The organism is Cupriavidus sp. H39, assembly GCF_050271075.1.
Taxonomy (GTDB): domain Bacteria; phylum Pseudomonadota; class Gammaproteobacteria; order Burkholderiales; family Burkholderiaceae; genus Cupriavidus; species Cupriavidus necator_B.
Map to the genome: position 1 here is coordinate 2,202,202 of NZ_CP189846.1, position 55,559 is coordinate 2,257,760.

The 55,559-nt window shown below is 67.8% G+C and carries 52 protein-coding genes and 1 pseudogene (2 of these 53 only partly in view); 20 read left to right on the forward strand and 33 right to left on the reverse strand.

The features are described 5' to 3' along the window. Window positions 1-278, reverse strand: partial view of a translesion DNA synthesis-associated protein ImuA gene (gene imuA, locus ACOCMH_RS10350; RefSeq protein ID WP_427306890.1) — the beginning only. 631 nt of this gene lie to the left of the window's left edge; 278 of the gene's 909 nt are visible here — the first part of the coding sequence; its start codon is at window positions 276-278; its stop codon lies off the left edge, out of view. A 302-nt stretch (window positions 279-580) separates the two neighbouring features. Between imuA and ACOCMH_RS10355 the strand changes: the two genes are divergently transcribed. From ACOCMH_RS10355 to ACOCMH_RS10365, 3 genes are all read left to right on the forward strand, one after another. After that, a complete protein-coding gene (locus ACOCMH_RS10355; RefSeq protein WP_427306891.1) occupies window positions 581-868 on the forward strand; it encodes a helix-turn-helix domain-containing protein in 288 nt (95 codons plus the stop codon). Then, on the forward strand, window positions 865-2,184 hold the full coding sequence (locus ACOCMH_RS10360; protein ID WP_427306892.1) for a type II toxin-antitoxin system HipA family toxin: 1,320 nt from the start codon (window positions 865-867) through the stop codon (window positions 2,182-2,184). Before ACOCMH_RS10355 ends, ACOCMH_RS10360 begins: the two co-directional genes overlap by 4 nt. A 76-nt stretch (window positions 2,185-2,260) precedes the next feature. Then, window positions 2,261-3,169 (forward strand): DMT family transporter, encoded by a 909-nt coding sequence (locus ACOCMH_RS10365; protein ID WP_427306893.1) that lies wholly within the window; start codon window positions 2,261-2,263, stop codon window positions 3,167-3,169. A 27-nt stretch (window positions 3,170-3,196) separates the two neighbouring features. Here ACOCMH_RS10365 and ACOCMH_RS10370 read toward each other — a convergent pair whose 3' ends face one another. From ACOCMH_RS10370 to ACOCMH_RS10385, 4 genes are all read right to left on the reverse strand, one after another. Beyond that, window positions 3,197-5,476, reverse strand: a complete 2,280-nt coding sequence (locus ACOCMH_RS10370; protein WP_427306894.1) for a xanthine dehydrogenase family protein molybdopterin-binding subunit — start codon at window positions 5,474-5,476, stop codon at window positions 3,197-3,199. Next, window positions 5,473-6,573, reverse strand: coding sequence for an FAD binding domain-containing protein (locus ACOCMH_RS10375; RefSeq protein WP_427306895.1), 1,101 nt, complete (start codon window positions 6,571-6,573; stop codon window positions 5,473-5,475). The genes ACOCMH_RS10370 and ACOCMH_RS10375 overlap by 4 nt, the downstream gene beginning before the upstream one ends. Then, window positions 6,570-7,112, reverse strand: a complete 543-nt coding sequence (locus tag ACOCMH_RS10380; RefSeq protein WP_427306896.1) for a (2Fe-2S)-binding protein — start codon at window positions 7,110-7,112, stop codon at window positions 6,570-6,572. Before ACOCMH_RS10380 ends, ACOCMH_RS10375 begins: the two co-directional genes overlap by 4 nt. A 154-nt stretch (window positions 7,113-7,266) precedes the next feature. Continuing rightward, window positions 7,267-8,241 carry an AraC family transcriptional regulator ligand-binding domain-containing protein gene (locus tag ACOCMH_RS10385; protein ID WP_427308427.1) on the reverse strand — a complete coding sequence of 325 codons (975 nt, stop codon included), beginning with the start codon at window positions 8,239-8,241 and terminating at the stop codon, window positions 7,267-7,269. Window positions 8,242-8,479: 238 nt separating this feature from the next. Here ACOCMH_RS10385 and ACOCMH_RS10390 point away from each other — a divergent pair, with 238 nt between their 5' ends. From ACOCMH_RS10390 to ACOCMH_RS10405, 4 genes are read left to right on the forward strand one after another with little or no spacing between them, the layout of a single operon-like run. Next, on the forward strand, window positions 8,480-8,824 hold the full coding sequence (locus ACOCMH_RS10390) for a hypothetical protein (protein WP_427306897.1): 345 nt from the start codon (window positions 8,480-8,482) through the stop codon (window positions 8,822-8,824). Beyond that, window positions 8,814-9,473: a Dabb family protein gene (locus tag ACOCMH_RS10395; RefSeq protein ID WP_427306898.1), complete on the forward strand. Its 660-nt coding sequence runs from the start codon at window positions 8,814-8,816 to the stop codon at window positions 9,471-9,473. The genes ACOCMH_RS10390 and ACOCMH_RS10395 overlap by 11 nt, the downstream gene beginning before the upstream one ends. Continuing rightward, complete coding sequence (locus ACOCMH_RS10400) at window positions 9,470-10,348, forward strand: SDR family NAD(P)-dependent oxidoreductase (RefSeq protein WP_427306899.1); 879 nt, start codon at window positions 9,470-9,472, stop codon at window positions 10,346-10,348. Before ACOCMH_RS10395 ends, ACOCMH_RS10400 begins: the two co-directional genes overlap by 4 nt. A 17-nt stretch (window positions 10,349-10,365) precedes the next feature. After that, window positions 10,366-11,352: an NADP-dependent oxidoreductase gene (locus ACOCMH_RS10405; RefSeq protein ID WP_427306900.1), complete on the forward strand. Its 987-nt coding sequence runs from the start codon at window positions 10,366-10,368 to the stop codon at window positions 11,350-11,352. A gap of 26 nt (window positions 11,353-11,378) precedes the next feature. On the opposite strand, the gene ACOCMH_RS10410 is transcribed toward ACOCMH_RS10405, so the two are convergent. The 9 genes from ACOCMH_RS10410 to ACOCMH_RS10450 form a co-directional block, all read right to left on the reverse strand. Further along, entirely contained in the window at window positions 11,379-12,002 is a 624-nt protein-coding gene (locus ACOCMH_RS10410; RefSeq protein WP_427306901.1) for a 2-hydroxychromene-2-carboxylate isomerase, read from the reverse strand. After that, complete coding sequence (locus ACOCMH_RS10415; protein WP_427306902.1) at window positions 11,999-13,321, reverse strand: MFS transporter; 1,323 nt, start codon at window positions 13,319-13,321, stop codon at window positions 11,999-12,001. Before ACOCMH_RS10415 ends, ACOCMH_RS10410 begins: the two co-directional genes overlap by 4 nt. A 38-nt stretch (window positions 13,322-13,359) precedes the next feature. Further along, window positions 13,360-14,139: an aldolase gene (locus tag ACOCMH_RS10420; RefSeq protein WP_427306903.1), complete on the reverse strand. Its 780-nt coding sequence runs from the start codon at window positions 14,137-14,139 to the stop codon at window positions 13,360-13,362. Window positions 14,140-14,255: 116 nt separating this feature from the next. After that, on the reverse strand, window positions 14,256-15,149 hold the full coding sequence (locus ACOCMH_RS10425; protein WP_427306904.1) for a LysR family transcriptional regulator: 894 nt from the start codon (window positions 15,147-15,149) through the stop codon (window positions 14,256-14,258). 167 nt (window positions 15,150-15,316) lie between these two features. Beyond that, on the reverse strand, window positions 15,317-16,234 hold the full coding sequence (locus tag ACOCMH_RS10430; protein WP_427306905.1) for an SMP-30/gluconolactonase/LRE family protein: 918 nt from the start codon (window positions 16,232-16,234) through the stop codon (window positions 15,317-15,319). Between the two features lie 71 nt (window positions 16,235-16,305). Then, entirely contained in the window at window positions 16,306-17,286 is a 981-nt protein-coding gene (locus ACOCMH_RS10435) for a Bug family tripartite tricarboxylate transporter substrate binding protein (protein ID WP_427306906.1), read from the reverse strand. Window positions 17,287-17,338: 52 nt separating this feature from the next. After that, window positions 17,339-18,286 (reverse strand): NAD(P)-dependent oxidoreductase, encoded by a 948-nt coding sequence (locus ACOCMH_RS10440; protein ID WP_427306907.1) that lies wholly within the window; start codon window positions 18,284-18,286, stop codon window positions 17,339-17,341. Further along, complete coding sequence (locus ACOCMH_RS10445) at window positions 18,283-18,966, reverse strand: RraA family protein (protein WP_171513219.1); 684 nt, start codon at window positions 18,964-18,966, stop codon at window positions 18,283-18,285. The genes ACOCMH_RS10440 and ACOCMH_RS10445 overlap by 4 nt, the downstream gene beginning before the upstream one ends. 42 nt (window positions 18,967-19,008) lie before the next feature. Next, on the reverse strand, window positions 19,009-19,989 hold the full coding sequence (locus ACOCMH_RS10450) for a tripartite tricarboxylate transporter substrate binding protein (RefSeq protein ID WP_427306908.1): 981 nt from the start codon (window positions 19,987-19,989) through the stop codon (window positions 19,009-19,011). Between the two features lie 96 nt (window positions 19,990-20,085). Between ACOCMH_RS10450 and ACOCMH_RS10455 the strand changes: the two genes are divergently transcribed. From ACOCMH_RS10455 to ACOCMH_RS10470, 4 genes are all read left to right on the forward strand, one after another. Beyond that, a complete protein-coding gene (locus ACOCMH_RS10455) occupies window positions 20,086-20,853 on the forward strand; it encodes an IclR family transcriptional regulator (protein WP_427306909.1) in 768 nt (255 codons plus the stop codon). A gap of 437 nt (window positions 20,854-21,290) precedes the next feature. Next, entirely contained in the window at window positions 21,291-21,485 is a 195-nt protein-coding gene (locus tag ACOCMH_RS10460; RefSeq protein ID WP_427306910.1) for a hypothetical protein, read from the forward strand. A 325-nt stretch (window positions 21,486-21,810) separates the two neighbouring features. Next, on the forward strand, window positions 21,811-22,677 hold the full coding sequence (locus ACOCMH_RS10465) for a hypothetical protein (protein ID WP_427306911.1): 867 nt from the start codon (window positions 21,811-21,813) through the stop codon (window positions 22,675-22,677). 302 nt (window positions 22,678-22,979) lie between these two features. Further along, entirely contained in the window at window positions 22,980-24,110 is a 1,131-nt protein-coding gene (locus ACOCMH_RS10470; RefSeq protein WP_427306912.1) for a helix-turn-helix transcriptional regulator, read from the forward strand. Window positions 24,111-24,254: 144 nt separating this feature from the next. Here ACOCMH_RS10470 and ACOCMH_RS10475 read toward each other — a convergent pair whose 3' ends face one another. Further along, a complete protein-coding gene (locus ACOCMH_RS10475; protein WP_427306913.1) occupies window positions 24,255-27,824 on the reverse strand; it encodes an indolepyruvate ferredoxin oxidoreductase family protein in 3,570 nt (1,189 codons plus the stop codon). Window positions 27,825-27,943: 119 nt separating this feature from the next. Between ACOCMH_RS10475 and ACOCMH_RS10480 the strand changes: the two genes are divergently transcribed. After that, entirely contained in the window at window positions 27,944-28,879 is a 936-nt protein-coding gene (locus ACOCMH_RS10480; protein ID WP_171513212.1) for a LysR substrate-binding domain-containing protein, read from the forward strand. Between the two features lie 7 nt (window positions 28,880-28,886). On the opposite strand, the gene ACOCMH_RS10485 is transcribed toward ACOCMH_RS10480, so the two are convergent. Together ACOCMH_RS10485 and ACOCMH_RS10490 are read right to left on the reverse strand one after the other, a co-directional pair. Continuing rightward, window positions 28,887-29,873: a tripartite tricarboxylate transporter substrate binding protein gene (locus ACOCMH_RS10485; RefSeq protein WP_427306914.1), complete on the reverse strand. Its 987-nt coding sequence runs from the start codon at window positions 29,871-29,873 to the stop codon at window positions 28,887-28,889. 105 nt (window positions 29,874-29,978) lie between these two features. Further along, the gene (locus ACOCMH_RS10490; RefSeq protein ID WP_427306915.1) at window positions 29,979-30,890 is read right to left on the reverse strand and encodes a LysR family transcriptional regulator; all 912 of its coding nucleotides are present in this window, start codon (window positions 30,888-30,890) and stop codon (window positions 29,979-29,981) included. A gap of 183 nt (window positions 30,891-31,073) precedes the next feature. On the opposite strand from ACOCMH_RS10490, the gene ACOCMH_RS10495 reads away from it, so the two are divergent. Next, window positions 31,074-33,056, forward strand: a complete 1,983-nt coding sequence (locus ACOCMH_RS10495) for an aconitase family protein (protein WP_427306916.1) — start codon at window positions 31,074-31,076, stop codon at window positions 33,054-33,056. A 39-nt stretch (window positions 33,057-33,095) separates the two neighbouring features. On the opposite strand, the gene ACOCMH_RS10500 is transcribed toward ACOCMH_RS10495, so the two are convergent. From ACOCMH_RS10500 to hisD, 10 genes are all read right to left on the reverse strand, one after another. After that, entirely contained in the window at window positions 33,096-33,836 is a 741-nt protein-coding gene (locus tag ACOCMH_RS10500) for a GntR family transcriptional regulator (protein WP_427306917.1), read from the reverse strand. 138 nt (window positions 33,837-33,974) lie between these two features. Further along, window positions 33,975-34,991, reverse strand: a complete 1,017-nt coding sequence (locus ACOCMH_RS10505; protein ID WP_427306918.1) for a Bug family tripartite tricarboxylate transporter substrate binding protein — start codon at window positions 34,989-34,991, stop codon at window positions 33,975-33,977. Window positions 34,992-35,047: 56 nt separating this feature from the next. After that, on the reverse strand, window positions 35,048-36,070 hold the full coding sequence (locus tag ACOCMH_RS10510) for an Ldh family oxidoreductase (protein WP_427306919.1): 1,023 nt from the start codon (window positions 36,068-36,070) through the stop codon (window positions 35,048-35,050). Then, window positions 36,067-37,002: a hydroxyacid dehydrogenase gene (locus ACOCMH_RS10515; RefSeq protein ID WP_427308429.1), complete on the reverse strand. Its 936-nt coding sequence runs from the start codon at window positions 37,000-37,002 to the stop codon at window positions 36,067-36,069. The genes ACOCMH_RS10510 and ACOCMH_RS10515 overlap by 4 nt, the downstream gene beginning before the upstream one ends. Continuing rightward, the gene (locus ACOCMH_RS10520) at window positions 37,002-38,177 is read right to left on the reverse strand and encodes a UxaA family hydrolase (protein ID WP_018007439.1); all 1,176 of its coding nucleotides are present in this window, start codon (window positions 38,175-38,177) and stop codon (window positions 37,002-37,004) included. The genes ACOCMH_RS10515 and ACOCMH_RS10520 overlap by 1 nt, the downstream gene beginning before the upstream one ends. A 70-nt stretch (window positions 38,178-38,247) precedes the next feature. Further along, window positions 38,248-38,529 carry a UxaA family hydrolase gene (locus ACOCMH_RS10525; RefSeq protein ID WP_092312927.1) on the reverse strand — a complete coding sequence of 94 codons (282 nt, stop codon included), beginning with the start codon at window positions 38,527-38,529 and terminating at the stop codon, window positions 38,248-38,250. 126 nt (window positions 38,530-38,655) lie between these two features. Then, entirely contained in the window at window positions 38,656-39,669 is a 1,014-nt protein-coding gene (locus ACOCMH_RS10530) for a galactitol-1-phosphate 5-dehydrogenase (RefSeq protein WP_427306920.1), read from the reverse strand. 73 nt (window positions 39,670-39,742) lie between these two features. Next, window positions 39,743-41,107 carry an MFS transporter gene (locus ACOCMH_RS10535; RefSeq protein ID WP_427306921.1) on the reverse strand — a complete coding sequence of 455 codons (1,365 nt, stop codon included), beginning with the start codon at window positions 41,105-41,107 and terminating at the stop codon, window positions 39,743-39,745. A gap of 94 nt (window positions 41,108-41,201) precedes the next feature. Next, window positions 41,202-41,987, reverse strand: coding sequence for a (S)-sulfopropanediol 2-dehydrogenase HpsO (gene hpsO, locus ACOCMH_RS10540; RefSeq protein WP_427306922.1), 786 nt, complete (start codon window positions 41,985-41,987; stop codon window positions 41,202-41,204). 2 nt (window positions 41,988-41,989) lie between these two features. Next, complete coding sequence (gene hisD, locus ACOCMH_RS10545) at window positions 41,990-43,300, reverse strand: histidinol dehydrogenase (RefSeq protein WP_427306923.1); 1,311 nt, start codon at window positions 43,298-43,300, stop codon at window positions 41,990-41,992. Window positions 43,301-43,545: 245 nt separating this feature from the next. Between hisD and ACOCMH_RS10550 the strand changes: the two genes are divergently transcribed. The 3 genes and pseudogenes from ACOCMH_RS10550 to ACOCMH_RS10560 all read left to right on the forward strand — a co-directional run. Continuing rightward, complete coding sequence (locus ACOCMH_RS10550; protein ID WP_427306924.1) at window positions 43,546-44,559, forward strand: LacI family DNA-binding transcriptional regulator; 1,014 nt, start codon at window positions 43,546-43,548, stop codon at window positions 44,557-44,559. Window positions 44,560-44,632: 73 nt separating this feature from the next. Further along, window positions 44,633-45,607, forward strand: coding sequence for a tripartite tricarboxylate transporter substrate binding protein (locus ACOCMH_RS10555; protein ID WP_427306925.1), 975 nt, complete (start codon window positions 44,633-44,635; stop codon window positions 45,605-45,607). A 55-nt stretch (window positions 45,608-45,662) separates the two neighbouring features. After that, window positions 45,663-45,938, forward strand: a pseudogene (locus tag ACOCMH_RS10560) (tripartite tricarboxylate transporter substrate-binding protein); the annotation flags it as partial. Between the two features lie 17 nt (window positions 45,939-45,955). Here the strand turns inward: ACOCMH_RS10560 and ACOCMH_RS10565 are convergent. Continuing rightward, complete coding sequence (locus tag ACOCMH_RS10565) at window positions 45,956-47,017, reverse strand: VWA domain-containing protein (protein WP_427306926.1); 1,062 nt, start codon at window positions 47,015-47,017, stop codon at window positions 45,956-45,958. A gap of 74 nt (window positions 47,018-47,091) precedes the next feature. On the opposite strand from ACOCMH_RS10565, the gene ACOCMH_RS10570 reads away from it, so the two are divergent. Genes ACOCMH_RS10570 through ACOCMH_RS10585 form a run of 4 tightly spaced genes read left to right on the forward strand, consistent with a single transcriptional unit; the run spans window position 47,092 to window position 51,107 of the window. Continuing rightward, a complete protein-coding gene (locus ACOCMH_RS10570; protein ID WP_427306927.1) occupies window positions 47,092-48,012 on the forward strand; it encodes a S1C family serine protease in 921 nt (306 codons plus the stop codon). 11 nt (window positions 48,013-48,023) lie between these two features. After that, a complete protein-coding gene (locus ACOCMH_RS10575) occupies window positions 48,024-49,037 on the forward strand; it encodes an AAA family ATPase (protein WP_427306928.1) in 1,014 nt (337 codons plus the stop codon). Continuing rightward, the gene (locus ACOCMH_RS10580) at window positions 49,015-50,040 is read left to right on the forward strand and encodes a DUF58 domain-containing protein (RefSeq protein ID WP_427306929.1); all 1,026 of its coding nucleotides are present in this window, start codon (window positions 49,015-49,017) and stop codon (window positions 50,038-50,040) included. Before ACOCMH_RS10575 ends, ACOCMH_RS10580 begins: the two co-directional genes overlap by 23 nt. Beyond that, complete coding sequence (locus tag ACOCMH_RS10585) at window positions 50,037-51,107, forward strand: VWA domain-containing protein (protein WP_427306930.1); 1,071 nt, start codon at window positions 50,037-50,039, stop codon at window positions 51,105-51,107. The genes ACOCMH_RS10580 and ACOCMH_RS10585 overlap by 4 nt, the downstream gene beginning before the upstream one ends. A gap of 8 nt (window positions 51,108-51,115) precedes the next feature. Here the strand turns inward: ACOCMH_RS10585 and ACOCMH_RS10590 are convergent, their stop codons facing one another. The 5 genes from ACOCMH_RS10590 to ACOCMH_RS10610 form a co-directional block, all read right to left on the reverse strand. After that, the gene (locus tag ACOCMH_RS10590) at window positions 51,116-51,712 is read right to left on the reverse strand and encodes a hypothetical protein (protein ID WP_427306931.1); all 597 of its coding nucleotides are present in this window, start codon (window positions 51,710-51,712) and stop codon (window positions 51,116-51,118) included. 124 nt (window positions 51,713-51,836) lie between these two features. Beyond that, window positions 51,837-52,850 (reverse strand): transketolase family protein, encoded by a 1,014-nt coding sequence (locus tag ACOCMH_RS10595; RefSeq protein ID WP_427306932.1) that lies wholly within the window; start codon window positions 52,848-52,850, stop codon window positions 51,837-51,839. Further along, window positions 52,847-53,692, reverse strand: a complete 846-nt coding sequence (locus tag ACOCMH_RS10600; protein ID WP_427306933.1) for a transketolase — start codon at window positions 53,690-53,692, stop codon at window positions 52,847-52,849. Before ACOCMH_RS10600 ends, ACOCMH_RS10595 begins: the two co-directional genes overlap by 4 nt. Window positions 53,693-53,741: 49 nt before the next feature. Next, complete coding sequence (locus ACOCMH_RS10605; protein WP_427306934.1) at window positions 53,742-55,070, reverse strand: MFS transporter; 1,329 nt, start codon at window positions 55,068-55,070, stop codon at window positions 53,742-53,744. Window positions 55,071-55,152: 82 nt separating this feature from the next. Then, on the reverse strand, window positions 55,153-55,559 hold the 3' portion of the coding sequence (locus tag ACOCMH_RS10610) for an SDR family NAD(P)-dependent oxidoreductase (RefSeq protein ID WP_427306935.1). Its footprint extends 343 nt past the window's final position; only the last 407 of its 750 coding nucleotides appear in the window; the start codon falls outside the window, past its right edge — the gene reads right to left on this strand; it ends in the stop codon at window positions 55,153-55,155.

Genomic DNA, 55,559 nt, shown 5'->3' on the forward strand with positions numbered 1-55,559 from the left:
CCGCCGTGCGTGGTCAGCAGTTCGGTCAGGCCGCCGGCCGGCCAGCCGCCGCCGGGCAGTTCCGCCGACAGCGCGTCATAGCCGGTGGGACATACCGCCGCCCCGCCGGCCCGGCCCAGCTGGCCGGCCCGCCACAGCCCGGGATAGCGCTGCTCGAGCGCCGACAGCGCCTGCTGGCGCTCGGCCGCGGCAGGCCCGGTCGGCTCGGGAGCCGCCGGCGCAGGGAAAAGCAGGCCCTCCGCCGCCCTTGGCGGGGTTCCGTGCAATGGGGCAGTCATGTGAAGTTGGCATCTCTCGCCGGCACCGGCGAGGAGTTAGGATATTTACGATAACTGTATATTTATACAGTATCCAGGACAAGGCAAGGGCTAACGGAAGGGGGTGGCTGCAGAGGCACAGCGCAAGGTCTCGGCGCCGCGCCGGCGCGCTCTGGCACACACGATTTTGGCCATAGAAGCTCTCATGTACTATCATTCAATAGAATGATTCCTTATTTGAAAAGCTTCTATCGTATGAGGAGCAGCAGGTTGGCTCAGGGAGATATCATTCTAAAGTATGTTTTTTCTAAGCAGCTAATGCTATGTCATTAATCGCACAATGCCGCCAATTGCGGGAAGCCCGCGGCAAGAGCCTGGGCGACCTCGGCCGGATTCTCGGCATGGCGGCGCAGAACCTGTCGGCCATCCTGCTCGGCAAGAAGGACAGCCGCGCTTCCACCCTGGAAGCGCTGGCAGCCGCGCTGGACGCGCAGTGGGTCCTGGTACCCAACGAGCGGTCTGCCGAAGTCCGTCAGGTGCTGGAAGGCAAAGGCAGCGGACCCGACCGCAGCGCCCGCGCCGCGCTTGATATCTTCCTGGACAAGGAATGAGCTACGCCCTGCACCCCCGCTTCCTGGAGATTCGGCTATATGACCGGCTGTGCGGCTACCTGTGCGAGGCCGGCGGCAATGTCCGGTTCGTGCCCGCCGACGAATTCCGCGGCGACACCGACCGCCCTACGCTGAGCCTGTCGATCACCGTGCCGACCGAAGCCGGGCGCCGGGCTACCGCCGAAGTGCTGGACAACCCTTTCCATCCCGCGGTCTACAGCACCGGCCATGAACTGCCGCCCTACTTTGCCGGCCTGCTGCCCGAAGGCGAACTGCGCAAGCGGCTGGAGGCCACGCGCAGCCACCCCGAAGACAAGGATGACTTCGGCATCCTGGCCTCGGCCGGCAATGACCTGCCGGGCGCCGTCGTGGTCCGGCCTGCGGACATCGGCGCCTTGCCCGCCTACGCCCGCGCCTATGGCGTGACCGGCGGCGCCGACAACCTTGAGATCGCCGTGGTCGAGGGCGCCACGCAAGGTGCCGCATCGGTGTCCGGCGTGCAGAACAAGCTGGCCCTGTCGACCGTGCAGGACGGCAAGCGCTATACGCTGCCGACCCACGGCAAGCTGTCCGACATCATCGCCAAGCTGCCGGCCAGGAACGATGACGCGCAGGTGTTCAATGAATCGATCTCGATGCAGCTGGCCGCCGCCGCCGGCGTGCATGTCGCCGCCACGCGGGTGTTGCCGCTGTCGACCATCGCGGTGGAGGGACTTGCCGAATCGCTCGGCGAGCACCTGCACTACCTTGCAGTCGACCGCTTCGACCGCACCCCGGCCGGGCGTGTGCATGCCGAGGACGGCTGCCAGATGCTGGGCCGGATGCCGGCCAGGAAGTACGCCAGCATCGACGGCTACGTCCAGCTGGTGGCCACGCTGTACCGCCTGAGCCCGAGCGGGGTCGAGCATGTGCGGCAGTTCTTCCTGCGCCAGGCGGTCAACACGCTGATCGGCAACAGCGATGCGCACCTGAAGAATTTCTCGGTGATCTATCCCAACGGCGTGCTGCCGGTGCTGTCGCCGGCGTACGACATCGTCTGCGTGGCCGCGTTGCCCGGCTTTGCCTCGTACGGCCAGAACGTCGCAATCGACCGGCTGCAGCGCAAGGAAACCCTGGCCACGTACGAGTCCATCGCCGAAAAAGCGGGCGTGCCGCGCCGCATTGCCACCGCCGCGGTCAGGGAAGCGGTGGCGCTGGCGCAGGCCCGCTGGCCGCGCCTGCTGGACGAACTCGACGCGCCGCGCGCGATCCGCGAGGTGGTCACCGGGCGCCTTGGAACGTTGCCGCTGGCCAGGGCCGGCCGGCCAGGCAGGTAGCTGGCCCGCACGGGGCGCAAGCAACGCCGACACCGCAATCGCGGATAATGCGCCTTCCACCAGCCCGCCTCGCCCCATGTCCGCCAGCAGCCACAGCACCCGACGCATCGACTGGACCACCCTGTTCCTGCTGACCTTCCCGCCGCTGAGCTGGGCCGGCAACGCCATCGTGGGCCGGCTTGCCGCCGGCACGGTGCCGCCGGTCACGCTGAACTGGGCGCGCTGGGTGCTGGCCGGCATGCTGCTGGCGCCCTTTGCCTGGCGCGGCGTGGTCGAGCACCGCGCGGTGCTGCGCCGGCACGCGGGCGTGATCACCGCCATGGGCATCCTGTCGATTGCCAGCTATAACGCGCTGCAGTACCTGGCGCTGACCAGCTCGACGCCGATCAACGTGACGCTGATCGGCGCGTCCACGCCGCTCTTCCTGATCGTAATCGGCGCGCTGTGCTTTGGCGAACGCGTCAGGCCCTGGCACGTCGCCGGCGCGCTGCTGTGCATGGTCGGCGTGACCTTCGTGCTGGTGCGCGGCGAACTGGCACGGCTGGCGCAGCTGGACCTGGTGCCTGGCGATGTGTTCATGCTGGCGGCCACCATCGCCTGGAGCGGCTACACCTGGCTGCTGCGCAAGCGGCGTCCCGCGCTGCCACTGCCCGTGCTGCTGTTCGCGCAGATCGTCACGGGCGTGCTGGCCAGCGCGCCGGTCACGGCCTGGGAACTGATGACGCTGGACCAGCCGCTGCAATGGAACGGCAAGGTCGCGGGCATCCTGCTGTATGTCGCGACCATTCCTTCGCTGCTGGCCTACTTTGCCTGGGACCGCGCCATTGCGCGCGCGGGCGCGCAGCTGCCGGTGTTTTTCATCACGCTGACGCCGGTGTTCGCCGCGCTGCTGTCGACGCTGCTGCTGGGCGACTGGCCGCGCTGGTACCACGCGGTCGGGCTGGCCGCGATCGCGGCGGGTATCTGGCTGGCGCAGCGGCGCTGACGGCAACCGCCACGCGCGCCAGTCCGCTCAACGGGCCATGACCTTGTCCGGCGTCATGGGGGTGCTGCACAGCCGCTTGCCGGTGGCGTGATAGATCGCATTGCTGATCGCCGCGGCAACCCCTACCAGCCCGATTTCACCGACGCCCTTGGCGCCGAGGCTGCTGACCACGCGGTCGTCCTCGTCGACAAAGATCACGTCGAGGTCGCCGATGTCGGCATGCGAGGCGATGTGGTACTCGGCGATGTTGCGGTTCATGAAGCGGCCGAGTGCATGGTCGCTGTGCGTTTCCTCGTGCAGGGCCTGGCCGATGCCCGAGACCATGCCGCCGAGGATCTGGCTGCGCGCGGTCTTCGGGTTGATGATGCGACCCGCCGCCACCGCGCTGACCAGGCGCGCGACGCGCACGGTGCCGAGGGCTTCGTCCACGCGGACTTCGCAGAACACCGCCGAGTGCGCGGCGCGCGTGTATTTCTTCTGCTCCAGGATATTCGGCAACTGCAGGAACGAGGCTTCGATCTGCGTACGCCGCGCCGCCTCCATGATGCCGGTCAGCGGCAATGACACATCGGGGCTGGCGCGCAGGCTGACCGTGCCGTGGTCGAACAGCAGGTCCTCGTAGCGCGCCCGCTCGAAGCCGGAACCTTGCATGCGCCGCGCCATGTGCCACAGCATCCGGCGCAGCTTGTCGCACACGCCGTCGACCGCGGTGCCCACCGTGGCCACATGCGCCGAGCCGCCTTCCACCGGGGCCAGCGGCAGGTCCGAATCCCCCAGCACGAAGGTCACCTGCTCCAGCGGCAGGCCCAGCGACGCGGCGGCGATCTGGCTCATCACGGTCAGCGTGCCGGTGCCGATGTCGGTGGCGGCGCTGGCTACCTCGAGCCGGCCGTCGGCACGGAACACGGCGCGCGCGCGGCTGAACATCTGCAGCGCGTCCCAGGTGCCGGTGGCCATGCCCCAGCCGATCCACTCGTGGCCATCGCGCATCGAACGCGGCTGCGGCGGCCGGCCGGCCCAGCGGAACCGTTGCGCGCCCTGCTCGTAGCAGGCCCGCAGTGCCTTGCTCGAGAACGGCAGGCCGGTGGCCCCGTCGCGCTCTGTGTAGTTCCTGAGGCGCAGCGCCAGCGGGTCCATGCCGACCGCATAGGACAACTCGTCCATCGCCACCTCGATCGCATGCACGCCGTGGGCGGCGCCGGGCGCGCGCATGTCGGCGGGGGTAGGCTGGTCGAGCTCGACCAGCTTGTAGTCCTGCCGGCTGCTCTCGGACGCATAGAGCTGCGTGGACCAGTTGACCACCACCTCGACGTAGTGCTCCATGCGCGAGGTCTCGGCCACGGCTTCGTGGATCAGGCTAACCAGCTTGCCATCCGACCCGGCGGCCAGCCGCACGCGCTGCCAGGTCTCGGGCCGGTGGCAGAAGGTGAACATCTGCGGCCGCGTCAGCACCACGCGGACAGAACGCTCCAGCGCCAGCGACGCCATCACCGCCAGGATCAACTGGTACTGCGGGCGCAGCCCCGAGCCAAAGGCGCCGCCGACGTACTCGTTGCGCACCGTGACCTTGCGCCCGGGCAGCCCGAACACGCGCGACACCATCCAGCGCACGTTCTGCGAGCCCTGGGTCTTGTCGTGGATGGTCAGGTGGCCGTCGCCGCCGCGGACCACCGTGGTGGCGTGCATCTCCATCGGATTGTGGTGTTCCACGCCGCTGTAGAACTCTGAGTCGACCTTGCAAGGCGCGCGCGCGAAGGCCGCGTCGGCATCGCCACGCGGCTTCGGCGGGCTGGAATAGCCCACCTTGAAGCGCTTGGGCTTGCCGGCGCGGTCAAGGTGTTCCAGCAGGCTGGTCTGATGCGGCCACGCCTCGTAGTGCGCGCGCACCAGCGTGGCGGCATAGCGTGCCGCCTCGAAGGTCTCGGCCACCACTAGCGCGATGGGCTGGCCGCTATACCAGATGCGCGCATCGTGCAGCGGCTTGAATGGCGATCCGGCCGGGGCGGCCATGTCCTTGTAGAACAGGTCGAGCGAACGCACGCGCGGACGGCGCTCATGGGTCAGCACGTCGATCACGCCCGGCACCGCCAGCGCGGCGCTGCAATCGATCGACACGATGCGCCCGCGCGCAATGGTGCTGTTCACCACCACCCCGTGCGCGAGGTCAAACGCAGCATGCTCGGCGGCATAGCGGGCCGTGCCGGTGACCTTGGCCACGCCGTCGATGCGTGACACCGGCGCGCCGATGGCGACGGGGCCCGTGCCGGGCCGTGCGCGCGGCGCGCATTGCGGGATCGGATCGTTCATGGCAGGTCCTCCTCGCTGAACGCGTCTTCGCCGGTATTGCTCAGCACGCCGGCGGCGGCCATTTCCAGCGCGCGCACGATGGCGCGCTCGGCCAGCGCAATCTTGAAGCCATTGCCGGGCAGGCTCTCCGGCAGCGCCGGGCCGCCCCAGGCACGCGCGTCGCGCAGCAGGAAGCGGGCCGCGGGTTCGAAGTGCTCCGCGCTGGCGGGCCGGCCCTGCAGCTGCGCCTCGGCCCCGGTATCACGCCACGGCTTGTGTGCCACGCCCCCCAGCGCCAGCCGCGCGGCGCGCACGGTGCCGTCGCCGGCCAGGTCCAGCGCGGCCGCCACCGACACCAGCGCGAAGGCAAACGACGCACGCTCGCGGATCTTCAGGTAACAGGCATGGCGCGCAAACTCGGCGGCGGGCGGCAGCACGATGTGGGTGACCAGTTCATCGGGACGCAGCGTGGTGTCAATCTCCGGGCGGTCCCCTGGCAGGCGATGGAACTCATGAAACGGACTCTCGCGGCGGCCGCTGGCCGACGCCACGTGCACCACCGCTCCCAGCGCGGCCAGCGCCACGCACAGGTCGGACGGATGGGTCGCGACGCAATGCTCGCTCGCGCCCAGGATGGCATGCTGGCGCGCCAGCCCGGTCGCCGCCGGGCAGCCGGTGCCAGGCTCGCGCTTGTTGCAGGGCACGCCCGGATCGTAGAAGTAATAGCAGCGCGTGCGTTGCAGCAGGTTGCCGCCGTTGGTGGCCATATTGCGGATCTGCGGCGAGGCGCCGGCCAGGATCGCCGCACGCAGCAGCGGATATTGCGCGCGCACCAGCGGGTGCTGCGCGGTATCGGCGTTGCTGGCCAGCGCACCGAGCTTCAGCCCGCCTTCCGCGGTGGCTTCGATCATCCGCAGCGGCAACTGCCTGACGTCGACCAGCGCGGCCGGATGCATCATGCCGCCCTTGACCAGGTCGATCAGGTTGGTGCCGGAGGCCAGGAAGTGCGGCGCGTGGTCATCGCCAAGGCTTTGCGCGCCGGCGGCCTGCTGCGCCGCGGCGATCGACTGCAGCGCGGCTTCCACGGTGGTTGCGCGCTCATACCGGAACGGGTTCATGACGGCTCCCCGTCGCGGTCGGCCAGCCGCGCGACTTCGGCGATCGCTTCCACGATCTGCGCATACGCGCCGCAGCGGCACAGGTTGCCGCTCATGCGTTCGCGAATCTCCTGCCGGCTCGCCGGCGGATGCTCGTTCAGCAGGCCCAGCGCCGAGCACAGCTGCCCGGGCGTGCAATAGCCGCACTGGAACGCGTCGTGGTCGATAAAGGCCTGCTGCAGCGGATGCAGCGCGCCGCTGTCGCGGTCGGCCAGTCCCTCGACCGTGGTAATGTCCGCGCCGTCATAGGACACCGCCAGGCACAGGCAAGACTTCATGCGCTTGCCGCCGATCAGCACCGTGCACGCGCCGCACTGGCCGTGATCGCAGCCCTTCTTGGTGCCGGTGAGCTGAAGCTGCTCACGCAGCAGGTCGAGCAGGATCACCCACGGCGCCAGCAGCAGGTCGTGGGTGATGCCGTTGATGTGCAGGGTCGTTGGGATCTGTTGCAGTGCGCCGGCCTGCGATGCCGGGGGAGCAAGCGGGTCTTCCAGTGCCATGGGGCCGCCTCCGCTGGGTCACGTTCGGGGGGAAATGAACGGAGGCAGCAAGCGTCATGCCATCGGCAGACAGGCATCGTCACCTCGCCTCCGGCCAGCGCGTGTCACCGTGCCGGCAGCGATTGCACATATTGCCGCCCGGCTTTTGCACGAATTACCGCGGCCCGGGCGGATTCCCCATGCTCGCGCGCCTGAACTGCGTTGGCGCAAGTCCGGTCCAGCGCTGGAAGGCGCGGCGGAATGCTTCTTCACTGGCGAAGCCCAGTTGCTCGGCGACCCTGCCTACGCTCCAGCGCGTGGTCCTCAAGCATTGCTCGGCATATTCCTGCAAGCTGTGTTCGCGCAATTGCCGATAGCTGCTGCCGTCCGCCGCGAGCCGGCGGCGCAGCGTCGGTACGCTGACATCGAAGCGCACTGCCAGTTCGCCCAGCGACGGCAGCCGGGCGCCATGCACCAGCGCCGCGTGCAGCGTGCCGCGCACTTGCTGGCTCAGCGAGACCACCTCGACCGGCGCCCCGACCAGCCGGAAAGGCAGGTCTCGCAGGAAGCCATCGAGTTCCGCAGCCTGTCGCACCACCGGCCTGTCGAGCAAGGCCTGGTCGAACTCGAAGCCGTAGGCCGGGTTGCCAGACGTCACCGGGGCATGGAACAGGCCGAGGAAAGGCAAGGCGTCCTCGCGCCGCGGATGCGCCAGACAGACACGGGTCGGGCGTAGCGGCTGGCCAACCAGCCAGCCGAACAGCAGCAGGTAGAAAAAAAGCCCGGTCAGGTCCACCAGGCAGGCCGCGGAGGATTGCACACGCCGCCGCGAATCCATGTGGAAGACCGCCTGGCCGGCGCGTTGCGTCAGGCTTAACACGCCGGCGCGCGGATACAGCATCGCGCAGAAATCGGCCGCGCAGCGGATCGCCTCGCGCAGCGTCTGGCAGCTCAACACGCACCGGCACAGCAGATCCACTTCCTGCTTGCACATGGGCGGATGGCCGTCGCCTTTGGCGACCAGCGCCTCCAGCCGCTCGATCGCGGCGCGATAGAGGGCGGTGAACTGTGCGGGCCGCGGCGGCTCGGCACCGCCAGCCGGGACCTCGAGGCCCTGCCGTTTCAGTTCATCCAGCAACCGCTGCACCATGCCGTGCGGCACAGGGACGGGACTCCCCGGGATGTGGGCATTCATGGGTGCTTGTCCTGATGGCTTCGGTAGCGGTCGTTGATCGTCCGGGTAGGGGTCCGTTGCCGGCGGGCCTTCCATAATCATCCCGGCACTTCCCTGGCGCGCAGCAGGTGGCGTACGGCCCGGGCCATGGAGGTTGCCATGCGCGCCCCGCCATGCCTATACGGGACAACCCATGAGATGACGCAACACCGTCATGATCCACATACTCGATGAAATCGTGCTTGCGCCCGGCAACCTGCCCGCCGTGCTTGACCTGCTGGAATGCCAGTACCTGCCCGGCAGCGCCGCCAGGGGCCTGGCGCTTCTGCATCGCTGGGTGGCGCCGCCGGTGGCGCTGGAGGATGCGACCAATACCTTGTGGCTGCTATGGCAAGTGGCGGATGCGCCAGCCTACTACGCCATGCGCGCCGGCATTGACGGCCCCGCGCTCGCTTTCTGGTCGACCGTCGGCACCCTGTGCGAATCGCGCCGCCGCCATATGATGGCCCCGGCGACAAGCCTGCTGCCGCAGCCGAAGGAGCCTTGCGATGCGCCTTGAGACTGCGCAGCTCCGCTTGCACGCCGGCATGCCCGTCGCGAGCCACGCGCCGGAGCAAGCCCTGCTCGAGCGCGTTGCAAAGCTGCCCGGCCTGCAGCGTGCGGCAGTCAGCCGCAACCTGCCGGGGAGCTGGGGCGCCGGCGACTACACGCTCGACCTGCAATTCCACCCCGCCCCGTCCGGCGCGCCGGCGGGTGCCTCCGGCCTAGCCGCCGCGCTGGACGGCATCGCAACGGTCGATCACGTCGCCTATCGCGCGATCTCGGGCGGAACGCGCGCCCCGCAACTGCGCGACGGCATCTGGCGCACGCTGATGTTCCGGGTCCGCCCCGAAGCCCCGGACCAGCAGGTCCGTGCGCTCGAGCAGGACCTGCTGCGGATGCCGGCGTACATGCCCGGCATCCGCAACTGGCGGCTGGCCCGGGTGGTGTCGCCAGGCCCGTGGACCCATGTCTGGCAACAGGAGTTCGCCAGCGCAGACGACCTGCTGGGCGAATACCTGATGCACCCGTTCCATTGGGGACGGGTCGATCGCTGGTTCGATCCGGAGTTTCCGCAATGCACGGTCGAGGCGATCTCGCATGCGTTCTGCCCGCTGGCGACCAGCCTGATCGCCAACCCCAATCGTAAAGAGGAAACCGCACCATGACCGGACCCGGGAAACTGACAGGAAAGATCGCGCTGGTGACCGGCGCCAGCCGCGGCATCGGCCGCGCCATCGCGCAGCGCTTCGCCGCCGAGGGCGCACTGGTCGTGGCGAGCGCACGGCACGTCGGCCGCTCCGCGGACGAGCCTGGCACGCTGGCCGAAACGGTGGCGCTGATCAGACGGCAAGGGGGCCGGGCCCTGGCGCTGGCGGCGGATCTCGAGGATCCCGCGCAACGCGACCGTCTGGTATCGCAGGCAGCCGAGGCAGCGGGCGGACTGGACATCCTGGTCAACAATGCCGGCCTGGCGGATTACAGCCCCATCGACGCGATGCCGCTGGACACCTTCGACCGGACCGTGGACCACTACCTGCGCATCCCGTTCATGCTGAGCCGCGCGGCGATCCCGCTGATGCGCGCACGCGGTGCGGGCTGGATCCTGAACCTGGGGTCGGTCACGGCGCTGTCGCCGGCGCGCCCCTACCAGGACTTTGACCGCACCGGCGGCGTTACGGCATACGCCGCCGTGAAGGCGGCCATCAACCGGTTCACCGAAGGCCTTGCCGCGGAACTGGAGGGGGACGACATCGCGGTCAATTCCGTGGCGCCAAGCACCGCGATCCGCACGCCGGGCAGCGCCCGCTATATCCCCGAAGGCTATCCCACCGAGCCCGTGGAATACCTGGTGGAAACCGCGCTGGCGCTTTGCAGCGTGCCGGCACGGCTGCACACCGGCCGGATCGCCCATAGCCTGCACTTCCCCCATGCGCTCGGACTGGAGGTGCGGACGCTCGATGGCAAGGGCGTGCTGCCCCCGCCTGTCATCCCGGCCTGGGCGCATCCGGCGTTGGCCCAGCCCAAACTGTCGACGAGGTAAGTCTTATGGAAGCATGCATGCGCGCTGTCCTGATCGACCGTAACGGCGGGTCCGATGTCATCCGGCTTGGCGAGGTCGCAACACCGGAGCCGGCTGCCGGCGAAGTCCTGATCCGCGTCGCCTGCGCCGGCGTAAATCCCGCGGACTGGAAGTGCCGCGAGGGATATCTGAGCCACTTCATGCAACACCGCTTTCCGTTCGTGCTCGGCTTCGATGCCAGCGGCGTGGTGGCCGCTGTGGGGGCCGGCGTCACCGACTTCGTCCGCGGCCAGCGCGTGTTCGCGCAAACCGGGGTCGGCGCCGGCAAATGGGGATCGTTTGCGGAGTTCGTTGCCGTCGGTCAGGATTGCGTGGTGCCGATGCCCGACAACCTGGACTTCGCCGAAGCCGCGGCAGTCCCGACGCCGGCCCTGGCTGCCTGGACCGGGCTCTTCGACGATGGCGGACTCGGGCCAGGCCAGACCGTGCTGGTGCATGGCGGCGCCGGCGCGGTCGGCACCTTTGCCGTGCAACTGGCCAAGGCCGCCGGCGCAACCGTCGCCGCCACCTGCAGCGCGGCACGCCGCGACGAACTCATGGCGCTCGGTTGCGACCTGGCCATCGACTATCGCGCCAGCGATATCGGCGCCGCCATGCGGGCATGGGCGCCGGCCGGCGTCGACCTGGTGCTGGATGCGGTGGGCTGCGGCAGCCTGCCGATGGCGCTGGACCTGCTCAGGCCGGGCGGCATCCTCGTGGCCATCCTGACGCTGGTCAGCGGCGACCCCGGCCCCGACACCGCCGAGGCCGCGCGGCGCGGCCTGCGCACCGCCGTCGCGTTCAGCAAGATGCCAAGCGGCACGCGCCTGGGCGAGATCGCGGCGCTGCTCAAGCGCGGGCGTTTGCGGCCGCCTCGCATCGCATGCCTGCCGCTCGAGCAGGCCGGGCAAGCGCTCGACCTGGTCCAGTCGGGCAAGGCAGCCAGCAAACTGGTGCTGCGCGTCGCCGGGCCGTGGCATGGGTGAAGGACCGCGCCGGGCGGCGCGGCGGCTCATCCCGCGCGGGCGGGCCTGCGTGCCCGTACCGCATCTTCGAGCATGTCGAGCCGGTCCTGGCCCCAGAACAATTCGCCGTCGAAGATATAGCTGGGAGAGCCGAAGACGCCTGCACTAACGGCCTCATCCGTGTAGCGCCGGTAAAGCATCCCCGTTTCCGTCGCGCGTGCCAGCTTTATGACGCCGCTGCCATCGAGGCCGAGGCGAGCAAGGATCGCTTGCAGCGTGTGCTCGGAAGCGATGTCCAGTTCCTCGCACCATTCCGCCCGGAGAATCGCCTTGTAAAGCTCCAGGACGGGCAGCCCCAGTTCATCGGCAGCGATGACGATACGAGAAGCGAGTTCCGCGTCAGGACACATGTACTTGGGCATGGGGTTCACGTAGATCCCCAGCTTCCTGCACCATCGCTCCAGTTCGACGATCCGATATCGCTGTCGTTCCGGTGAACGCTGTCCCAGCTGCACGCCTCCCGTCCGCGCATACACCTCGGGAAGATCGACGGGCTTGTACCGGATTTCCACACCCGTGCGGCGTGCCAGTGCCTCCAACCTGTCGGCGCCAAGGTATGCCCAGTCGGAATTCAGCCAGAAGTAGTAGTCGATATGCGCACGCACGTTCATACATGCTCTCCCTTGGCGAGCACGACAGCATGGCTTGCCCCATTCACATCGCGCATGAGCGCCGTACTGACAAAGGCAATCACGCTGAGTGCACCCAGGTACCAGACGATGTACGAGGGATCGCCGCCGCCATGGTTCAGCAGAGACGTGGCCACGATGGGTGCCAGGCCTCCGCCGATCGCGCCCGAAACCTGCACCGCGATCGAGATGCCGCTATAACGGACCTCGGCGGGAAACTGTGCAGAGAACAGGCTGCCTTCAGGTCCGTAAAGGCAGGCGTAGACGAGACCGATTGCGACCGCCATGGCAATCGTGACATTGCCTGCGTCGAGCGTTTGCAGCAGGGCGAAGAACTGCGGCGCAAAGATCAGTATCCCTGCTGTGCCGGCCATGAATACCCACTTGAAACTGAAGCGGTCACCGAGGATCCCGAACAGAGGCATGGTGAACATCGCAACCGCAGCGCCCCAGACGGTGGCGTCGAGCATCACGGTCTTGGGTATGCCGAGCGTTCCCGTCGCGTATGCCAGGGCAAAGGTTACAACGGTGTAGAACCACGTGACTTCCGCCAGGCGCCCCCCGATCACGGTCAGGACCTGGCGCGGATAGCGGCGCAACACGACCAGGGCCGGCATCTCGACCTTCTCTCCAGACTTTTTCATCTGCTCGAAGTCCGGAGACTCGCTCACCTTTGCACGGATGAACCAGCCTACCGCGAGCAGGACCACACTCGCCAGGAACGGCACGCGCCAACCCCATGTCAGCATGTCCTGCTCCGGCAGCGTGGCGACCATGCCCATCGCCAGCGAGGACAGGATCAGGCCTGGCGCCACCCCGGCCTGCGGCAGGCTGCCAAAGAAGCCCTTCTTGCCTTCGGGCGCGTGCTCGACCGCCATCAGCACCGCGCCACCCCACTCGCCCCCCACGGCAACGCCCTGCAGAAAACGAAGCAGCACCAGCGCCACCGCGGCCCAGTAACCGATGCTGTCATAGGAAGGGATGAGGCCAATGAGGATGGTCGGGATCCCCATCATGAACAGTGTGATCAGCAGCATGGATTTGCGTCCGACCCGATCGCCAAAATGACCAAAGACGATGCCGCCCAAAGGACGCGCAAAGAAGCCCACCGAGTAGGTGGCGAAGGCCGCCAGGGTCCCTGTCAGGGGATCGAACGAGGGAAAGAAAATCTTGTTGAAGATCAGGGCTGCGGCGGTTCCATAGAGGAAGAAGTCATACCATTCGATCGTCGTGCCCATCATGCTGGCCAGCCCAGCGGTAATGTAGTCACGGCGCGAGCGCCTATTTTTTGTCGGGGTCATCGTCTTGTCTCCTTGTCTGTCTGGCGGGTCTCGGCGCGTCATGGCTTTACGTAAGGCGCGATGCCATGCGTCTGGCGGGCCCAGTACGAGAACGTGGAGTTGACAATGGACGGCTTCAGCAGGTAGTCGTGCGCCTCCCTCGCCAGGTCGTCATTGACCGGCGTGAGTGGGCCGAAAGCCTGGGCCCGGATTTGCATACGGGCGGCGCGTTCCAGATAGACCGACAGATAGGTCGCCTCTTCACAGGTCTTGCCCGCCGTCAGATAGCCGTGGTGCGCGAGGATAATCGCCCGCTTGTCACCCAGGGCCTCCGAGATGATGACGCCCTCCTGGTCTGCAATGGGAACCCCCGGCCAATCACCGAGGAACGCGCAGTCGTTGTGCAGGGGCGTCATGTCCATCTGCGCGATGACCAGGGGCTGGCGCGCGGCAGCCAGGGCGCTCGCCCACGGCGAATGGGTATGGATGATGGCGTTGACGTCTGGCCGCGCGTCGTAGACCCACAAGTGGAAGCGCGTCGCCGGGTTGGGCATGCCGCCGCCACGCAGCGTGTTGAGGTCGCGATCGACTTCGATAAAGTCTTCCGGCGTCGCTTCGTCGAAGCCGAGGCCAAAACGCAGCGTCCAGTAAGCGCCCGGCCTCTCGGAACGGACACTGATCTGGCCCGCCAGGCCGGCCTCCTGCTCCGTCATGGCCAGGATGCGGCAGGCATAGGCCATGGTTTCCTGCGTGGTGCGCGACTGGCTCGACAAGTGCTTCGCCATGTCGCTGGTGGCGCGCTGGTCGAAATACGACTTGTCTCTCAAGGGGGCGTTCATACTGGTTGTCTCCGGGTTTTCCCTTCGGCGAAATCTCCGAAGGGATCGGGAGCCAGTATGGGATTGGGGTCTCTGGCGTGCTACGGAGCCGCTTTCATAGCAGCTATTTCATGGCTTCACGTGTCCAGCGCCTTTGCAACCTGGAGCGCACATGCGAGCAGGGCCGCGGCTAGCGGAAACGGCTCGCGCCCGGCATGCGTCATCGCCACCATGCGCCGTTTCAACAGCGGCGCTTGGATCTTGACCTTGCTCAGGCCATATTCGGCCAGCAGCTTGTCCGGCAGTCGGCTGGGCAGAATGCAGCATCCAACGCCGGCTGAAACCAGCTTCAGCATGGCGTCCACGGTCTCCGCCTCCGCGACATAAGATCCCTTCAGTCCGGCGCTATCCAGCATCCGTCTCAGGGCATATCCATGGGGGAAGGCAACCAGGCGAAGATCACGATCGCGCAGGTCGACGCCGGGATCGTCCGGCAGCTGGGCCATATCGCCCTTTTCCACCAGGCACATGGTATCGTCGAAGAGCGGATAAACCGCCAACGAGGCGGTGTCTACCGCCGTATCGTAGGCCACCCCCAGATCCGCCTTGCCGCTTTCCACTAGGGTCACTACCTCCTGCGAGCTGCGCCCCATCATCGAGAGATTGACGCCGGGATGCGCACTGACGAAACTCGCCACCACATCGCCGATAAAGTAGTAGCTGACCGTGTGGACCAGGGCCAGCCTGACGGTCCCTTCCGTACTGCCGTACGCGTCCCGGATCGTATCCACGGCGTGGTCGATGGCGCGATAGGGTCCTTCGATCGCTGCCTGCAGCTTTTGTCCGGCTTCCGTCATGGCAACGCCACGCCCCGTTCGCGTAAATAACGCCTTGCCAAGGTGGGCTTCCAGCGCAGCCAATTGCTTGCTGACGCCGGATTGGGTCTGGTTCAGGTCATCCGCAGCCTTCGACAATGATTTCAGCGAGGCAATACGCAGAAAGCTGCGCAGCAGGCGGTCTGGGGTTTCCATGTCGAGGGCAGGTAGTTTTGCTGCAATTCTGCATTCAGCCTGGCCTTGGCCGCAACCGCGCTGCGGCGATGGCGCGGCGCGCTATGCAGTCGGGCAAGGCAGCCAGCAAACTGGTGCTGCGCGTCGCCGGGCCGTGGCATGGGTGAAAGACCGCGGGTCCACCCATGTCAGAGCGGCCGCGGCAGCGTCACGCCGGGCACCGACATGCCGATGCGCAGGATCTCGCCCGCCGTGGAATCCGTGATGTAGAGCGTGCGCCGGTCCGGTCCGCCGAACGCCACGTTGGTCAGCGAATGGCCGGGCGTGCCGCGGATGACCTCGACCGGCTCGGCGCGGTGGTTCAGCACCCAGACGTAGGCCAGCCCCGGATTGGCAACCAGCAGGCGGCCATCGACGTCCATGGCAAGGCCATCCGGTCCGCTGGGCCCGTATGACGTGAAGAACTGCCCGGCCTTCGACACGCTGCCGTCTTCCTGCAGCGGCATGCGCCAGACGCAGTTGCCGCGCGTGACGGCCACGAACAGGAAGCGCTCGTCCGGCGACAGCACGATGCCATTCGGGCTCGGGACATTGGCCAGCAGCAACTCGAGCCGGCCTTCGCGGCTGAGCCGATAAACCCTGCCGGTGGGATCGTGCAGGCCGGTCTGGCCCTGGTCGGTGAAATAGACGTTGCCGCGCGCATCCAGCGTCAGGTCGTTGACGCCCTTGAAGCTCTCGGTATTGCGGCGTGGCAGGTAGGGCCGTACGGTGCCGGCGCGCAGGTCGACTTCCATCAGCCCGTTGCGGTAGTCCGTGACCAGCAAGGACTCCGGACCGAGGAATTTCATGCCGTTGGGTTCCCCGTCCCATTCGGCAACGAGGTCCCAGGCACCTTTCGGGTCGATCCTGAAAATCCGCCCGTTCGGGATATCGGTCACATACAGGTTGCCCTGATCGTCGGTGACGGGGCCTTCCAGGAAGGCGTCGATCTCGCGGCCGCCCTGGTTCGCGCGGGACCAGTCGCTTTGCCGCGGACGGCGGTAGCGGGCGGGAAGGCTGGAAAACGGCTCAGCTTCCCGGATGACCGGTGGATTCAGCAGAAACATCTCATGACCTCCGTGGATTGTCGCGCAGCCTTGCCAGGCCTGGGAGCCGATACCGGCCTGGCTGCCGGAGCCTACTGCTTCTGGAACCCTGTACCTTGTGCCACCTTGCCCCAGAATGCGGTCCGGCTGGCCACTTCGGTCCGGAAGGTGCCGGCGTCCCAGTAGCCGGGCTCGGCGCCGATGCTGTCAGCATAGGCTCGCATGTCCGGCGTGGCCATGGCCCTGGACACTTCTTTCTGCAAGCGCTCCACCACTTCGGCAGGCGTCCCCTTGGGTGCCCACAGCCCGGTGAAGTTGGTCACGCCGAATCCGCCGACCCCGGCTTCGGCGAAGGTCGGCACGTTCGGCAGCGCAGGCAGGCGTTTGGTGCCGCTGACGGCCAGCACCGACAGCTTGTTGCCCTTGACCTGCCCGATCACGCCCGGAATGGAGGCCATCTGGAAATCGACGGTGCCGCCCAGCAGCGCGACGGTGGCCTCGCCCGCGCCCTTGAACGGCACGTGCATGAAGTGCGCCCCCGCGGCGAGGCCCAGCGCTTCGCTGGCAAAGTGCGGGGTCGAGCCCGCGCCGCCCGAACCGTATGAGACCTTGTCGTCGGCCTTCGCCGCGGCAATCAGGTCGGCCAGCGTCTTGTACTTGCCGCCGGCCTTGACCACCACGCCCATCGGCGCGAACACGTATGCCGCCACGGGCTGCAGGTCCTTTGCCGGATCGAAAGGCAGCGCCTTGAAGATGTGAGGCAGCAGCGCGTAGGTCGTATCGTTGGCCAGCAGCGTGTAGCCGTCCGGCGCGGCGCGCGCGACCTGCGCCGTGCCGATCGTGCCGGTCGCGCCGGCCTTGTTTTCCACATAGAAGCTCTGGCCGGTCTGCTCCGAGAGCCGCTGCGCCATCTTGCGCGTAACCACGTCGACGGCGCCGCCCGGTGGATAGGGAACGATGATCCTGACCGCCTTTGCCGGCCAGGCTTGCGCTTGCGCAACCATCGACATGGCGGCCAGGGCGGCCAATGCCAGGCCCCGGAGCTGCCAGGATGCGCGGACTCGCCTGTTCATGCTGTCTCCATTTTGCGAAAGATTTTTTTAAGTCCTTATCGCGGCAACGCGGCTATTGCTGCCCGGCTGCCGGCTCGCGAACCTGGTTCAGGACCGCGAGGGTGTTGGTCGCCGCGGCGACACCCATATTGACGTAGGCCGCGCTGGTCACGCCACCGATATGCGGGCTCAGCACGAAGCCCGGCTGTCGCTGGAACATGTGCGGCGTGGCCATCGGCTCCTGCGCAAAGCTGTCGAGGCCGGCAGCGGCCACGCGTCCGCACTGCACCGCTTCGAGCAGCGCCGCTTCGTCGATCAGTCCGCCGCGGGCGGTGTTGATCAGGATCACCCCGGGCTTGCAACGCGCCAGCGTGGCGGCATTGACCAGGTTCTTGTTCTCCGCGGTCAACGGGCATTGCAGCGAGATGACATCCGACGCCTCCCAGATCGTTTCCAGCGGCACGGCTTCCACATAGCCGGGCAGGTCCGTGGCGAAGGGATCGAAACCGATCACACGCATGCCGATGGCCTCGCACATGCGCGCAAAGCGCCGGCCGATGGCCCCCAGCCCGACCAGGCCCACCGTCAGGCCGTTCAACTCCAGGCTCTTGTGCGTCGCCTTGTCCCAATGGCCCGCATGCATGCGCGCATCCAGCGTCACCACTGACTTGGCGCACGCCAGCATCAGCGCCAGCGCATGCTCGGCCACGGCGGCGGCATTGGCGCCGGCCGCGGCCGTCACCGTGATGCCGCGCGCCTGCGCGGCAGCCTTGTCGATGGTATCGGTTCCGGTGCCGTGCTTGGAAATCACCTTCAGGGCCGGTGCCGCATCCATGACTTCGGCGGTGACGCTGCCATAGCGCACGATGATGCCGACCGGGTTGTGCTGCCGGGCCAGCGCCACCAGATCCGCGGTCTGGGGCGTTCTGCCCGCGAAGACGAGCGCATAGTCGCCCAACAGCGCGAGGGCTTCGGGGGCAAGGTCGGCCCCCGTGACGATAATGACCGGCTTGTTGGTCACAGCGCTTCTCCCTGCTTCAGCACGCCCGCCGTCACCAGCGAGGCCAGCAGCCACGGCGCGGTGGTATTGCCCTCCTTGATCTGGGCAATGCGCAGGCTTTCCGCTTCCTCCTTCCGGGCCGCGGCATCGAGGAGTGCCTCGATCTTGTCACGCTCGACCACCACCAGCCCATCGGCATCGCCGCAGATGTAGTCGCCCGGGTTGACGGTGACGCCGCCGACGGAAATCGGGTGGCCGATACGGCCGCCGACTTCCTTGGTCGGGCCGTTGGGATTGGTGCCCACCGAAAACACCGGGAACTCCATCGCATCCAGTTCCAGGCTGTCCCGCACCGCGCCGTCGATGACGACACCGGCCAGGCCGCGCTGCCGGGCGGCATGCATCATGATGGTTCCCATCAGCGCGGAGGTCTGGTCCCCCTTGCCGTCGACGACCAGCACATCGCCTGGCTGCGCCAGCGCCAGTGCGGCATGGATCATCAGGTTATCGCCGGGGCGGACCTCGACCGTGAAGGCGGGCCCGGCAACCTTCATGGTGGGGCGCAGGGCCCGGATGCGGCCGTGCAGCGCGCCGCGCCGTCCGCCCACGTCCGACAGGATCGCCGGCTGGAATGCGGCGGCGCGCGCCACGATGTCGGCAGGTACGCGCTCGAACGATTTGATGATGTTTGGCAAAGTCATGATGGATTCCAGGCAATGGCAAGGGATGGTGAGAAGCGAGCGTCAATCCAGCTTGGTGCCGGAGGCCTTGATGACCGATGCCCAGCGCACGATGTCCTGCCGGATCAGCGCGCTGAAGGCCTCGGGCGTGCCAGCCAGCACCGACGCGCCCTGTTCGTTCAGCTTGCTGGCAAGCGCCGGCGACCTGAGCGCCTTGTTGAACTCGGTGTTCAGGCGAACCACGATGTCCTTCGGCGTCGCGGCGGGCGCGACGAAGCCGAACCACGTCGCGGTATCGAAGCCGGGATAGCCGAGCTCAGCCACGGTGGGCACCTGGGGCAGGTCGTGCACGCGCTGCGGCGATGTCACCGCGAGCGGCCGCAGCCGGTTGTTCTTGATATGGCCCAGCAACGTCGGCACCGACGCCATGTAGAGATCGACCTGTCCGCCCATCAGGTCATTGACCGCCTGCGCAGCGCCCTTGTATGGCACGTGGGTGAACTTCACTTTCGCGGTGCCCTGCAACTGTTCGCCGCCAAGATGCGCGACCGTGCCGTTGCCAGGCGAGGCGAAGTTGATCACGCCCGGCTTTGCCTTGGCGGCCTGCAACACATCCTTCAGCGTCTTGTAAGGCGAGTTGACATGCGTGACCAGCACCAGCGGCGCCGACGCGACCAGGCCGATCGGTGCGAGGTCCTTCAGCGGGTCATAGGGCAGCCGTTCATACAGAGAGGGATTGATCGCCAGGTTGCTGGTCTGGCCCATCACGATGGTGTAGCCGTCGGCGGGCGCCTTGGCCGCGGCGTCCACGCCCAGATTGCCGCCCGACCCCGGCTTGTTCTCGACCACGAAGACCCAGCCGGTGGACTTGGCCACGGTGTTGGTCACTTCGCGCGCGATGATGTCCGTGCCGCCCCCCGCGGGGAACGGCACGATGACGCGGATCGGCTTGGCGGGGTACGGGGGCGCCGCGTGGGCGGCGGCGGATAGCGCGATCAGGCCCGTGGCAAGGATGGACAGGCACCGACTGGAAATGGCGTTCATCAGGGTCTCCGAATCTCGTTTCGTTGTGAGCCGGATTGTGGTGTACCGTTTCAAGCCATACAATGGCGTTTCATTCCGTGCAACGTAGTCCATGCCATGAACCGCAGAAGTGAAGCCCAACCCACTTCCACTGACGAAGCCCCTGGCTCCGTGATTGCCGTCACGCGGGCGCTGCGCGTGCTGGAAGCATTCGGCGTCAACGATCCACACCTGTCCCTGGCGGAACTGAGCCGGCGCACCGGCATCCACAAGACCACGGTACTCCGGCTCGCCCGCACGCTGGCGGCGGATGACTACCTGGTGCAGAAGGAAGATGGCAGCTGGCGCCTCGGCCGCGCGGCGGGATGGCTTGGCGCGTGCTATCAGGCAACCTTTAACGTGCAGGAAGTGGTAGAGCCGGTGCTACGGGCCCTGACGATCCAGACCGGGGAAAGCGCTTCGTTCTATGTCCGCGAGGGACAGCAGCGCACCTGTCTCGTCCGGGTCGAAGGACCGCAGGCGATCCGCCATCACGTGAGGATCGGGGCCGCGCTGCCGCTGGACAGCGGGTCGCCCGGCCGCGTTATCCTGGCGTTCTCGGGAGAGCCCGGCGAGCTCTATGAAATGATCCGCCGCCGGGGTTTTCACCTGTCGCTGGGCGAACGGGAACCCGAAGTCTCCAGCGTATCGGCGCCGGTGTTCGGCTTGCACTGGCGCCTGCTGGGCTCCATGTGCATTTCCGGGCCGACCGCCCGGCTGAACGAGGCGCGTTTGCTGGAGCTGGCACAGACCGTCGTCGATGCGGCGAACAAGCTCTCCTATGCCATGGCGGGAAGCCAGCGGCCGGCGCTGCAGGTGGAAAGGCCGTCGACCTGGCATCCCTGACCGGTCGCGGGCGGCGCGCTGATGCACGCCGCGGGCCCGTCATAGCCAAGCGGCCAGATGGGTATGGGGCGGCTCCGACGAATTCGCGTCCGTGCGCTGCGTCTGCACCTCGACGACCTCTGGCCGCCACGGTTTTGGCACTGCACGGTGCGTGAGTAAGTCCCTGACAGAACCGCTGTCGCATTCGAGTTGCCGACGCCGCCGATGGTGGTCCCAGCCGTTGAACTCCTGGGAATCCACGGAGCAGACGGGCTAGGCAGAGCCATTTGCATAATGCGCCCCGCTTGGCCCATTGGCGGCGATGGTTTCGGCCCAGGGCTGCTTCCGTCCCGGCGACAGAAAATTATAGTTAAAGCAGGCATTGAGCCTGCAATCTTTTTGTTCTCATTTTGCGCATTTCCGCGCGGTATCCTGGCACACGCCGCTGCCACACCCCCATGCTCAATGTCTTTGCCCGTGCGCTGGTTCCGCCGCCAGCGGACTATTTTCTTGGCGGGCTTGAGTATCCCGAGCGCGAGCGCAAGGCCGCGCTGACCCAGCGACGCTCCAAGCCAGAAACGGCCTACCAGAAAGGCAAGCCGAACCCGCTCATACCCAAAATTGATGATGGAACTTCGACGGTGCCAATCTAACCTTTTGGTGTAAATCGGCGGACGAAAAGAAGGATTACTTTTGACGACGGCAAGACGCGATTCAAACGCCTTTATCCATCATCACTGTGCCTGAGCGCGTGTGGTGCTAATGGCGACGGTCCTGAAGGCCATGCCGAATGATTCAATTAACCATTCCCTTAATCGGAAAGGAGGCACCAATTGAATGGTAGGAGCCAGACCCACGCTCAGCGGCGCGTAATCCGGAAAGAGCCGCCAGTTCGTACGTCTTGCGCGCGACGGTGTGGAGATCGCAGTTGCAATCAGCGTGTTATTGCAAGGTTCAGGAATCCTGGAGGAAATCAAAATGAACAAGAAGAATGTTGCGCAAGCCATCCTCAGTGCCATCTTGCCATTTGCGGCGGCATTTCCGTCCGGAGAGGCCATCTCGGCCGGCCAGAACGGCACCACGCTGGCAGCCACCAAGACACTGGACATCTGCGCGGTGCCGGGTACCGGCAACTGGCGGTATTCCGGCGTGGTCTCGGTATGGAACCAAGGCGCCATCGACACGGTTGGACTTACCATTGACGACTGGATCCAGAATAAGGTCTCGGGGCCCAATTTCCTGGACGTCTATCATGCCCTGTATGCCACCGGCACCGAAATTCCGGCCGGGACCACCCAGCTTACCGCGGTGACGTTTCCTTACAGCTATGACGGTGCGCCGCTGAGCGGCACGATCCGCAACATCGCACGGGTAAAGATCCTGAATCATTCGGGATCGCTCAACACCCCTACCGGCCCGGAACCTAAATTCACCTTCGTGGGCGACGTGCAGCCGTGCCCGATGCCCGGCGGCTGCGTCTATACACAAGGCTACTGGGGCAACAAGCCCGGCGTGGTCTGGCCACTGCCCTTCAGCCGTAGTGCGCCATTCTTCAACAGCGGTGTGACCTGGCAGCAAATCCTGGATACGCCAGCCGGCGGTAACGGGTATTACATTCTGGGTGTCCAGTACATTGCCGCGGTCCTGAACCAGGCCAGTGGCGCTGCCGTTCCGGCCGGCATCCAGTCTGTCCTGAGCGACGCGCAAAGCTTCTTCTCTGGCACCAGCACCCCCGACGTGGCGTGTCCGGCCGCAAACTCCTGCGGCACGCAGAAGACTTGGGGCGGAACCCTGGATTCTTACAACAACGGCGTCTATCCCGGCGGACCGTCACATTGCGATTGACGCCAGGCCTCTCTTAGGCCATTGCAGAAGAACCCCGCCCTCTTCCGGGCCGTTCCGCCTGCTGTCCAGTGCAGCGGGCGGAGAATTTTTTGTCCAATGAGCTCGTCGCCATGTCGTGGCCGAGAGCCGGCGCTGATCGGCCATTTGGTGGATAGGAGAAGTCCACCACAAGGTCCATATTCCGGAATCCTGATCTGGAAATCCCCCAAGCGAAAAGGTCATGGCCTTGCACGCTGGGATGGCGATGCCCTTTGCAGCACCGGCCCTATGGCATGCCAGATTCGACGGGGAATCCGGGAGCAATGATGACCCAAGGCAGCCAGCTGAATCCGCCCGATACCGACGATGAGGCCCTGATCGACGACATCTATGCTGCCGGACTGGGCGAGCAGTCCTGGCAGACCGTGCTGCATGCGTTCCGGCGCAAGACGGGGGTGCGGCTGGTGAACCTGCTTGCGCTTGACGCTAGCTCCCCCTGGCTGGCGCCCGTGGCCGTGGCCGGCGACGATGACGCCTGGACCGCTGCGGCATTACAAAGCTACGGCACCGACTTCTACCGTTATGATCCCGCGCTGCCCATCATGCATCACTGGGAGACCGGCCACTGGCTCGAGGATGTCGACGTGATGTCTCCCGAACAGCAGGCACGGGACATCTTTCAGCAAGCGTTCATGCGCGCACGGGGGTTGGAACACTGGTCCGCCTTGAAGCTGTATCAGAGCGGCCAGCGCAGCGGCTTCATGAGCTTTATGGGCGAATCCGACGCACCGCCGCTGACCGATGAGCAACACTGCTCCATCGCGCGGCTGTGCAAGCATGTGAGCCGGGCTTCGCTCCTGAGCATGCGGATCCAGCATCTGGAAGAGAAGGCGCTGCTTGCGGAGTGCATGCTGGAGGCCCTGGACGCCGCGGTCTGGTTGCTCGATACGGATCGGCGCGTGTTGTCTTGCAACGCGGCCGCGCGTACGTTGATGGCGAAGCAGCCCACCAGGCTGCGCGTGGTCCATGGCCGGCTAATGCCAGACGGCTGCTCCGAGTCGACGCAATGGCAGGCGGCTTGCCTTAACGGCCTGCTGGCGCTGCAGCGGGCAGGCGATCCAGCTGGCGCCGCGCATGCCTTGCATTTCAGCCTGATTCGCCTTCCGCCCGGCACGCAGCTGGCGCGAACCTGGCAGCGTCCCCTGACGCTGATGACCACCTGCGCGATGCGTTCCCCGGTTGAACGCGTACGCCGGCTGCTCCTGGTGTATGGCCTTTCGGATGCGGAAGCCAACCTGTGTGTGCTGATGTGCTGCGATGGCCTGAGTCCGCAAGCGTGCGCTGACAGCAGGCAGGTAAGCGTCGCGACGATCCGGACGCAAATCAAGTCAATCTACGCCAAGACCAATATGCAGCGGCATGGCGATCTGGTGCGGCTGGTGCTGTCGCTCTGAGGACTCTGGCCGAGCAGAGCCCATCCTGCCCAGGACGCGAACGCCTGTTGGCCCCGCCGACGAAAGCCCGCGCCAGCTCCGGCAGACGCGCCTCGCTCGTTACCGGGCGAGGCTCGGCCTGCCGGCCGGCGCGAACTACGCCGTTCAGGCCGCATCGCGCCGTGCCGCACCGCGATACTGTGCCAGCAGCGCCTCGCGCCGTACCGCCGCGGCCGCCATGCTGGCCTCTTTCACGTGCCCATAGCCGCGGATATCGTCAGGCAGCGCGGCAAGCGCCAGCGCGGTGTCGAGGTTGTCCGCGCTCAGTGAGGCGGCAAACTCTTCAACCATGGCCAGGTAGTCACTGACCAGCGCCCGCTCGGCGCGGCGTTCCGCGGTCTTGCCGAACACGTCCAGCGCGGTGCCGCGCAAACCCTTCAGGCGCGCCAGCAGGCGGAAGGCGGTCATGGTGCGCGGACCGAAGCGGCGCTTGAGCAGCTGGCCCTTGTCATCGGTCTTGGCCAGCAGTGGCGGCGCCAGCCAGAAATTGAGCTGGTAGTCGCGGCCGGGCTCGCCTTCGAACTGCGCGCGCAGCTTGTCGAAGAAAGCGGGATCGGTGTAGAGGCGGGCCACCTCGTACTCGTCCTTGTAGGCCATCAGCTTGGCCAGGTTGCGGGCCACGGCCTCGGTCAGCGGCAGCTTGCGGTCGATGCCGAGTTGCTGTTCCGCGGCACGGATGCGCGCGACGGCGTCGCGATAGCGGGCTGCATAGGCGGCATTCTGGTAATCGGCCAGCATTGCCTCGCGCTTGCGGATCAGGGTGTCGAGCGTCTGCGGCATCGACACCACCTGGGCCGAAGCCGCTGCTGGCGCATTCGGCAATAGGGCCCTGACCGCGGCCTCGCCGTGGTGGGCCAGATACCGGCCCCATTCGAAGGCGAGGCGGTTCTTTTCAACCGAAACCCCATTGAGTTCGATGGCACGCGCCAGGCTGGCATGCTGCAGCGGGATCCAGCCCTTCTGCCAGGCAAAGCCCAGCAGCAGCGGGTTGGAGTAGATTGCGTCGGCCAGCAGGGTCACCGCCCAGGCGCTGGCGTCGAAGAAGGCGCAGGCCTCGCCCACGCTGGCGCGCAGGTCCTGCTCGGCGCTGGCGCCGGGGAACTTCCACCTGGGGTTCTTGATGAACTCCGCGGTGGGCGTGTTGGCGCTGTTGACCACGGCGGCGGTCAGGCCGTGCCGGACCTTAGACAGCACTTCCGCCGAGGCCGAGACGATGGCGTCGCCGCCGATCACCAGCCGCGCCTCGCCGGTGGCGATGCGGGTCGCGTGCAGGTCGGCCGGCGCCGGCGCGATCTGCACGTGGCTGATCACCGCCCCGCCCTTCTGCGCCAGCCCTGCCATGTCCAGCACGGTCACGCCCTTGCGCTCCAGGTGCGAGGCCATGCCCAGCAGTCCGCCGATGGTGACCACGCCGGTGCCGCCGACGCCCGTGACCAGCACGCCGTACGGCCGCTCCAGGGCCGGCAGCAGCGGCAGCGGCAGCGCCGCAAAATCAGCGCCGGTGCCGTTGCCTGCTGCCGCCGCGGGCTTGCGCACTTGCGCGCCCTCGGCCGTGACAAAGCTCGGGCAGAAGCCGTTGACGCAGGAGAAATCCTTGTTGCACGACGACTGGTTGATCCTGCGCTTGGTGCCGAGTTCGGTCTCCAGCGGCTCCACCGACAGGCAGTTGGACTTGGCCGAGCAATCGCCGCAGCCCTCGCACACCGCATCGTTGATAAAGGCGCGCCTGGCGGGGTCCGGATAGGTGCCGCGCTTGCGGCGGCGGCGCTTCTCGGTGGCACAGGTCTGGTCGTAGATCAGGATGGTGACGCCTTCGGTGGCGCGCAGCTCCAGCTGCACGGCATCGAGCTGGTCGCGATGGAGCACCGCCACGCCGGATGGCAGCATCGCGCCGTCGCCGTACTTTGCGGGCTCGTCGGTAACCACCACCAGCTTCTTCGCGCCCTCGGCCAGGACCTGGTGCGCGATCTGCGGCACCGTCAGCACGCCGTCGATGGGCTGCCCGCCGGTCATCGCCACCGCGTCGTTGAACAGGATCTTGTAGGTGATGTTGGCCCTGGCCGCGATCGATGCGCGAATCGCCAGCAGCCCCGAGTGGAAGTACGTGCCGTCGCCCAGGTTGGCGAACACGTGCTTGTCGTCGGTGAAATGCATCTGCCCGGTCCACGCCACGCCCTCGCCGCCCATCTGGCTGAAGGTCTCGGTATTGCGGTCCATCCACAAGGTCATGTAGTGGCAGCCGATGCCAGCCAGCGCGCGCGAGCCTTCCGGCACGCGCGTGGAGGTGTTGTGCGGGCAGCCCGAGCAGAACCACGGCTTGCGCTCCACCGCGATGCGCGGCTGCGCCGCTTCGCGCTCCTTGGCCTCGATCAGCGCCACGCGCGCGGCAATGCGCGCGCGCACCGCGTCCGGCAGGTCGAAGCGCTCCAGGCGCCGGGCGATGGCCTTGGCGATCAGCGCCGGCGACAGTTCGTAGTGCGCCGGCAGCAGCCAGTCGCCGCGCGGCACCGACCACTCGCCGCCGTCGTTGCCGCGCTGGTCGAACTTGCCGAAGACCTTGGGCCGCACATCCTCGCGCCAGTTGTACAGCTCTTCCTTCAGCGCGTACTCGAGGATCTGGCGCTTTTCTTCCACCACCAGGATCTCTTCCAGCCCGGTGGCGAACTCGCGCGCGCCGTGCGCTTCCAAAGGCCACACGCAGCCCACCTTGTAGACGCGGATGCCGATGCGCGCGCAGGTGTCGTCATCCAGGCCCAGGTCTGCCAACGCCTGGCGCACGTCCAGATACGCCTTGCCAGCGGTCATGATGCCGAAGCGTGCGTTCGGCGAATCGAGCACGACGCGGTTGAGCCGGTTGGCGCGCACATAGGCCAGCGCCGCATACCACTTGTGGTCGAGCAGCCGCGCTTCCTGCTCCAGCGGCGAATCGGGCCAGCGGATATTGAGGCCGCCCGCCGGCATGGCGAAGTCCTGCGGCAGCACGATCTGCACGCGCTCGGGGTCGATCTCGACCGAGGCGGTCGACTCGACCACGTCGGTGACGCACTTCATCGACACCCACAGGCCCGAATAGCGGCTCATGGCCCAGCCATGCAGGCCATAGTCCAGGTACTCCTGCACGTTGGCGGGATACAGCACGGGAATGCCGGCCGCCTGCAGCACGTGCTCGGACTGGTGCGCCACGGTCGAAGACTTGGCGGCATGGTCGTCGCCGGCCAGCAGCAGCACGCCGCCATGGCGCGACGAGCCGGCCGAATTGGCGTGCTTGAGCACATCGATGGAGCGGTCGACGCCGGGGCCCTTGCCATACCACATCGAGAACACGCCATCGCGCTTGGCGCCGGGGAACAGGTTGACCTGCTGGCTGCCCCATACGGCGGTGGCGGCCAGGTCTTCGTTGACGCCGGGCTGGAATACCACGTCGCTGGCCGCGAGGTGCTGCTTGGCCTTCCACAGCGCCTGGTCCACGCCGCCCAGCGGCGAGCCGCGGTAGCCCGAGATGAAGCCGGCGGTATTGAGCCCCGCGGCGCGGTCGCGCGCCTTCTGCAGCATCGGCAGGCGCACCAGCGCCTGCACGCCGCTCATGTAGACGCGGCCTTTCTCCAGGGTGTACTTGTCGTCCAGGCTGGCGCTGGACAGGGCTTCGAGCAAGGCGGGGTTCAGCGGGGCATTCACGATGTGGGTCTCCGGCATTTTTTCTGGTGTCCGGAGCAGTGTAGAAACCGGCGCAGTCATCGTAAAATCAAGAATTCCCACACCTGATATCTGCGAAACGGATACCTAGGAGACCCACCATGTTCAAGGCCCGCGAAGGCTCCGAAAGACTGGCCAAGGAAGTCACGCTGCGGCAGTTCCGCTATTTCGTCGCGGCGGCGGAAACCGGGCAGTTCTCGATGGCGGCGACCGCCGAGCACGTCTCGCAGTCCGCCGTGACCAACGCCGTGCTAGCGCTGGAACAGCGCCTGGGCGTGCGCCTGTTCGAGCGCCGGCCGCATGGCGTGACGCTGACGGCGGAAGGCCACCTGTTCTTCCAGCATGCGCGCCAGATCCTGGATTCGGTCGAGGATGCGCTGCGCGAGCCGCGCTTCCAGGTGCACGGGCTGCAGGGCAGCGTGCGGCTGGCGGCGTCATATACCGTGCTGGGGTATTTCCTGCCGGGATTGCTGGCGCGCTTTCGCACCAACTATCCGGATATCGAACTGGATCTGCTCGACATGGACCGCCCCGACATCGAACGGGCCGTGCTGGCGGGCGAGATCGAGCTGGGCATCGCGCTGCTGTCCAACCTGGAGCGGCCCCAGCGCTTCCAGCGCCATACGCTGATGCGGTCGCGGCGCCAGCTATGGACCTCGGCCAGCCATCCGCTGCTGGCGGTGGAGCGGCCTTCGCTGCGCGATATCGCGGCGTATCCGTACCTGCTCATCACCGTGGACGAGGCCGAGGAATCCACGCTGCGCTACTGGCGCAGCCACCGGCTCGCTCCCAACATCGCCTTCCGGACCGGCTCGATGGAAGCGCTGCGCGGGCTGGTGGCGCATGGCTTCGGCGTCACCGTGCTGTCCGACATGGTGTACCGGCCCTGGTCGCTGGAAGGCAAGCAGATCGAAGCCCGGCCGATTGCCAATGCGGTGCCGGACATGGAGGTCGGCATGCTGTGGCAGCCCGGGCGCAAGCTGGCCAAGCCGGCCGATGCGCTGCGGGAATTCCTGATTCACGCTTGCGGCAGCTGAAGCCGCCTCAGTTCAGCGTCGCCCCGGCCTGCCTGACGATGCGCGCATGCTTGTCCAGCTCGCTCTTGAAGAACGGCACCGCCGCATCGGCGCCGGTGCCGGTCACCACCAACCCTTGCGCGGCCAGGTGCTCCTGCACGTCGCGTTCCTGCAGCGTGGCCTGGATCTTCGACTGGAGGTCTTGCACACCTGCCTTCGGCATCCCCGCGGGGCCGACGATGGCCAGCCACGCGTCGAAGCTGTAGCGCGGCACCCCGGATTCCGCCAGCGTCGGCACCTCGGGCAACGCCGGCACCCGCTGCGCCGTGGACACCGCAATCGCCCTGAGCTTGCCCGCCTTGAGCAGCGGCAGCACCGCCTGCACGGTCAGGAAGCCGATCTGCACCTGGCCGCCGATCAGGTCGGTGGTGTAGTTGCCGGCGCCCTTGTACGGCACGTGCCGGATGTCGACCTTCGCCTCGCTGGCGAAGAGCTGGCCGGCCAGGTGCAGCACCGTGCCGTTGCCCGACGAGCCGTAGTTCAGCTCGCCCGGCTTCGACTTCAGCAGCGTGACCAGTTCTTTCGTGGTGTGCGCGCCCACCGCGGGATTCACCACCAGCACCAGTGGCAGCGTGCCAATGACGGTAATCGGCGTGATGTCCTTCAGCGCGTCATAGGGCAGGTTCTTGTAGATAAACGGGTTGATGACATGGTTCGACGAGATCAGGCCCAGCGTCGACCCGTCTCTCGGTGCCCTGACGATCTGCTGCGTGCCCGGCACGCCGCCGGCGCCGGCGATATTCTCCACCACCACCGACTGGCCGAGTTGCTTGCCCAGCGGCTGGCTCAGCGCGCGCGCCACGGCATCGGCCTGCGAACCCGGCTGGGTCGGCACGATCAGCCTGACCGGCCTGGCGTCCTGCGCACGGGCCGGAAAAGTGTGGCCACCAAGCATTGCCAGCGTGGCCAGGGCCGCAAGCGCCTTGCACGCGTGTCGAATCAGCGAGGTCTGCATGTCTTGTCTCCGTTTATCGAATCGCACCGTGGACGGTGGCTTTGGCACGGAGTGTAGGGTTGCGACGCCGCGGTGGCCGAGTGCTAATCCGCTGGACCGGGTATCTCAGTCCGGCATAGCATGCGTTGTGCCCTTCGGCTGCAGCGCTGCGATCATGGCGGCAATCGCGCGCAGCCGCGGCTGCTTGTGCGGGGCGTAGATTTGCAGCTGGCGCTGGCGCCACGGCTCATCCAGCGGCACGCGGACAAAGCGCCGCGTGCCCGCATAGGCGGCGCCGGCACTGGCCGGCAGCACCGCGATGCCCAGCCCCGCCTCCACCATGCGGCACGCGGCCTCGAAACTGGAGACGGTCACGCCCTGGTTGAACGGCAGGCGCAGGTTGGCCGCCTGCTCGCGCAGGTCCTGGTCCAGCGCGCCGCCCGGCTGCACCACCACCAGCGGATGCTCCAGCACCTCGGCGTAACGGATGCGCTTGCGCCGGGCCAGCGCATGCGTCGACGGCACCACCACGTTGAGCGGATCGCTGGCAAAGTCCCACGATTCCAGCCCGCCCGGCGTCTTGGCCGCGACCCCGATGCCGACGTCGGCCCGGTCATCGAGGCAGGCGCGCAGGGTTTCGGCGGTGGAGCGCTCGTACAGCGCGATCTCGACCAGCGGATGCGCCGCCTTGAACGCATGCAGCCGCTCGGGCAGGAAACCGATGATGGCCGACGGGCTCGCCGACACCCGCACCACGCCGGCGACCCGGTCGCCAAGGTCCTGCACCTCGCGCGCAAAGCTGGCGATGTCCTGGTTCAGCTTGCGGCCCAGTTCCAGCGCGCGCGCCCCGGCATCGGTCAGCACCACGCCGGCGGGCGAGCGCACGAACAGCACCACGCCCAGGCTGCGCTCCAGTTCGGCGATGCGCCGGCTCAACGCCGACTGGGCAATATGCTCGGTCTCAGCCGCGCGCTTGATCGAGCCCTCGCGGGCGGCGGCCAGGAACAGCTGGATATTGACGGGATCGATGCGGTGCATGGGTCAGTAGCCCGTGTGGGCAGGCCGGAATGTCGCCCGATACTAACCTTGCCGCGCGCACCGCGCATCGACTCCGCGTTTACCCTGATATGTCTGGCGCAGATAGCCGCGATGCCGCATCAGCGCTTCGCCCGCGCGCGTCATGGGCGGTAGAGTGGCACCGAATTGCCATCGGAGACCTGCATGAGCGCCATCGAGGCCACGGCCCGCATCCTGTTCCTTGCCGACTCCGCGCCGGTCATGACCGCGCAGCTGCAGGGGCAGCCCATGACCCTGGCCGGGGCCGGCGCACTGCGCGACGACGTTTCCACGGACGAGATCACCCCGGTGCCGATCCTGACGCACTACGACGACGCGCTCGGACGCTTTCCCTATACCGGCTACAAGGTCGACGGCACCTGCCCGATCACGGCCAACGCGATCCGCAACGGAGGATTCGCCGTGACCGTTGCCGGCAACCGCTACGGCAAGGGGTCGTCGCGCGAGCATAGTCCGGCAGCGGAAAAGCTGGCGGGCATCCGCCTCGTCATCGCCCGCAGCTTCGAGCGCATCTACCGCCAGAACGCCGACAACATCGGCCTGTTCACCTCGACCAACTTCAGCCTGCTTACCCGGCTGGAGCAAGGCGAAGCCATCGAAGCCGACACGCTGGTGGCCGGGCGCGACGCGCTCGCCGCATCCATCCTGCGGCATGGCGGGCTGCTGAAATTCGGGCAGGCCTGCCTGAGCGAGGTCGAACCCGCGGCCACGGGCCTGCCCGCCGGCCCGCAGACCTTGTTCGAGAAAATCGTCCAGCGGCATTTGTTGGCCACGCCGGTGACACCGGCTCGCCCGGTACCAGGCGACGGCATTTTCGTGCGGGCCGACTGGCGCTTTATCCACGAGTACTACACCGGCATGTGCGCCCACATGCTGCATGAAGCGTTCGGCAAGCCGCTGCGGCTCAGGGACGCGGACCGCATCGTGGTGTTCGAGGACCACACCTCCTATGTCAGCGAAAGCCCCGCGCACCTGCGCGGCGGACTGGTCGACAACGTCGCGCGCATGTGCGCGGCGCAACGGGACTTCGTGCGCGACTACCAGCTCCGCTGCCATCGCACGCTGACCGAGGAGGCGTCGCGGGGGGCGCCCGCCAGCCATGCGGCCGGCATCTCGCACGCAATGATGGCCGAGCGCTATGCGCTGCCGGGGCAGGTCGTGGTCGGCACCGATTCCCACACCCCGCACAGCGGCGCGCTGGGATGCGTGGCGTTCGGCGTCGGCACCACCGACATGGCTAATGCCTTCGTGACCGGCGCCGTGCGCATGACGCTGCCGCAATGCATCCTGGTGCGCCTGGACGGCGTGCTGGCGCCGGGGGTCACGGCCAAGGACGTCGTGCTGCACCTGCTGGCGCGGCCGGACATCAAGGCCGGCGCGGGCGTCGGCAAGGTATTCGAGTTCAGCGGCGCGGTGGTCAGCGCGATGTCGATCGACGAACGCGCCACGCTGACCAATATGTGCGCCGAGCTGGGCGGCTTCACCGGCATCGTCGCGCCCGACGCGCAGACGGTGCGCTTCCTGCGGGAACGGCGCGGGCTCGATTTCCACATCGAGCCATGGATGCGCAGCGACGACGGCGCCGCGTTTGCCGCCACGCTCGAGATCGACTGCGGCACGCTCGGCCCCATGGTGGCCAGCCCCGGCGATCCAGGCAACGGCGTGCCGCTGGCCGCGCTGACGCAGCGCGTACCCGTGGACATTGCCTACGGTGGCTCCTGCACCGCAGGCAAGCGGGAAGACTTCGACGGGTACCACGAGGTCCTGCACTGGGCTGTGCAGCGCGGCCTGCGCATTCCGCCTCACGTCACCCTCTACCTGCAGTTCGGCACCACCGACGTGCGTGACTATTGCATCCGCCAGGGCTACATGGAAACGTTCGAGGCCATCGGCGCACGCATCCTCCAGCCTTCCTGCGGCGCTTGCGCCAATGGTGGCCCGGGGTCGTCGGAGCGGCCCGAGCAGGTCACGGTCAGCTCGATCAACCGCAACTTCCCCGGGCGCTCGGGGCCGGGGCAGGTCTGGCTGGCCAGCCCGCCGACGGTGGCCGCCAGCGCGGTGTGCGGGGAGCTGGCGTCGTTTGAAGAGTTGCGGCGGCGCTACACGGAAGACGCCAGCGCGGCGTAGGCAGGATCCCGGCGCAGTTCCGGACTGCGCCGCCCGCCCTCACGGCTGCGACAGCGCGAACTCGTAATCAGAAGTATCCAGCCGGGAGACGCGGTACTCGATCCGTTCGTTCTGGTAGGAAGACGCCACCCGCAGGATCTTCAGCATCGCGGTACCGACGGGGACGCCCAGCAGTTCATGGTCTTCCTCGTCGGCGAGCGCTGCACGCAAGCGCTCTTCGGTGCGAATGATGTTGATGCCGAAGACGTCCTGGTAGAAGTTGTAGAGTGTGTTCGGCCGCTCGCGCAGCAGCTTCTCGCTAAGAGTCTTAAAGCGCTCCGCCGGGACGGTGATGGCGTCGATCATGACCGCGCGCCCTTCCAGCGACAGCACGTTGGTGAAGCGGAACACGGCCTCGCCAAGCGGCAGCCCAAGTGCTGCCGCTTCGTCCTTGTCCGCCTTGGCGCGGCGGAACCTGGCCAGCCGCACGGTCGGGTACTCGCGGTAGCCGTCCTGGCGCACGATGCGGAAGAAGCGGAAGAAATGGTCTTCCTGCCGATGCGTGGCGACGAAGGTGCCCCGCCCCTGGTGGCGGATCATGATGTTCTCGGCCACCAGTTCGTCGATGGCCTTGCGCAGCGTGCCGATCGACACGCCGAAGCGCTCGATCAGCTTGCGTTCGGACGGGATTGCTTCACCCGGCTTCCACTCGCCCTCGGCCAGGGCGGCCAGGATGGCGTGCTTGACGTCCTTGTACAGCACGCCGCCGATGGCTGCGCCGGCATCGAATCTGGAGCCCACGTTAATGTCCTTTGCAACGCCGCCTGCGGGGCGGCCGGCCGATCCATGACTGACTCATATAGATAACACGAATCATACTAAAGCCGGTCGCCAACGCCGCCAGGCCGTGCGCATGCCGTCCCCGCACGAGGCGCCGCCTCATTCGACCCGGATTTGCTTCTCCTCGATCAGCCGGGCCCAGCGCGTCACCTCGCCGCTGAAGTAGTCGGCGAAAGGCGTGCCGCCGGCCGCGGGGCTGAAGCCCGCGGTGACGATGCGCCCGCGCACCGACTCGCCGGCCAGCATGCGCGCGACCGAGCCGGCGACCTTGTCGACGATCGGCCGGGGCGTGCCGGCCGGCATCATCAGGCCGGTCCAGTTCTCGACGATCAGGTCCGGATAGCCGGCCTCGGCGACGGTGGGGACGTCGGGCAGCAGCGGATGGCGCTCGCGCGTGGTCACGGCCAGCGCGCGCAGCTTGCCGCCCTTCACATAGGCGAGCGATTCGGGAAAGTTGGAGAAGACCACGTCGATCTGGCCGCCGATCAGGTCGGTCATCGACGGCGCCCCGCCCTTGTACGGCACGTGGGTGAAGCTGGTCCGGGTCTGGCTTTCGAACAAGGCCAGCGTCAGGTGCGGCGGGGTGCCGTTGCCGCTGGAGCCGGCGTTGAGCTTCGACTTCTGCGCGGCAGCAGCCAGGTCTTTCATCGACTTGATCGGCGAATTCGCGGGCACCACCACCATCATTGGCGACGAGGCGATGCGCGCCACCGGCACCAGGTCCTTCTGCATGCTGAACGGCAGCTTGGGAAACAAGGTCACGTTGGACGCGTGCGTCAGCGTGACCGCGAGCCAGGTGTAGCCATCGGGCGGCGCCTTGGCAACCTGCTCGGCGCCGATGTTGGCATTGCCGCCGGGCCGGTTGTCCACCACGATGGGCTTTTTCCACTCTTCGGAGAGCTGGTGGCCGACCATGCGCGCCATGATGTCGGTCAGGCCGCCGGCCGCGAAGGGCACGACATACCGGATCGGCTTGTTCGGATAATCTGCGGCGGCATCGCTGCCGCCCTGCGCGGCGGCGGGCGGCGCCAGCGCGGCCAGGGCCGATACAGCGGACAAGGCTAGCAGCGCGCGGGCCAGGTGCCTGCGCGCGCCGCGAATCAAGCGTCGATCCATGGTTTGTCTCCGTTAGTTGTGGTCGGCCCATCTGGCGTGGGTCCGTTGTGAGGAAATCAATGCGGCGCGCCAGCCTCCTCGCCCGCGAGCGATTGCAGTTCGCGCCACAGTGCATCGGGGACTTCAGCGCCGCGCGCGGCGGCCTCGGCCTGTGCCGACTCGCGGCGGGCGCCGGGCACGCGCGTGCCCTCGTCTTCCAGCATCACCGCCAGCAGCGCTTCAACCCGCGCGGCGTAGACCTGCGAGCCGGCGAAAGCGCCCGGGTCCAGCACGAAAAACAGCTGGCCGATGCGCGGCCGATTGCCCGCATCGCTGAAGAAAGAGTCCGCCTCGGCGCCGAACTGGGCGCCGGCCAGCGACGTCACCAGCAATTCGACCAGCAGCGCCAGCATCGCGCCCTTGACGCCGCCGGCCGGCAGCATCGAGCCGCGCAGCGCAGCCTCGGCGTCGGTGGTCGGCTGCCCTGCTTCATCGAGCGCCCATCCGAGCGGAATCGGCTTGCCCTGCTTCGCAGCCACCATGATCTTGCCGCGCGCGACCTCGGACAGCGACAGGTCGATCACCACCGGCGCATGGCCCTGGCGCGGAAATACCGCCGCAATCGGGTTGGTGCCGAACAGCGGCCGCTTGCCGCCCCAGGCTGGCATGGCCGCGGGCGAGTTGCCCATGGCGATGCCTACCATGCCGGCGCGCGCCACGGCTTCCAGCGGCAGCGCGGCGGCGCCGAAGTGGTGGCTGTTGGTCACCGCGGCCACGCCGACGCCTGTCTCCCGCGCGCGCTGCATCGCCTCGGCGATGGCAAGGTCGCACGCGGCGAAGGCAAAGCCGCAGCCGGCATCGACGACCACCGCGCTGGCGCGCGTGCCGCGCACCGCCGGCTCGGCGTTGCCGTCGACCCGGTCATGCCGCAGGTGCGCCACGTACATCGGCACGCGCGAGACCCCGTGCGACGGCAGCCCCGCCGCATCGGCCCGTACCAGCGCCGCCGCGGTCGCCTGCGCCTGCCGGGCGCTGGCCCCGGCACGACGCAGGCCGGCGGCGGCCATGCGCTCCAGTTCATGCAATGCAATCCGGCTCATGGCATCTGCTCCAGCGACTGGCGCACCTCGCGCGCGATCATCATCGACACGCGCGCATTGGCTTCGCGCGTCACGCCGCCGATGTGGGGGGTCAGGATCAGGTTGGGCACGCCCCGCAGCGTGCTGCCGGCGGGCAGCGGCTCGCTGGCAAACACGTCCAGCGCCGCGCCGCCCAGGTGCCCGGCGCGCAGTGCGTCGGCCAGCGCTGCCTCATCGACCACGCCGCCGCGCGCGGTGTTGACCAGCACCGCGCCGGACTTCATCACGGCCAGGCGGCCGACATCGATCAGGTTGCGGGTGGCCTCCACCAGCGGCACGTGCAGGCTGACCGCGTCGGCCCGCGCCAGCAGCGCGTCGAGCGGCACGCACGCCACGCCGGTGGCAGACCAGACCGGATCATCGGCCGGCAGCATCGGATCGCAGGCAATCACCTCCATGCCGAAGGCGCGCGCCAGCGCCGCGGTCTGGCGGCCGATATCGCCAAAGCCGATCAGGCCGAGCGTCTTGCCGAGTGCCTCCCTGCCCTCGGACAGCCGGGCGCGCGGCCACTGGCCGTCCGCCACCTCGGCGCTGGACAGATAGGCGCCGCGCAGCAGCACGGCGGCCGAGGTCACCACGTACTCCGCCACCGAGCGCGCATTGGCGCCGGCGGCGGGAATCACGCGGATGCCGCGATCGCGGCAGGCGGCGACGTCGATGTTGTCCAGCCCCACGCCGAGCCGCCCGACCACCCGCAAGGCCGGCGCGCGGGCCAGCAGCGCCGCGTCCACCTGGGTGCGGTTGCGCACCACCAGCGCGTGCGCCCCGTCCAGGACCTCGAGCAGGTCGGCGCGGCGATCCACCCAGCCTGGCTCGTAGCGCAAGTCGAAGCCGGGGGTCAGCGCCTGCACCGCAGCCGGGTCCATGAACTCGCTGATGCAGATGCGCTTCATCATGCCGACTCGTGGATGCGGGTCAGCACGAACTCGCGGTGGCCGAGCGCCTCGGCCGCGGTCCAGCGGCCGTTGATGGTGGCCAGCATGCATTCCAGCAGCTTGTCGCCGGTCTGGTCCAGCGTCTGCTCGCGCTGCAGCAGGCCCGAGCAGTCGACGTCCATGTGCTCGCTCATCAGGCGCACGGTGCGCGGGTTGGCGCACAGCTTGATCACCGGCACGATGGGGTTGCCGATCACGTTGCCCTGCCCGGTCGGGAAGAAGTGCACCACATAGCCGGCGGCCGCGCACAGCGTGACCATCTCGGCCGCGGCGGAGGACGAGTCCATGAACCACAGGCCCGGATGCGTCGGCGCCTCGGCCTTGTCGAGCACGCCGTCGACGGTGCACTTCTTGCCGATCTTCTGGATATTGCCCAGCGCCTTCTCTTCGATGGTGGTCAGGCCGCCGGCGATATTGCCCTTGGTCGGCTGCGACTCGGACAGGTCCGATGTCTTCCAGCGGTCGATCATGCCCTGGTAGCGCTCGAACATCGCCATGAACTGGTGGCGCACATCGTCGTTGGCGCAGCGTGCCGCGACGATATGCTCGCCGCCGGTCAGTTCCGAGGTCTCGCCGAACACCAGCGTGGTGCCGAGCGGGTGCAGCTTGTCGAAGGCGTTGCCGACGGTGGGGTTGGCGCCGCAGCCCGAAGTGGTGTCCGACTCGCCGCACTTGGTCGAGACCCACAGTTCGTTGATCGGGCACTCGACGCGGTGCAGCGCGGTGGCGTACTGCACGAACTCGCGGGCCGCCTTCGAGGCGCGCATGATGGTGTCGTGGTCGCCGTGGCCCTCGATGCCGAAGCCCACCACCGGCTTGCCGGTCTGGGCGATACCGTCGACGACCTTCTTGGTCCAGCCGTCCTCGATGCCGATCACCACCACCGCGGCGACGTTGGGGTTGCTGCCGGCGCCGATCAGCGTGCGGAAATGCAGGTCCAGGTCTGGCCCGAACTGCAGGCGGCCGTACGGATGGGGAATCGCCATGGTGCCCTTGATGGCGGCGGCGACGGCCTCGGCGGCGGCGTTGGACAGGTCGTCCAGCGGCAGGATGATGACGTGGTTGCGGACACCGACGCGGCCATTGTCGCGGCGGTAGCCCCAGAAGGTGGTGTTTTGGTCGATCACGGACATGACGTGGATCCTTGGAAGCGGGATGGAAGCGGAAGGGAAGCGTGGGCGGGACGCAGGCGGCGCGCCTGGCTTACCAGCGCTTGGTCTTGATGTTGTGGACGTGGGCGTGTTCGCCAGCCTTGATCGGGGCGACCACCTTGCCGATGTCGATGCCGTACTTGTAGACCGTCTCGTTCACATCCATGTCGCGCAGCGCCACCTTGTGGCCGATGGGAATCGGCTGCAGCGCGGTCACGGTCACGACCTTGTCTTCGTCCATGATCCAGGCGTTGAGCTGGGTGCCCGGCTGGATCCCTTCCACCACGGCCACCGCGACGGTGTCCTTGGCGTCATGAAGCACTACGTGAATCATCGTTGTCTCCTCTCTGTGGGTCGTGCCTGAAGTCATGTTAGGCGCTGCATTCATCCATGTCAACCAACTCATATATATGAATTTAAGCTGACCGCTGCGGCGCTCCGGGCCTGGCTCGTGCGGCACTCAGGCGGGTTCGGGGATGAGTACGACTTTGCCGGCGGCAACGCGGCCGGCGGCCAGGTCGGCAAAGGCTGCCGGGCCGTCGGCCAGCGCGCGGGTCTCGACCCATGCCAGCGTGCCGAAGCTGCCCTGCTCCAGCGCCGCCACAGTGGCGCGCAGGTCGGCCATGGTGTAGGTGTAGGTTCCCAGGAGGGTCAGCTCGGCCAGCGTCAGCTTGCGCATGTCGATCTCGCTGGCCCAGTCCTGCAGGCCGATGTGCATGACCACGCCGCCGGGCCGCGCCGCGGCGATGGCAAGCCTGCGCGTCGGTGCCGCGCCCACCGCATCGATCACCACGTCGAAGGCCGCGTCGGGCATCGGTTCGGCCAGCGGGTCCACCGCCTCGCAGCCGAGATGCCGCGTCACGGAAGCGCGGCGGAGCGCATTGGTCTCGGCCACCTGCACCTGGCGGCAACCATACGAACTCACCAGCGCGGCGGCGAGCATGCCGATCGCGCCGCCGCCGATGACCAGCACGCGCGCCTCCGGCAGCGGCCTGGCCATGGCGCGCATGGTCAGGTTGACCGCGTGCAGCGCGGTGGCCGCGGGCTCGGTCAGCGCGGCACGGACGCTGGTGAGCGCGTCGGGAATGGGAATCGCGCAACGGAGCGGGATCGCCAGGTACTCGGACAACGCTCCCGGCCGGCTCATGCCGACCATGCCGCGGTGAGCGCACAGGTTGTCGCGGCCCTGCAGACAATAGTCGCAATGGCCGCAGGTCACCAGCGGGTTGGCGGTCACGCGCTGCCCCACCGCCAGCAGGGCCTCGTCCGACGAGGCCACCACCGTGCCGGCAAACTCGTGGCCGAGCACCAGCCCCGGCTTGCGCCGCGGATCATGGCCGTGATACGCGTGCAGGTCGGAGCCGCAGATGCCGCTGGCATCGATGCGCAGCAGGGCTTCGCCGGGCGCCAGGGCCGGCATGTCGCGCTCCAGGACCGCGACGGCGTTGGGTTCGGTATAGACGATGGCTTTCATGGCCTTGCCAGTAGAAGACATGGGAGGGGGAACGACACGGACAGGCGGCGCGATGCCGCCCGGGAGAAAACAGTCAGGCGCCGGCCTTGGACGTTGCCAGCGCATGCGCGCCGGCCGGGGCCGAGCGCAAGCCGATCCATAGTGTGCAGGCCGCGCTGAGCACGCCGATCGCCAGCACGTAGCCGCACAGGTACCAGGGCTCGCCGCCGGCACGCGCGTTGAGCCAGGTGGCGATGATCGGCGTCAGGCCGCCGGCGAACACGCCCGCGAACTGATAGACGAAGGAAATCCCGGTATAGCGCACGCGCGCATCGAACACCTCCGAGAACATCGACGACATGGTGCCGAACACGGCGGCATGGAAGATGCCGAAGGGAATGATGATCGCCGCCCACACCAGCAGCACGTTGCCGCCCGAATGCTGCATCAGCCAGAACGCGGGAAACGCCGACAGCCCCGCCAGCAGCGCCCCGGTACCGTAGACCAGCGGCCGGCCGAGGCGGTCGGACACGGCACCCCACAGCGGGATGAACAGCGTCATCACGCCCGCGCCCAGCAGCACGCCCAGCAGCGCCTCGTTGCGCGAGAGCTTCAGGGTCTGGGTCAGGTAGGCGAGCGAGAACACCCCGAACACGTTGAAGAAGACGCCGTCGATAAAGCGCGCGCCCATGCACGCCAGCACCACGCCGGGGTATTGGCGCAGCATGGCCAGGAACGGCAAGCCGTGCGCGTCCGGCTGGTTGCGCTGCGGCTGGCGCTGTGCCGCGGCAAATTCGGGCGACTCCTCCACGTGCGTGCGCATGTAGGAGCCGATGAGCACCATCACCGCGCTCAGCAGGAAGGCGATGCGCCAGCCCCATGCCAGAAAGTCGTGGTCCGACAGCATCAGCGACAACAGCGCAATCACGCCGCTGGCCAGCACCAGGCCCAGCGACATGCCGGTCTGCGGCAGGCTGGCGAAGAAGCCGCGGCGGCCCGGCGGCGCGCTCTCGAACGTCATCAGCACGGCACCACCCCATTCGCCGCCAAGGCCGATGCCCTGCGCGATCCGGCACAACAGCAGCAGCACCGGCGCCCAGATGCCGATCTGGTCATAGGTCGGGATCAGGCCGATGGCAGTGGTGGCGATGCCCATGATCATCAGCGTCAGCACCAGCATGCGCTTGCGCCCCAGCGTATCGCCGAAATGGCCGAAGATCACGCCGCCCAGCGGGCGCGCGACAAACCCGGCGGCAAAGGTGGCGTAGGCCAGCAGCGTGCCGACCACCGGGTCGGTCGAGGGGAAGTACAGCCTGTTGAACACCAGGCCGGCGACCACGCCGTACAGGAAAAAGTCGTACCACTCCACCATCGCGCCAATGGTGCTGGAGGTCACGATCTTCCTGAGCTTGTGCGCGGTGTCTTGTGCCGGCGGCTGTGCCGATAGCTGTCTCGTCATGCTGGTCTCCTGTCGGGTGTGGTCCCGTGGCGGCGCGTATGGCGCTCTGAATGTCGGTCTTCGCGCGGGGCCATCGATGCGCCCGCGGCGGCGGTCATCTTGCGGTGTAGCCACCGTCGACCATGAAAGTCTGCCCGGTGATATACGCGGCCATGTCGCTGGCCAGGAACGCGGCCAGTCCGTGCAGGTCCGGCAACGCGCCGTTGCGGCCGATGCAGGTGCGCCCGGCATGATGCTGCGCCAGCGCTACGTCGGCGAACACGGGCCCGGTCAGCGCGGTGGGGAAAAAGCCCGGGCCGATCGCATTGCAGGTGATGCCGTGCAGCGACCAGGCCTCGGCGATGGCGCGCGTCAGCTGGACGATGCCGCCCTTGGCCGCGCCGTAGGACGCACTGTTGGCGAAGGCCCGGTACGACTGCAGCGAAGCAAGGTTGAGCACGCGTCCCCAGCCTTGCGCCTGCATCGCGGGCGCAAGCGCCTGCGTCAGGAAGAACGGGGCCCCGAGATGCGTGTCCAGTTGCAGCCGCCACGACGCCGGCGTGACGCTGGCAAACGGCTCGCGCAGGTTCATGCCCGCGGCATTCACCAGGATATCGATGGTGCCGCAGCGGCGCTGCAAGGCCGCTGCGGCGGCGGGAATGGCATCGAGGTCGGATACGTCCAGCACCTGCATGTCGACGGCGATGCCCATCGCATCAAGCCGCGTTGCCGCGGCATCGAGTTGCGGCTGGCGGCGCGCCGCCAGCACCACCCTGGCGCCGGCCCGGCCAAGCGCCTCGGCAAGGCTCTCGCCGATGCCGGAACTGCCGCCGGTCACCAGCGCCTGCCTGCCGCGCAGGTCGGGTCCGCGACCGTCGGACGCGTTCTGCATGGGGGCCATCGTCACACCTCCACCGGGGCGCCCATCTCGAAGCGGGCGTTCGGAAAGTACTTTGCCATGCGGTCGTCCGCGGTGCGCGCGTGCGCCTCCATGCCCTCCAGGCGCGAGATGCGCGCGGTCACCTGGCCGATCTGCCGTGTGGCCTCGCGCGTCATCTTCTGCCAGGTCAGGGTCTTCATGAACTTGTGCACCGAGAGCCCGCCGGAATAGCGCGCCGCGCCCTTGGTCGGCAGCACGTGGTTGGGGCCGCTGGTCTTGTCGCCAAAGGCCACCGTGGTCTCTTCGCCCAGGAACAGCGAGCCATAGCAGGTCAGGTTGGCCAGCCACCAGTCCAGGTCCTGCGCGTGCACCTCCAGGTGCTCGGAGGCATAGCGGTCCGATACCGCGGCCACTTCCTCGCGGCTGTCGCAGACGATGACCTCGCCGTAGTCGCGCCATGCCGCCGTGGCCGCGTCGCGTGCGGTGGGCGGCAACGCTGCGATCAGCACGGGCGCCCGTGCCATGACCTGCTCCGCCAGCGCGCGCGAGGTGGTGAACAGCCACGCCGGGGATTCGTGGCCATGCTCGGCCTGGCCCACCAGGTCGCTTGCCACGATGGCCGGGTCGGCGCTGTCGTCGGCGATCACGGCGACTTCGGACGGCCCCGCGAACACGTCGATCCCCACCTGCCCGTACAGCGACCGCTTGGCCTCGGCGACAAACTTGTTGCCGGGGCCGACCACCACGTCGGCGGGCTTGCCGCTGAACAGGCCATAGGCCATCGAAGCAATCGCCTGCACGCCGCCGAGCGTCATGATCACGTCGGCGCCGGCGGCCTGGAAGGCATAGAGCACGTGCGGATGGATGCCCTGGCCGCGGAACGGGCTCGAGCACGCCACCACGGTGCCAACGCCGGCAGCCTTCGCCGTCGCCACCCCCATGTAGGCCGAAGCGATATGCGCATAGCGGCCCGCCGGGGCGTAGCAGCCCACCACGTTGACCGGGATCACGCGCTGCCCCGCCGTCACGCCCGGGTGCAGCCCGACCGAGAACTCGCGCAACGATTCGCGCTGCGCCAGCGCAAACGCACGCACCTGGCGGATCGCGAAATCGATGTCGGCGCGCACCGACGCGGGCACGTCGCGGGTCTGCTGGCGGACCTGGTCCGGGGTCAGCACGATCTCGCCGTCCCAGCCGTCGAGCTTGCTGGCGTACTGGCGCACCGCAGCCTCGCCATGCGCCTGGATCTGGGCCAGCATGTCGTTCACCACTTGCTGCGCGGTGGCGGTTTCCGTCTGCGGGGTTTTTTCGGCTTGCTTCAGATACGTGATCATCTGTATTCCTTGGGTGGCGATTGATGTAAGCGCTATCATTTCTGACACATAGACAAACTTTTCAGCAATTACGACCTGCCAGTTATTAAATGAAAGCGCTTTCATAAAAAGCTTAGTGGCCGCGCCCCAATCCGCAAGGAAGGGTTTTCCCTCAAATGTCGCGACCGGCACCAACCCGGTCATGTGCAGTCGTCCGCAGCGCACAGATAGGTGACAATGTCGCAACTGCAAACAGGACAGCAAACGTGCGGCGGACCAGACTTGAAGACGTGGCGAAGCTTGCCGGTGTATCGATGGCGACGGTGTCGCGCGCGCTGTCATCGCCCGCGCTGGTGCGGGAAGACACCTTGCTGCGGGTGCGCCAGGCCATCGACGCGCTCGGCTATGTTCCGGATGCGTCGGCGCGCACGCTGGCGTCCGGCCGTTCACGCACCGTCGCCGCGGTGGTGCCGACCCTCGACAACGCCATCTTTTCCCATGCGATCCAGGGCATGCAGGGCGTGCTGGCGGCCAGCGGTTACCAATTGCTGCTCGGCTCCCACAATTACGATCCGGACACCGAGACCGACGTGGTGCGGGCCCTGTCCGAGCGGGCGGTCGATGCCATGGTGCTGGTCGGCGCCGACCATTCCCCCGAAACGATGGCGCTACTGCGGCAATCCGGCACGCGCACGATGCTGACCTGGTCCTTGTCGAACCAGTACCCGTGCATCGGCTTCGACAACTTCGAGATCGGCGCGCAGGCCGCGCGCCACCTGTTTGACCTGGGCCACCGCCGCCTTGGCATGATCTCCGGCATCGGCGCCCATAACGACCGCGCGCGGCTGCGCACCGAAGGCTTCCTCGGCACGCTGCGCGCCCTGCGCGCGCCGCTGCCCGCCGGCGCCCTCTGCGAGCAGCCGTACACCTTCGCCGGCGGCCGGGCCGGCTTGCGTGCGGTGCTGGCCAATGCCCCGGAAACGCCGACGGCCATCTTTTGCGGCAACGACGTGCTCGCGCTCGGCTGCCTGTTCGAGGCCGCCGCCATCGGGCTGGACGTACCGCGGCAGCTGTCTATCGTCGGCTGCGACGACCTGCCGATTTCTGCCGAGGTCACCCCCGCGCTGACCACCATTGCGCTGGAAAGCAGCGAGCTGGGCCGGCAAACCGCGCTGGCACTGCTGCGATGGCTGCAGGAAGGCCTCGAGCCCGGACGGACGGAAATGCCGGTAGCGCTGGTGCAGCGCGGCACCACGGCGCCGCCGGCCGAGCCGGGCTAGACGCAGCCCGCCCTTTCATCCCTGCCGGCGCAGGCAAGCCGCGCCGGCGCTTCACAACCCCAGGAGACATAACATGACGATGCCACACCGATTCCGCCTGGGCCTGCTGGTCGCGGCAGCCCTCATTGCTGCCAGCCCGGCCGGCGCGCAGGAACAATGGCCGGCCAAGCCCATCCGCTTCGTCGTGCCGTTCGCCGCCGGCGGCGCCAATGACCTGATGGCACGGGCGGCCGCCGAAGGCGCCAGCAAGGCGCTGGGCCAGACCGTGCTGATCGAGAACCGGCCCGGCGCGGGCGGCACCGTGGGCGCGGACCTGGTAGCCAGGAGCGCGCCGGATGGCTACACCTTCCTGATCAGCGCCGCCGGGGTGATCTCCAACAGCATGATCAAGAAGTCCATGCCGTTCAAGGATGACGCGCTGGTGCCCGTGGTCATGATCGGGCTGGCGCCTTCGGTCATCGTGGTGCCGAAGACCGCGCCCTACAAGGACCTGCGCGACTTCGTCGAGGCCTCGAAAAAAGGCAGCGGCTTCAATTTCGCCACCGCCGGCACCGGCAGCACGCCGCATTTCGTGGCGGAGATCCTGAATGTGAAGTACGGCGCGAAGCTGCAGCCGGTGCCCTACAAGAGCGGGTCGGAAAGCACCACCGCCGTGCTGGGCGGCCAGGTCGAAGGGACGTCCGAAGCCAGCATCATCGCCCTGCCGCATATCCTGCACGATGGCAAGTTCAAGGCGCTGGCCACCACCTGGACGCAGCGCATCTCGGCCTACCCGCAACTGTCCACCGCGGTGGAGCAAGGCTTCCCGGACCTGCAGATCGCGCATTGGGCCGGCGTCCATGCGCCCAAGGGCACGCCCGAGGCGATCCTCGACAAGGTCGCCGCGGCGGTCGACAAAGCCATGAAAGACCCCACCGCCGCAGCCAAGCTCAAGCAAGTTGGCATCGAGCCGGTCGGCGGCACGCGCGCGGATTTCGTCAAGTTCGTCGACGCGGAACGGCGGCGCCTGGGCGAGATCGTCAAGGCCGCCAAGATGCAGGAGAAGTAGCCGCGCTTGCCGCCACGCCGCCGCCGGCTCACGACGCCGGGGCATCCAGCCAAAGATGATCGCCTATGCCAGGCGCGAGGGCGGCGCGCTCAACTTCGGCTCGGCGGGCAATGCCTCGGCCCAGCACCTCGCCGGCGAATCGTTCAAGCTGGCGGCAAAGGTGCCGATGCAGCATGTCCCATACAAAGGCAGCGCCCCGGCGCTGACGGACCTGATGGGCGGCCAGATCCAGCGGATGTTCGATTCCATGCCGTCGGCCATGCCCTTCATCAAGTCCGGCAAGCTGCGTGCCGTCGCCGTCACCACCACGCGCGGCGGGAGTTCCCCGCCGTCACCGCTACCGCACCCTCACCGGCGGAACCACAGCATCGACAGCCCGCACGCCGCCGCCAGCAGCAGTACCGCGCCGGCGGCGAAGAAAGCACCCAGCTCGGTTTCCCTGCGCTCCAGCGCAAAGCGCGCGCTGAGCTGGCGGTAGACCTGGGTCAGGTCGGCCGCCGAGCCCGCCTGGAAATACTCGCCGCCGGTGATGGTGGCGACCGCGCGCAGCGCCGGCTCGTCGAGCTGCATGAAGTAGGACAGGCTCGATTCCGGCGCGCCCGTGACCTGCGGCGACCCAAAGCCGACGGTGTAGACGCGCACGCCACGCTGGGCGGCCACGCGCGCGGCGTCAAGCGGATCCGGGCCGGTCGTGCGCCGGCCATCGCTAAGCAGGATCACCGCGCCGTGCCGGTATGAGCCGGGCTGCGCCGCCTGCTGGTTCTGTTCGCGCCGGCGCGCGGCATCCGCCGCGGCGGCCTCGTCCAGCGATGTGCCGCGTCCGGCGCGGTCCGAGCGGCTGCCGAACAGAATCACTTCGAGATCGATGCCGTCTTCGGGAAACAGCACCGCGAGCGCCTGGAACAGGCCGCTGCCGGTGGCCGTGCCGCGCTGCAGCTGGAAGCGTTCGATGGCGTCGAGCATGTCCTGCCGGTTGTCGGTGGGCGGCAGCACCACCGCCGCGGTGCCGGCAAAGGAGACGATGCCCAGCCGCACGCTGGCCGGCAGCCCCACGACGAGGTCGCGGGCGGCCTGCTGGGCGGCGCTGATGCGGTTGGGCGGGACGTCGGTGGCCTCCATGCTGCGCGAGGTGTCCATCGCCAGCACCAGGGTCACGGTGTCGGCCGGCAGTGTGATGGTGGCGGTGGGGCGCGCGCAGGCCAGCAGCGCCGCGGCCAGCGCGAAGAAGAACAGCAACGGAGGAATGTGGCGCCGCAGGCGTTGGCGCGGGCCCAGCGCGGCCCGCGGCAATGCAAGGCTTGCATACAGCACCGCGGCCTTCTTGCGCCGCGCCAGCAGGTACAGGTAAGCGGCTGCCAGCACCGGTAGCGCAAGCAGCAACCAGAGCATCTGCGGCCAGAGAAACTGCATGCCCTGCTCCTTGGCGCGTGGGTAAGAGGATGGTACTGTATTTTCCACGGCGGGACGGGACCTCGGGGGCAGCGATGAAACGGGTGACGATCTACGGATGGGTCTCGACGGCCGTCGCGCTGGTGCTCGCCGCCGGGGTGGGCTCGGCATGGGTCATGCAGCCCAGGCCGCGCGCGCTGACGCAGAAGGACATCGACGCGGCCGTGCTGCACACGCTCGAGACCAAACCCCTGCCCTCCCGCACCGCCATGGCCGCCGAGGCCGTGCGGGAATCGGTGGTCGAAATCCGCAACTTCCCCGCGCCGGAGAAAGCCGCCGATGCGGCTTCCGCGCCGCAGGCCGGGCGTGACGGGCCGGGCACGCCGCCCGAGTCCTCGCCTTCGACGCCTCCGGCCCCGACCGTCCCGCCCCTGCCTAACGAGCGCTCGCCCGGCAACGGCGCGGAAAGCAAGCCGGAACCCCGCCACATCGGCTCAGGCGTGGTCGTTACCGAGCGCGGCTTGATCCTCACCAGCCTCCACGTCGTCGCCGGAGCGCGCCGGCTGGAGCTGACCTTCCATGACGGACACACGTCCGAGGCGACCCTGCTGCAGGCGATTCCCGAGAAAGACCTCGCCGTGATCCAGGCCAAGTCGATCCCTGACGACCTGCCCGCGGCAACGCTGGGGTCCAGCCGTGATTTGGCACCCGGCTCCGGGGTGGTCGCGGTGGGCTTTCCCTTCGGCATCGGCCCGTCGGTGTCCGCCGGCGTGGTATCCGGGCTGGACCGCGAATTCGTCGCGCCGGACAACAAGCGCACGCTGGACAAGCTGATCCAGTTCGACGCCGCGGTCAATCCGGGCAACTCGGGCGGCCCGCTGGTGAACATGAACGGCGAGGTGGTGGGGATCGTCACCGCCATCCTCAATCCCGGCAACAGCGGCACTTTCATCGGCATCGGCTTTGCCACCACGATCGAAAGCGCCGGCGTAGCCATCGGATCTTCTCCTTTCTGACGCGGGGACCTATGAACGACCAAGCCCGGGGCGCTGCCGACAGCGCCAACTTGATGGAACGCCTGCTGTACGAGGTGAAACGCGTGGTGGTCGGGCAGGACCATTTTCTCGAACGGGTGCTGGTGGCGATCCTGTCCGGCGGCCACCTGCTGGTGGAAGGCGTGCCGGGGCTGGCCAAGACCCTCACCGTCAACACGCTGGCCCGGACCATGAGCGGCACCTTCAAGCGCATCCAGTTCACCCCGGACCTGCTGCCGGCCGACCTGGTCGGCACGCGCATGTACAACCAGGGCACGGGCGAGTTCTCCACGGTGCGCGGTCCGGTCTTTGCCAACCTGCTGCTGGCCGACGAGATCAACCGCGCGCCGGCCAAGGTGCAGAGCGCGCTGCTGGAAGTCATGCAGGAAAAGCAGGTCACCATCGCCGGCGAGACCCATCGCGTGCCCGCCCCGTTCCTGGTGATGGCCACGCAGAACCCGATCGAGACCGAAGGCACCTACCCGCTGCCCGAGGCGCAGGTCGACCGCTTCATGATGAAGGTGCTGGTGGGCTACCCGTCGGAAGAGGAAGAGGTGGTCATCGTCAACCGCGTCACCGGCCCGCGCATCAGCGTGAGCGCGGTGGCCACGCCCGAGCACCTGACCGCGCTGCAGGAGGCCTGCCGCAAGGTGTATGTCGATCCCAGCCTGGTCCAGTACGCGGTGCGCGTGGTCGCGGCGACGCGCAAGCCCGGCGACTACGGCCTGGCTGACCTGGACCGCTACGTGTCGTTCGGCGCCAGCCCCCGCGCCACCATCGGCCTGATCGAAGGCGCGCGCGCGCTGGCCTATCTGCGCGGCCGCCACTATGCGCTGCCCGAAGACGTGACCGACCTGGTGCCGGACGTCTTGCGCCACCGCCTGTCGCTGTCCTATGAGGCGATGTCCGACGGCGTGACCGCCGACCAGCTCATTACCCGCATCTCGCAGGCGCTGCCGGTTCCCGAGCGGCCCATGGAATCCCATGTTCGGGCGGCGGCGGACTAAGCGCCGCGACGACCCGGACACCGCGCCCGGGGCCGTCGCCTCTGGCGCGCCATCCGGCGTAGCACTTGCCGGCGCCGGCGCGAGCCAGACCGACGCCTTGCTGCGGCGCCTGGAATGGACCGTGGTGCGCCGCCTCGACGGGCTGCTGCAAGGCGACTACCGCACGCTGTTCCGCGGCTTCGGCCTGGACCTTGCCGACCTGCGCGAATACCACCCCGGCGACGACGTGCGCCACATCGACTGGAACGTGACCGCCCGGCTGCAGACGCCCCATGTGCGCGAGTACCAGGAAGACCGGGAAGTGGCCGCCTGGTTCTTGCTGGACCTGAGCGGATCGATCGACTTTGGCTCCGGCAGCGTGCGCAAGCGCGACCTGCTGAGCGACTTCACCACCGTCATGGCGCTGCTGCTGACGCGCTATGGCAACCGGGTCGGCGCCGTGCTCTATGGCGGCGCCACTGACGTGGCCGCCACGGTGGTGCCCGCGCGCGCCGGGCGCCGCCAGTTGCTGCACCTCCTGCACCGCATGCGCGCCACGCCCGCCGCCTCGCCGGGCGACACCCGCCTGCGCGACCTGCTCGAACGCGCCCGCGCGGTGGCCAGGCGGCGTTCGGTGGTGTTCGTGGTGTCGGATTTCATCAGCGCGCCGGGCTGGCAGGCGTCGCTGGGCATGCTGGCCCGGCGCCATGAAGTCGTCGCGGTGCGGCTGGTCGATCCGCTGGAAACGGCGTTGCCCGACCTGGGACTGGTGGTGCTGCAGGATGCGGAGACCGGCGAGCAACTGTTCGTCGACACCCATGACCCGGCCTTCCGCAAGCGCTTTGCCGCCGCCGCCGAGGCGCGCGAGGCGGAGCTGCGCCAGGCCTTCGCGCGCGCCGGGGTGGCGTGCCTGACGCTATCGACCTACGCCCGGCTCGACCTGGCGCTGCTGAGCTTCGCGCGCCAGCGCCGGCGCCAGCAAGGCAGCGCCAAAGCGGCGAGCATCGCCAGGGGGGCGGCATGATCGATGCAATCAGCCGCCTGCCCGTGTTCAGCTTCCTATGGCCGGGCATGCTGTGGCTGTTCGCGCTGGTCGGGGTGCTGGCGGCGGGCTATGTCTGGCTCGATCGGCGCAGGCGGCACTCGGCCGTGCATTTTCCGGCGCTGAAGACGGCGGGCGTTGCCACCCGCAGCGGCGCAGGCTGGCGCCGCCACGTGGCGCCGGTGCTGATCCTGCTGGCGCTGGCCGCACTGATCGCGGCGATCGCACGGCCCCAGGCCGTGATGATGCTGCCCTCGCGCATCGAGACGGTGGTGATGGTGCTGGACTTGTCCGGCAGCATGCGGGCCCAGGATATCAAGCCCAGCCGCCTGCGCGCCGCGCAGCAGGCCGCCACCATCCTGATGGACGCGCAGCCCGCCGGCGTCAGCGTCGGCGTGGTCGCCATGGCCGGCACCGCTGCCGTGGCGCAGGCACCCACCCGTTCCAGGGAAGCCGTCACCACCGCGATCGAGCGGCTGCAGCCGCAAGGCGGCACCGCACTTGGCAATGGCCTGCTGATTGCGCTGACCACGCTGCTGCCGCAGGTCGCGCCCGATGCCGAGCGGCTGATGAACGACGACACCCCGCCCCCGCGAAAACCACGGGCCCTGGCCAATCCACCCGCCGACACCGAGCCGGTGAAGCCGGGCTCCTATACCTCCGGCGCGATCGTGCTGTTCTCCGACGGCGAAAGCAACGCCGGCCCGGCCGCGCTGCGGGCGGCACAGCTTGCCGCCGAGCAGGGCGTGCGCATCTATACCGTGGGCGTGGGCACGCCCGAAGGCGTGGTGCTCTCGGTCGACGGCTGGTCGGCCCGCGTCAGGCTGGACGAGAAAGTGCTGAAGGAAGTCGCCGACGCCACCGGCGCCGAGTACTTCCGCCTGGAAGACGCCGCCGAACTGAAACGGGTATACCGGGCGCTGAACGCGCGGCTGGCATTCGACAAGCGCAGCCAGGTCGAGATCACTGCGCTGTTCGCCGCGCTGGGCGCGCTGCTGGCAGCCTGCGCGGGGCTGTTGTCGCTGTGGTGGTTCGGGCGCGTGCTGTAGCCGGCGAATCAGCGCGCATTGCGCGGCGTGACCGAGATCGCAATGGCTTCGGTATAGACCGCCTGCACCTGCTCGCCGGCGCGGACCGCCTTCAGCTGCTTCGGGTCCGCGACATGGACGTCCACCATCCTGCCCCGCGGTCCCTTCAGCGTGACCATGCCGGTCTTGGTGTCGACCGCCACCACGTCCGCGGTGACCGTCACCTCGCGTCCGACCATGCCGCCGGGCTTGGCACCGGGCGGCGCCCGGTCCGCAATCTCGCGTTCGGTGCTGGAGCGAATGCCGCTCTGCCGGTTCAGGCTCACCGACAAGGCCTGCGTATATTCCACCGTGACTGCGTCACCCACCCGCAGCTGCGCGAAGTTGCGCACGTCGTCGCCCACCTGCACGTCGGTGACCTTGCCCTGCTCGTCCTTGAGGGAAATGGTGCGCGTGGCGGCATCGATGGCCACCACCGTGGCCGTGGCCTTGACCGTGCCGGTGGTGCGCGACGCGCCCACGCCGGAGACAGCGTCAACGCGGGTCTCGGGTTGCGCCATCGCCGTAACGGACGCGGCGCAAGCGGCGGCAAGCGCCGCCGTCACGATTAGCTTGCCGGGTTTCATGCCGTTCTCCCTGGTTGCGATGTCGCCGTGGCCCGTCGTACGCGGCAGCGGCACCGGTGCCGCGCGTGACGGACAGGCCTGTTAACCATAGCAGAGGGAAAGGCAGTCCGTTGGCCAGCCCTGGCTAGGCGAGCCAGCCCCTGATCGTGTCCGCCATCACGCCCGCCGAGATGCCGTAGCGATCGTGCAGCGTAGGCAGCGCCCCGGCATCCAGGAACGCGTCCGGCAGCCCGACCTGGCGGAATGGCACGCAGGCGCCGGCGCGCATCAGCGTGGCCGCCACGGCTTCTCCCAGGCCGCCGATGACGGTATGGTTCTCGGCCACCACCACCAGGCGGCCGTTGCGCCGCGCCTCGCGCAGGATGGTCTCGGTATCCAGCGGCTTGATGGTCGGCACGTGCAGCACCGCTACGCCGATGCGGTCCTGCTCCAGCGCCTTGGCCACCTCCAGCGCGCGCATGGTCATGATGCCCGACGAGATTACCAGGACCTCGGCGCCGTCGCGCAGCAGCGCGGCCTTGCCAAGCTCGAACTTGTAGTCGTACTGGTCCAGCACCACCGGCACGTTGCCGCGCAGCAGGCGCGCATACACCGGGCCGTTGTGCGCTGCAATGGCCGGCACCATCTGTTCGATATCGATCGCGTCGCACGGATCGATCACGGTCATATTGGGCATGGCGCGCATCAGCGCCAGGTCCTCGGCGGCCTGGTGGCTGGGGCCGTAGCCGGTGGTCAGTCCGGGCAGCGCGCAGACGATCTTCACGTCGAGGTTGTCCTCGGCGATGGCCTGGTGCATGAAGTCGTACGCGCGCCGGGTCGCGAACACCGCGTAGGTGGTGACGAAGGGCTGCGCCCCTTCATGCGCGAAGCCGGCGGCGGCGCCCATCAGCAGCTGCTCGGCCATGCCCATCTGGTAATAGCGCTCGGGGAATGCCTGAGCAAAGATATGCAGGTCGGTGTACTTGCCCAGGTCGGCGGTCATGCCGATTACGTCCTGCTTGTGGCGGCCCAACTCCACCAGCGCGTGGCCGAACGGGGCGGACCGGGTGGCCTGCCCTTCACCGGCGATGGAGGCGATCATGGCCGAGGTCTTCAGCTTCGGCTTGGCATTGGTGGTGGTGATGGTGGTATTGCTCATGCTTGTCTCCCGGCTTCCAGGGCCTGCAGTGCGAGTTGCCATTCGTGGGCATCGACGCGGATAAAGTGGTTCTTCTCGCGCTGCTCGAGGAACGGCACGCCACACCCCATGCGCGTATCGCAGACGATCATGCGCGGCTGCGCGCCGCGGTGCTCGCGCGCCGCGCGAAAGGCGGCGGCGACGGCGTCGATGTCGTTGCCATCGACTCGCTGCGTGAACCAGCCGAATGCTTCCAGCTTGGGCAGCAGGGGCTCGAACGCCATGACCTGCGTGGAGGGCCCGTCGGCCTGCTGGTTGTTGACGTCGACGATCGCGATCAGGTTGTCCAGCTTCCAGTGCGCCGCCGACAGGATGCCCTCCCAGATCGCGCCCTCGTCCAGTTCGCCGTCGGAGAACAGCGTGTAGACGAAATTGCCGGAGCCCTTGCGCTTGAGGCCCAGGCAGCGGCCCACGGCGATGGTCAGGCCCTGGCCCAGCGAGCCCCCGGACATTTCCATGCCGGGCGTGTAGCTGGCCATGCCCGACATCGGCAGGCGGCTGTCGTCGCTGCCGTAGGTCTCCAGCTCTTCGGCGGGCAGGATGCCGGCCTCCAGCAGCGCCGCGTACAGCGCGATGGCATAGTGGCCGTTGGACAGCAGGAAGCGGTCGCGCCCTTCCCATTCCGGGTCTTCGGGCCGGTAGCGCATGGCATCGAAATAGGCCACGGCCAGCACGTCGGCGATATCGAGCGCCTGGCCGATATAGCCCTGGCCCTGGACTTCGCCCATCAGCAAGGCGTTGCGGCGGATGCGGTAGGCGCGTTCCCGCAAGGACACGGCCTTGTCGGTGGTGGCTTGTTGCATGGTGTCTCCAGCAATCGGTCGGATCATCATTTCAGGAAAGGAAGGGGCATCAGCGGTTCACGGACCTGGCCGGAACCTTCAGCACCAGCACGGCACCGAAGACCACGGTGGCCGAGATGAACACCAGCCCCGCGGTGGACTTGCCGGTCAGGTCGTTGAGCCAGCCCACGATGGCGGGCGAAAAGAAGCCGGCCAGGTTGGCCACGCAGTTGACCGCTGCGATGCCTGCCGCTGCCGACATGCCGCCCAGCAGCGCGGTGGGCAGCGCCCAGAACTGCGACGACGAGGCCAGGATGCCGGCCGCGGCAATGCACAGGCATACCAGCGACGCGCTGACACTGCCCAGCAGCGGCAAGGTGGCAAAGCCGGCGGCGGCGACCAGCATCGGCACGATCAGGTGGAAGCGGCGCTCGCGGCGGCGGTCGGCGCTCATGCCCACCAGCGGCAGCGCGACGATGGCGCACAGGTATGGCAGCGCGGTGTAGATGCCGATCCACAGCGGATCGGCCACGCCGGCCTTGCGGATGATCGTCGGCAGCCAGAAGGTCAGCCCGTACTGGCCCAGCACCACGCAGAAGTAGATCGCGGCCATCAGCCACAGGCGGCGGTCGCCCATGAAGGCGCGGATCGACATGTGTTCCGTCTTGTGCGCGTTGTCGCTCTCGATATTGCGCTTGAGCAGCGCTTTCTCCGCGTCGCTCAACCAGTGCGCCTGGTCGATGCCGTTGTCGAGGTAGGACAGGATCGCTACGCCCAGGCACAGCGACGGCAGCGCCTCGATCAGGAACAGCCACTTCCACCCGGCCAGGTCGCCCACGCCGTGGAAGGCATGCATGATCCAGCCCGACAGCGGCCCGCCGACGATGCCAGCCAGCGGGATCGCCATGAAGAACATCGACAGCGCCTTGGCGCGCCGCTCCGACGGGAACCAGTACGTCATGTACAGGATCACGCCCGGCGCGAAGCCAGCCTCGGCCACCCCCAGCAGGAAGCGCAGCACGTAGAACTGGGTCGGGGTGGTGACAAAGGCGAAGCACGCCGAAATCACCGCCCAGGTCAGCATGATGCGCGCCAGCCAGCGCTTGGCGCCGACCTTGTGCAGGATCACGTTGCTCGGCACCTCGAAGATGAAATAGCCCAGGAAGAAGATGCCGGCACCCAGGCCATAGATGGTTTCGCTGAACTGCAGGTCGCCCAGCATCTGCAGCTTGGCGAAGCCGACATTGACCCGGTCCAGGTAGGCGCCCAGGTAGCACAGCATCAGGAACGGGATCAGCCGCTTCACCACCTTGGCGTAGGTGCGGGTCTCGAAGCTGGCGGCATCGGCGTGCAGCGTCGCTTCGCCGCCGATGGGCGAAGCCGCGTATTTGGTCTTCATCGTTGTCTCCTGCCTGGTGGCGCCGCGCTGCGGCGCACCGGCTGTTGAAGGCGCCACCTCTGTCGGGCGGCTTCCTTTGAATTTAGTGGATCAGCATGCCGCCATTGACGTCGAGCGTGATGCCGGTCAGGTAGGCGGACATGTCGCTGGCCAGGAACACGCAGGCGTTGGCGACGTCGGCGGCGTTGCCCAGGCGGCCCAGCGGGATGCCCTTGATGATGTCGGCGCGCATCTCCGGCGTGAGCTTGTCGCCGGTGATGTCGGTCTGGATCAGGCCCGGCGTGATCGCGTTGACGCGGATGCCGTCCGGCCCGAACTCGCGCGCCATGGCGCGCGCCAGCCCCAGCACGCCGGCCTTGGCGGCACTGTAGTGCGGCCCGCCGAAGATGCCGCCGCCGCGCTGCGCCGACACCGACGACATGCAGACAATGCTGCCGCGCTGCTGCGCGCGCATCTGCGGCAGCACCGCCTGCGACATGTACAGCGTGC

Bases quoted from the DNA above. Each gene is read 5' to 3' on its own strand.
- ACOCMH_RS10420 (WP_427306903.1), bottom strand. From the start codon at position 14,139: ATGAACGCCCCCTTGAGAGACAAGTCGTATTTCGACCAGCGCGCCACC.
- ACOCMH_RS10365 (WP_427306893.1), top strand. From the start codon at position 2,261: ATGTCCGCCAGCAGCCACAGCACCCGACGCATCGACTGGACCACCCTG.
- ACOCMH_RS10455 (WP_427306909.1), top strand. From the start codon at position 20,086: ATGAACCGCAGAAGTGAAGCCCAACCCACTTCCACTGACGAAGCCCCT.
- ACOCMH_RS10395 (WP_427306898.1), top strand. From the start codon at position 8,814: ATGCGCCTTGAGACTGCGCAGCTCCGCTTGCACGCCGGCATGCCCGTC.
- ACOCMH_RS10490 (WP_427306915.1), bottom strand. From the start codon at position 30,890: ATGCACCGCATCGATCCCGTCAATATCCAGCTGTTCCTGGCCGCCGCC.
- ACOCMH_RS10535 (WP_427306921.1), bottom strand. From the start codon at position 41,107: ATGACGAGACAGCTATCGGCACAGCCGCCGGCACAAGACACCGCGCAC.
- ACOCMH_RS10465 (WP_427306911.1), top strand. From the start codon at position 21,811: ATGAACAAGAAGAATGTTGCGCAAGCCATCCTCAGTGCCATCTTGCCA.
- ACOCMH_RS10390 (WP_427306897.1), top strand. From the start codon at position 8,480: ATGATCCACATACTCGATGAAATCGTGCTTGCGCCCGGCAACCTGCCC.
- ACOCMH_RS10480 (WP_171513212.1), top strand. From the start codon at position 27,944: ATGTTCAAGGCCCGCGAAGGCTCCGAAAGACTGGCCAAGGAAGTCACG.
- ACOCMH_RS10430 (WP_427306905.1), bottom strand. From the start codon at position 16,234: ATGTTTCTGCTGAATCCACCGGTCATCCGGGAAGCTGAGCCGTTTTCC.
- ACOCMH_RS10370 (WP_427306894.1), bottom strand. From the start codon at position 5,476: ATGAACGATCCGATCCCGCAATGCGCGCCGCGCGCACGGCCCGGCACG.
- ACOCMH_RS10450 (WP_427306908.1), bottom strand. From the start codon at position 19,989: ATGAACGCCATTTCCAGTCGGTGCCTGTCCATCCTTGCCACGGGCCTG.
- ACOCMH_RS10355 (WP_427306891.1), top strand. From the start codon at position 581: ATGTCATTAATCGCACAATGCCGCCAATTGCGGGAAGCCCGCGGCAAG.
- ACOCMH_RS10515 (WP_427308429.1), bottom strand. From the start codon at position 37,002: ATGAAGCGCATCTGCATCAGCGAGTTCATGGACCCGGCTGCGGTGCAG.
- hisD (WP_427306923.1), bottom strand. From the start codon at position 43,300: ATGATCACGTATCTGAAGCAAGCCGAAAAAACCCCGCAGACGGAAACC.
- ACOCMH_RS10405 (WP_427306900.1), top strand. From the start codon at position 10,366: ATGCGCGCTGTCCTGATCGACCGTAACGGCGGGTCCGATGTCATCCGG.
- ACOCMH_RS10400 (WP_427306899.1), top strand. From the start codon at position 9,470: ATGACCGGACCCGGGAAACTGACAGGAAAGATCGCGCTGGTGACCGGC.
- ACOCMH_RS10605 (WP_427306934.1), bottom strand. From the start codon at position 55,070: ATGAAGACCAAATACGCGGCTTCGCCCATCGGCGGCGAAGCGACGCTG.
- ACOCMH_RS10380 (WP_427306896.1), bottom strand. From the start codon at position 7,112: ATGGCACTGGAAGACCCGCTTGCTCCCCCGGCATCGCAGGCCGGCGCA.
- ACOCMH_RS10595 (WP_427306932.1), bottom strand. From the start codon at position 52,850: ATGAGCAATACCACCATCACCACCACCAATGCCAAGCCGAAGCTGAAG.
- ACOCMH_RS10485 (WP_427306914.1), bottom strand. From the start codon at position 29,873: ATGCAGACCTCGCTGATTCGACACGCGTGCAAGGCGCTTGCGGCCCTG.
- ACOCMH_RS10460 (WP_427306910.1), top strand. From the start codon at position 21,291: ATGCTCAATGTCTTTGCCCGTGCGCTGGTTCCGCCGCCAGCGGACTAT.
- ACOCMH_RS10590 (WP_427306931.1), bottom strand. From the start codon at position 51,712: ATGAAACCCGGCAAGCTAATCGTGACGGCGGCGCTTGCCGCCGCTTGC.
- ACOCMH_RS10425 (WP_427306904.1), bottom strand. From the start codon at position 15,149: ATGGAAACCCCAGACCGCCTGCTGCGCAGCTTTCTGCGTATTGCCTCG.
- ACOCMH_RS10530 (WP_427306920.1), bottom strand. From the start codon at position 39,669: ATGAAAGCCATCGTCTATACCGAACCCAACGCCGTCGCGGTCCTGGAG.
- ACOCMH_RS10520 (WP_018007439.1), bottom strand. From the start codon at position 38,177: ATGTCCGTGATCGACCAAAACACCACCTTCTGGGGCTACCGCCGCGAC.
- ACOCMH_RS10575 (WP_427306928.1), top strand. From the start codon at position 48,024: ATGAACGACCAAGCCCGGGGCGCTGCCGACAGCGCCAACTTGATGGAA.
- ACOCMH_RS10565 (WP_427306926.1), bottom strand. From the start codon at position 47,017: ATGCAGTTTCTCTGGCCGCAGATGCTCTGGTTGCTGCTTGCGCTACCG.
- ACOCMH_RS10585 (WP_427306930.1), top strand. From the start codon at position 50,037: ATGATCGATGCAATCAGCCGCCTGCCCGTGTTCAGCTTCCTATGGCCG.
- ACOCMH_RS10525 (WP_092312927.1), bottom strand. From the start codon at position 38,529: ATGATTCACGTAGTGCTTCATGACGCCAAGGACACCGTCGCGGTGGCC.
- ACOCMH_RS10555 (WP_427306925.1), top strand. From the start codon at position 44,633: ATGACGATGCCACACCGATTCCGCCTGGGCCTGCTGGTCGCGGCAGCC.
- ACOCMH_RS10375 (WP_427306895.1), bottom strand. From the start codon at position 6,573: ATGAACCCGTTCCGGTATGAGCGCGCAACCACCGTGGAAGCCGCGCTG.
- ACOCMH_RS10570 (WP_427306927.1), top strand. From the start codon at position 47,092: ATGAAACGGGTGACGATCTACGGATGGGTCTCGACGGCCGTCGCGCTG.
- ACOCMH_RS10445 (WP_171513219.1), bottom strand. From the start codon at position 18,966: ATGACTTTGCCAAACATCATCAAATCGTTCGAGCGCGTACCTGCCGAC.
- ACOCMH_RS10495 (WP_427306916.1), top strand. From the start codon at position 31,074: ATGAGCGCCATCGAGGCCACGGCCCGCATCCTGTTCCTTGCCGACTCC.
- ACOCMH_RS10435 (WP_427306906.1), bottom strand. From the start codon at position 17,286: ATGAACAGGCGAGTCCGCGCATCCTGGCAGCTCCGGGGCCTGGCATTG.
- ACOCMH_RS10600 (WP_427306933.1), bottom strand. From the start codon at position 53,692: ATGCAACAAGCCACCACCGACAAGGCCGTGTCCTTGCGGGAACGCGCC.
- ACOCMH_RS10580 (WP_427306929.1), top strand. From the start codon at position 49,015: ATGTTCGGGCGGCGGCGGACTAAGCGCCGCGACGACCCGGACACCGCG.
- ACOCMH_RS10505 (WP_427306918.1), bottom strand. From the start codon at position 34,991: ATGGATCGACGCTTGATTCGCGGCGCGCGCAGGCACCTGGCCCGCGCG.
- ACOCMH_RS10410 (WP_427306901.1), bottom strand. From the start codon at position 12,002: ATGAACGTGCGTGCGCATATCGACTACTACTTCTGGCTGAATTCCGAC.
- ACOCMH_RS10360 (WP_427306892.1), top strand. From the start codon at position 865: ATGAGCTACGCCCTGCACCCCCGCTTCCTGGAGATTCGGCTATATGAC.
- ACOCMH_RS10470 (WP_427306912.1), top strand. From the start codon at position 22,980: ATGATGACCCAAGGCAGCCAGCTGAATCCGCCCGATACCGACGATGAG.
- ACOCMH_RS10415 (WP_427306902.1), bottom strand. From the start codon at position 13,321: ATGACCCCGACAAAAAATAGGCGCTCGCGCCGTGACTACATTACCGCT.
- ACOCMH_RS10385 (WP_427308427.1), bottom strand. From the start codon at position 8,241: ATGGTGCAGCGGTTGCTGGATGAACTGAAACGGCAGGGCCTCGAGGTC.
- hpsO (WP_427306922.1), bottom strand. From the start codon at position 41,987: ATGGCCCCCATGCAGAACGCGTCCGACGGTCGCGGACCCGACCTGCGC.
- ACOCMH_RS10510 (WP_427306919.1), bottom strand. From the start codon at position 36,070: ATGAGCCGGATTGCATTGCATGAACTGGAGCGCATGGCCGCCGCCGGC.